Genomic DNA, 55,577 nt, shown 5'->3' with positions numbered 1-55,577 from the left:
GAAGCCGGCGGCTACCTGTCGCACGGCGCCATCGTTGCGCGCGAGTTCGGCGTGCCGGCCCTGGTCAACGTGCAGGGCATCCTGCAGCAGGCGGCAACCGGAGATCTCCTGGACGTGGATGCCACGCAGGGCGTGGTGCGGCGGCTGCCCGCCGCCCCTAACGCGCCGCCGGCAGATTGAATTCAAACACGGCGCCCGGTTCGGACCTTTCCACCAGCCGGATATCGCTGTGGTGCAGTTGCAGGATGCGGTGCACGATCACCAGCCCCAGCCCGCCGCTGTCGCGCGGGCCGTTGGCCAGCACGGAAGCGCGGGTGAACAAGCCCGCGCGCAGCGCCTCGGGAATGCCGGCGCCGGTGTCGCTGACCCGCACCTGCACGCCCTCTCGCGCCTGCCCCAGGCTCAGTTCGATGTTGCCGCCCGGTGCGCTATGGCGGATGGCGTTGTCCAGCAGGTTGGTCAGCACGCGCTCGATCATGCCCAGGTCGGCCCGCACCGGCGGCAACTCATGCGCGATCGCCGTGGTCAGCCGTTGCTGGCGTGCCTCGGCGGCCAGTTCGAATTTCTGGATCACGTCTTGCGCCAGCTCGGGCAGCGAAAAGGTCTCGGGTTCCAGCCGCACCAGGCCGGATTCCAGCCGCGCCAGTTCGAACAGTTCCTGCGCCAGCCGGCCCACCTTGCGGCTTTGCGCCAGCGCGATGTCCAGGTAGCGGCGGCGTTCGGACGCATCCAGCGTGTCGTCCTTCATGCGCAGCGTTTCCAGGTAGCCGTGCAGCGACGTCAGCGGGGTGCGCAGATCGTGCGAGATATTGGCCACCAGGTCGCGCCGCTGCTGGTCCTGCCGCGTCAGTTCGCGCCATTGTTCTGAAATGCGGCGGCCCATCTGCACGAAACTGCGACGCAGCAGGGAAATCTCGTCGCCGCTGGTGTCCGTAGCGTCCGCGGGCTTTTCGAGCGCCGCCAGCGCCCTGCCGTCGTCGCCGTCGAAATCCCGCACCGCGCGCGTCAGTCCGCGCAAGGGCCGGGTGATCAGCCCGAACGCCGCCAGGCCCGCCACCAGCCCCAGCAGGGCCACCAGCGCAATCGACCACAACGTCGTGCGCAGCACCGAGCTGCGCGACACCGCCATGGCCAGCGCATCGTGCGCCTGGCCTTGCAGCACCACGTACACGTAGCCCTTGTCCTGCCCCGCCACCCGCACCGGCGCGGCCGAAAACACCTTGGCCGTGCCCAGGTGACGCGGGTCGTCGCCTTCGATGGGCAGCGCCTCGCCTGCCAGGAAACGCCGTACCGGCGCCAGGTCGACCCGTTCGCGCTTGATCTGCCCCGGCGGCGCCGCGTCGCCCACGATACGGCCGTCGTTGGCCAGCAGATACACCTCGACCGACGGGTTTACCGCCATCAGCATGCCAAAGAGCGAGCGCACCGCATCGGGCTTCCAGCCATTGGCGTCCATCAATTCGTTGGTGCCGGCAATATGCTGCGCCAGGCCGCTGGACAGCCGCTGCACCACTTCCTGCTCGTAGCGCACATTGGCCGATATCTGGAACCAGGCCGACGCGCCGCAGCAGGCCAGCAGCAGCAAGGCGAACACGCCCGACAGGCGCTGGGTCAGGGTGAGGCGCTTCATGAGGCGGATTCCGGTTGCGCCGTGGGGCCGGCCGCGAATTTGTAGCCACGGCCCCAGACCGTCAGGATGCGCTGCGGATTGGACGGGTCGGTCTCGATCTTGGTGCGCAGCCGGTTGATGTGCGTGTTCACGGTGTGCTCGTAGCCTTCGTGCTGGTAGCCCCACACCTGGTTCAGCAGGTCCAGCCGCGAAAACACCTTGTCCGGGTGACGGGCAAAGAAATGCAGCAGGTCGAATTCACGCGGGGTCAGTTCCAGCCGGCGCTCGTCCACCGATGCCGTGCGCGCAATCGGGTCGATCGCCACGCCGTGCTGGCGCAGGCTGCCCGCGTCGATGCGGGCGTTGCGTTCCAGCGCGTCGGTGCGGCGCAGCAGCGCCCGCACCCGCGCCACCAGTTCCAGCATCGAGAACGGCTTGGCCAGGTAGTCGTCGGCGCCCAGTTCCAGCCCCAGGATGCGATGCACCTCGCTGGACCGCGCACTGGTGATGATGATGGGCGTATAGCGCGCCATGGCCCGGGCGCGCTTGCAGATTTCCAGGCCGTCGATGCCCGGCAGCATCAGGTCCAGCACCAGGGCGTCCCAGTCGCCTTCTTCCAGCCGGCGCATGCCTTCGTTGCCATCGGCGGCGTGCTCGACGGCGTAGCCCTCGTCACGCAGGTGCAGGCGCAGCAATTCGGCAATGTGGGCGTCGTCTTCGACGATCAGGACGCGGCGGGGCGTATCCATGGGCGGGCTCGGGTCGGTGGCGCGGCCGGGGGCCGCAAAAACGCCCGCCGCAGGCGCGAAGGCTTGCGGGGGGCACCGCTATTGTCGCCAATCCGTGGCGGCGAAGTTTCACATTTATTTTAAGTTTGCGTGAGGACTTGGATATCGGCGCCGGGGAAGAATGGCTCCAACGACAACGAACCGCCTCCCCAAGGAGCCCCACATGGCCGCCAGAAGTGACCGCCCCCACGCCGCCCTGCCCCCCGGGCTGGCCGCCCAGGCCGCGCCTGCCGTCCCCGGCCCCATCCACCCTGGCTGGCTGCGCGTCACCCACTGGCTGAACGCCCTGGCCGTCGTCATCATGGTCACCAGCGGCTGGCGCGTCTACAACGCCGCGCCGTTCTTCGACTTCACCTTTCCCAACGGCATCACCCTGGGCGGGTGGCTGGGCGGCGCCCTGCAATGGCATTTTGCCGGCATGTGGCTGCTGCTGGCCAACGGCCTGTTGTACCTGGGCCTGAACCTGACCACCGGCCGCCTGGCCCGCAAATTCTTCCCCGTCGGCCCGCGCGGCGTGCTGGCCGACCTGGGCGCCGCCCTGCGCGGCAAGCTCTCGCATGCCGACCCGCGCCACTACAACCAGGTGCAGCGGGTGGCCTACCTGTTCGTCATCGCCGACATCACGGTCCTGATCCTGTCCGGACTGGTGCTGTGGAAGTCGGTGCAGTTCGACACCCTGCGCGCGCTGCTTGGCGGCTATGAATTCGCGCGCCGCATCCATTTCTTCGCCATGGCGCTGCTGGTGGCTTTCGTGGCGGTTCACCTGGCCATGGTGGCCCTGGTGCCGCGCAGCCTCATCGCCATGATCCGCGGCAAATAAGGAGCCTCGCGTGAGCGCAAAACGACGCCTGTCACTGCTGGGCCTGGACGGCCCCGCCATCCTCAAAGAAGCCGTGAAGATCCTGGACAAGCGGGTCGAGGCGCCGTCGCGCCGCGCCTTCCTGCGCAGCAGCCTGACCCTGGGCGGCCTGGCCATGCTGTCCGGCTGTTCGCTGTCCGATGACGAGAACGTCGAAAAAGCCCTGACCACCGTGTCGCGCTTCAACGACCGCGTGCAGGGCTGGATCTTCGACCCCAACAAGCTTGCCCCCACCTACCCCGAATCCATGATCACCCGGCCGTTTCCGTTCAATGCCTACTACGGCATCGACGAGGTGCGGCACGTGGAAGAAGACGGCTTCCGGCTGGAAGTCACCGGCATGGTCGCCGACAAGCGCCGCTGGCGCCTGGACGAACTGCGCGCCATGGCCCAGATCGACCAGGTCACGCGCCACATCTGCGTCGAAGGCTGGAGCGCCATCGGCAAATGGGGCGGCGTGCCGTTTTCCACCTTTCTCAAGCGTGTCGGGGCCGACCTGACGGCCAAGTACGTCGGCTTCAAGTGCGCCGACGACTACTACACCAGCATCGACATGCCCACCGCGTTGCACCCGCAGACCATCCTGGCGCTGACGTACGACGGCAAGACCCTGCCGCCGGAGTACGGCTTTCCCATGAAGCTGCGGATGCCCACCAAGCTTGGCTACAAGAACCCCAAGCACATTCAGGCGATCTTCGTCACCAACACCTACCCAGGCGGTTACTGGGAGGACCAGGGCTACAACTGGTTCGGCGGCAGCTAGGTGGTTTTGCGCTTTTCTCTCAACGTCACACCAAAGGAACTCATCATGAAGCAACTCACCACCGCCGCGTTTGCCATCTGCCTCGCCTTCGGCGCCGTCGCGGCCCATGCGGCCGACAGCATGAGCCGCGATTCAATGTCCAAGGACGGCGCGCCCGCCAGCAGCATGTCCAAGGATGGCATGGCGAAAGACGGCATGGCCAAGGACGGCATGTCCAAGGGCAGCATGAGCAAGGACGGCATGTCGCACGACGGCATGAAGAAGGATTCCATGGGCAAGGACGGGATGTCGAAGGATTCCATGTCCAAGGATTCGATGTCCAAGGATTCGATGTCCAAGGACGGCATGTCCAAAGGCGGCATGAGCAAGGATTCCATGGGCAAGTGAGGAAGGGGCCGGCCCATCCGGGCGCCCCGGCCGCCGGCCCGCCCAGCAACCCCCACACGGAGCCCATCATGAAACTGACACGCAGGCATTTTCTCAGCGCCGGCGGCGCCGTTGCCGCCGCCGCCGGCCTGGCGCCCTTGCTGGGCGCCAACCGCGCACGCGCGGCGCAAGCGCAGGCCTTCCCCTACACGCTCACCGACGCCGAATGGCGCGCCAAGCTGACCTCGGCGCAATACGACGTGCTGCGCCGCGAGGGCACCGAACGGCCCTACACGAGCCCGCTGAACGACGAGCACCGCGCCGGCACCTTTGCCTGCGCCGGCTGCGCCCAGAAGCTGTTTTCGTCCACCACGAAGTTCGACAGCGGCACCGGCTGGCCCAGCTTCTGGCAGCCGCTGGACCACGCCGTGTCCACGCTGGAAGACCGCAGCTTCGGCATGACCCGCACGGCCGTCAACTGCATCAATTGCGGCGGCCACCTGGGCCACGTCTTCGATGACGGCCCCCGCCCCACCGGCCTGCGCTATTGCATGAACGGCGTGGCCATGAGCTTCACCCCGCAGGCCTGACCCCGGCCCGCATCTTTTCTGTACAGGAATCTGCATCATGCCTATCCGCCCCCTGCCCCGCGCCCTCTCTGCCGCCCTGGTCGCCACCGCCGGCCTGTTTGCCGCCAGCGCGGCCAGCGCCGCTGAACGCGCCTTCATCATCCCGCCGCCCGCCGTCGACGAGCCGGCGACCGCCGCCCAGGAAAAAGCCGTCATCGCGGGCGGGTGCTTCTGGGGCGTGCAGGCCGTGTTCCAGCACGTCAAGGGCGTGACGTCCGCGGTGTCCGGCTATGCCGGCGGCCAGGCGTCCACGGCCGACTACGACACGGTCAGCGGCGGACGCAGCGGCCATGCCGAGTCGGTCGAAATCACCTATGACCCCAAGCAGGTCAGCTACGGCCAGCTGCTGCAGATCTATTTCTCGGTGGCGCACGACCCCACCCAGCTGAACCGCCAGGGCCCGGACAGCGGCACGCAGTATCGGTCCACCGTCTTCCCCACCAACGACAGCCAGCGCAAGGTGGCCGAAGCCTACATCGCCCAGCTCGACAAGGCGGGCGTGTATCCCAAGACGCTGGCGACCACGGTGGAACCCTTGAAGGGCTTCTACCCGGCCGAGGGCTATCACCAGGATTACCTGGTGCGCCACCCCTACAGCATGTACATCATGGTCAATGACGTACCCAAGGTGGAAAACCTGGCCAAGACCTTCCCGGGGATGTATCGGGACAAGCCGGTGCTGGTGAATCCGTAGGACTTGAACGCCGAACCGCCTGGCGCGCCAGCAAGCCGGATCGCCTGGCGATCACGCCTGAATCGCCTGGTGGCTGCCCGTGGGCGGCCAATGGCGTTAGTGGACGCCGCCCACTAATTTCAATAATTCAGCGTTTTATTAAAATCGACATAAAAAGTACTTAATAATTAATTCCCGGAACACCCGATATCCAGATAATCAATAATAAACATCACAGCATCTTGACCACACTCCCCCGTCCCTCATCCCGCCCCATTTTTTTATACGATGAAATGTATCAATTCACGCCATTATGATAATGCGGACGGTATCTAAAACCTTGTTTAAAATCAACCGGTTGGTATCCACAACCCGACCCTTAATAATACGGATGGTATCCACGTACCCCTACTTTGTATTGCAAAAAAATTAGTATAAATTCCGTCCTTTTTTCGATTCCTCGCAGCGCCAGAGCATTTTGTTTCGTTATGCAGCAACTTCGTTACATCGACGAAAAATGCCCGGGCGAGATTATCAATCGAAATACAAAGGACTCCAGTCTTGACCTCTGGCAAAAACAAATGGCTGACCGCGACGCTCGCGCTCAGCACGACCTACTGCGGCGGCGCCCTGGCCGCCGACCTGACGGTGGCGCCCGGCAATACCCAGGTATTGGACGGCTCGGCCAACTTCCCTGGCGGCGTTGACGTCAATGGCGGCACGCTGGTCGTCGGCGGCAATGGCGGCGGCGCCGGCGTCACCCTCAACGGCGACGTCAATGCTGTGTCGAACGCCACCGTGTCCGGCTTTGGCACGGTCAACGGCAATCTCAACGTCTCGGGCAATTCGCGCGTGGCCCCCGGTTATCCCGTCGGCACGCCCACCGGCGTGTCCAACGGCAATCTGGTCGTCAAGGGCGACCTGTCGATGAACAATGCCGTATTCGACTTCGAAACCGGTTATGCCGGCCTGCCCATCACCCAGCCCGGCACCGGCGACAACATCACCGTCGGCGGCAATGTCGCGCTGAACAACACGACGCTGAACGTCTCGGTCAATACCCTGGGGGTCAACGCCGGCTATTACCGCATCCTGTCGTACGGCGGCACCTTGAGCGGCAACGGCCTGACGCTGGGCACCGTCACCGGCGATTCCGTGCCGGCCGCCAACATCCAGTCGCTGACCGGCGACAAGCAGATCAACCTGATCCTCGGCCCCAGCACCACCAACCTGTGGAACGGCAACGGCGTGGCATCCGCCACCCGCGCGGGCGGCGGCAACGGCACCTGGAGCGCCACCGGCGGCAACTGGAACAGCCCCACCAATGCCACCGGCGCCCTGCCCGATGGCGGCTATGCCATCTTCACCGGCGCGGCCGGCACAGTCACGGTCGACGGCGGCGCAGGCCCCGTACGCGTGTCGGGCATCCAGTTCGCCACCGACCGCTACACCGTACAAGGCGCGCCCATCACCCTGGTCGGCAACGGCGGCAACCCGCCCGCCCTCGTGGTGGGCGACGGCACCTATGCGTCGGGCCAGTTCGTCGACACCATCCACAACCCGCTGCAGGGCACGCAGGGCTTCGTCAAGACCGGCCCCGGCTCGCTGATCCTGACCGCCGACAGCAGCGGCCTGTCCGGCCCCATCCTGATCGCCGACGGCGCCCTGGAAATCGATGGCAAGCTGAACGGCCCCATGGACATCGGCCGCGAAGTCGTGCTGGCCGGCGTCGGCCAGGTCGGCACCACCACGCTGTACCCCACCGCCGTCATCTCGCCAGGCAACGATGGCTCGCCCATCGGCACGCTCACCGTCAACGGCAACCTGACCTTCGGCCAGGACACCATCTACCGCGTGCACGCCGACCCCGCCAGCAGCGCCAGCGACCGCATCCACGTCACCGGCATCGCCTACCTGGACGGCACCGTGGCCCACGTGGGCCCCGACGGCAACTACGCGCCGCGCACCACCTACAACATCCTGACCGCGGACGGCGGCATCCAGGGCCGCTTCACCGGCGCCTCCAGCAACTACGCCTTCCTGACCCCCACGCTGAGCTACGACGCGAAAAACGCCTTCATGACGCTCACGCGCAATGACGTGCCGATCGGCGACATCGGCAATTCCGGCAACGAAAACGCCGTGGGCGGCGCGCTGGACAAGGAAGACCCGCCTGCCAAGGGCAACGGGAGCGGCAACGGCTCGTCGGCCTCCGGCAATGGCTCATCGGGCGCGGGTACCGGCAACGGCACGTCGGCGAACGGCAACGACGCCGCCTCGGCCGGCAACGGCTCGCCCGTCATCGGCAGCGGCATCACCTCGCCCAGGAACACCGGCGCCAGCCAGGTCACGACCGCCGTGCTGACCATGACGCCCACCGAAGCGCGATCGGCCCTGAAGCAGCTGGCGGGCGAAGCCTACGCCAGCACCGCCAGCGTGCTGCAAGGCCAGAGCGACACCGTGCGCACCTTGCCGCTGGATCACCTGCGCGGCAACCTGGACGCCCCGGCCTTGGTCGGCCAGCCCACGGCCCAACTGGGCTCGCCCTCGTCCGACGCCCTGCCGCAAAGCGGCGCGCACCCGGTCTGGGCACAAGTCTTCGGCAACTGGGGCAGCCTGGGCGGCGACGGCAACGCCTCGCGCGTCAGCCAATCGGCCGGCGGCCTGTTCGTGGGCACCGATGCCGCCGTGGGCGGCGGTTGGCGCCTGGGCGGCGCGGTCGGCTACACCGGCAGCCACAGCTCCGTGTCCGACATCTCGGCGCGCACCGACGTCGACAGCTACACGGCCACGGTGTTCGGCGGCCGCAACTTCCCCGCCGGCCCCGGCCACATCCGCTTCATGGCCGGCGCCGCCTACACCTGGCACGACATCGACACCAAGCGCAACGTCGTGGCCGGCAGCCTGAACCAGCAGTTGAAGTCTTCGTACAACGCCTCGTCCACGCAGGTGTTCACCGAACTGGGCTACCACCTGCCGCTGGGCGATGCCTACAGCATCGAACCCTACGCCGGCCTGGCCTGGAACCAGTTGCGCACCCGTGACTTCCAGGAATCGGGCGGATCGGCCGCCCTGCGCGGATCGGGCACCACCGACGACGTCACCAGCACCACGCTGGGCCTGCGCGGCGCATGGGAATTCGAGTCCAACCGCGCCCCCGGCCGCCTCACCGCGTCGCTGGGCTGGCGCCATGCCATGGGCGACGTCAAGCCCCGCCAGGACCTGGCCTTCGACGGCGGCAGCACGTTCTCGGTCAGCGGCGCACCGATAGCGCAGAACGCGGCCGTGCTGGGCCTGGGCGCCGAAATCGCCATCGCCCGCAACACCACCGCCGGCGTTGCGTACGACGCGCAGTTTGGCGGCGGTAATCGGCAGCAGTCGGGGATGTTCAAGCTGGCAGTGCGGTTCTAACGCGCGGTCGACCACGCCGAGGGCATGCGTGTCGGCCATTGCGGGCCGACACGCCGTAAAGCCTGGGGCATGTCGCGGTTGACGCCCGACCTGCCGACAGCGTGCTCATTCAAGCAGCCGTAAAACCACGGGCGTCGCAGCCGCGACGCCCGTGGTCCGCAACAGCCATCATCCCCAATCAGTTGTATTCTTTCGCCCGTTGCCATCATTCGCGAGGGAATGCCCGTGCATTGCCAAACTTGCGGGGCTGCATACCGCGGCCGGGGCCCTCTTTGCGACGAATGCAAAAAGACCTTGTCCGGCTTGTCCAGCCCCAAGCCGTCCCCGGCGCCGGACGACGGCTTCAAAGCCGACCAGGATCTGCTTGAATCCGGATATCGCCGGCCGCTCTCCAAGGAAGGCGGCTGGAGCCCGCCGCAGCTTGTGCGCACCCAAATCATTCCCATCGCGTATCGCGGCTACTCGCTCAAGCGCCTGTGGCTGACGGCCATCGGCGCGGCCGGGGTCATTGCCAGCCTTGGAGAATGGTCCTATCGCTGGGGCGTCTGGTGGTCCTGGCTGTTCGTTCCGTTCGGCGCGACGCTGATCATCGGCTATCGCCTGTTGCGCAAGCGGTTTTTCAGCGTGGCGGGCTGGTTCAACTTCGAATCCGACAAACTTGGCAACGTCTATATCACCACGCTCGGCGGCGATTGCCCCGTATGCAACGGGGAAATCGGATTGAAAGACGTCGGCCCCAAGCGTGAGTCCAAGATCGTCATCCAATGCAAGGCCGACCCGACGCACCGCTGGGGCTTCAATTCCGACGACCTGGAGGAATTGGAACCGCGCACGTCTTGATGCGCCCGTCCAACACCCGCCGCGCCCGGAGCGCCATGCCGACAAAGTCTGCCTTGATATTCGCCCTGGTGTTCATCGCAGGATGTTCAACCTACACCGACCCGAACATTTCGACAACCAAGCCGGCGGGCAGCGTACTGGGCAATGGCACCTCGTACTTCTGCCAGCACACCCGTTACGCCACCTTGGACGGCGTCAACCGAGGCGGCGAAGTGCTGTCTCACCTGCTAGGGTTCTGGCAAGCGCGAGACGTCGTGCTGGTCCGATTCACGTCCGACTCCACCGACGAATTCTCGGCGCAATACCTGGACAAGCAGCTGGCCACCGTCGAATCGCGCCGCTTCGTCAAAGGTGCGGACTATCAGGTCGACAGCGACGGCGCCGTGCAAATCAAGACATCCTCGCGCTGCGGCGCAGGCGATAGCCCGGGCCTGGGCTGCGCCTGGAGCAAGATCCGGCTTTTTACCGATCCGGCCGGCAACCTGGCCGTGATCCAGGCCAACGACGGCGCGGGCACCATTGGCCTGATCCCCGTCGCGAATAGCTCCCGATACCTATCCCTTTTTCCGCCAGTCCTGCTGGCCAACGCCTCATTGCAGGACGGTATTGCCCAATGCCCCGAAAGCCGGGAATCAAAAAGCCGGACGGAATATCAACGACAGCAGGTCGCGCCCACATTTGCCGTCGGCGACGTGGTGGTGCCGTACCGCCACTACGACAGCGCCACGAAAGCATGGGCGCCAGGGCCGAATGAAGCGCTCATGGGCACGAAGTGGCGGGTCACGGAAATCACGGACAAGCATGTGCGGCTTGAACTGGTCGACGGCGAATACAAGCCCGCCTACGCCAAGGGCAAGGCCTACAAACCCGGTGAATTTTCCACCACGTTCTTTTCCTCTCGCAATTACCAACTGGCCAAGCCGTATTCAGGCAATATCGCGCAGGTATTCGAGGAATTCAGGAAAGACAACTGATCCACTATATTGCCTGCGATATCCACGGGCGCTGCAACCTTCCGCATGCGCGTCTTCGCAAATCCAGCCGACACAGGAAACCCGCTACCCATGCACCATGCCAAGTCTTCACTGTTTGCCACCTGCCTGCGCCGTTGCATCCTGATCCTGCCCGCCGTGCTGCTGGCCGCCTGCGCCGCTCCGACCACCTATCGGCAAGACGTGCGCAGCATCCCCGTGAAGGGCACGCCGCTGACCCCCGACCCGCCGTACGCACTGGAAAAGCTGGTGCCGCTGCTGTCCATCACCAGCGGCTGCAAGGAAACGCCCAAATCAGTCACGGTGACCCTGGTCAGCAAGTCCGACGACATCCGCACCAACGCCGCCAAGACCGCACTCATCTCGGGATCGGCCCGGGAAGCCTGGAATTTCGAGGCCTGCGGCCGGACCATTCCGATGTTCATCACGTATACGTTCATGCCCGATGGGCAGACGGCCTACAAGTTTGCGGCCAAGTGACGGATCGCTATCGCCAGGCTGCGGCGCCAGCCTGGCGCGCCATGGAGCATCGCAGCGATGGGCATTGAATACCAGATCAAATTCGCCGTTCCCGCTGGTTATGATCCGTCCGCGCTGATCAAGAAGCTGCCCGACGCGGTCGAGCGGCCGTCCATGACGGACATCTACAGCTATGCGGTGGAGCAAGCGGGTTTCTACTTCGTGGATCATCTGGTGAACCCCACGATTGCCTCGCTGGCCTTGCGACGGCTCATCGACGAGGCTCTGCGCCATGGCGAGCGTGTAGAGATCGTCGAACCATGAGGCGCCGAGCCGTCACGTCCTGCCCCCCCTCGACCATTATTCAATTCATATAAAAAGACCAAATGAAAGTACGTGTTTTAAGCATCGCCTCGCTGGGCGTTGCATTGCTGGCCTATGCAACACCTTCCTGTGCGCAGAACCTCAACGGCAAGAACCTGTTCACGCAGCGGTGCGCCATGTGCCATGGGGCGGACATCAAGGGCACGGGGCCATTGGCCAAGAAGAGCAACCCGCCCACGCCCGACCTGACCACCGCTGCCTTCAAAAAGCGGCTGCATGATTATCCGGGCGTCATCGTCTCATCGGTGATCCTGCGCCCGAACGGCGACTTGATCCCCAGGACGTTGAAGGAGAACGGCGTCAGGGTGCCGCCACACGCCTGGACGGTGCAGGACTTTCGGGATCTGAACAAATACATGACGGATGTGATCGCGAAAAGCCGATGAGATATAAATGCGCGACGTCATGCGTTTGATTTATCGCCCCCAGATATCTATTCCGCTCGAGCTGACAACCAGCAACGACTTTCCCGTATAGGAAAACCCGACAATCATCGGCTCAAAGTCCCTGAAAATCTTATAGAAATCTGATGGTCTGCCATACTTCTCTCCCATCAGCATATTGTCGGGGGGAATAAGAAGCACGTCCTGTATCGGCCAATCCAAAGTCACTTGTTCAACCGACCAGTTATCTCGGGTGAACCGTGGCAGCCCCCCTCCAAATAGGCCGGCCACATGGACACAACTGCCATCCAAGGGGCCGATACCCTCACACTCCAGCAAGATCTCGTCGCCGTAGTGCTCCACGCGGTCTCTGGCGACTTTTTCCGCAGTCTGGCAGTCGATGATTCCGCGGCCGGCACTAGACAGCACGAGCAACAATTCTGAATTTCTGTCGAACCCAACTGCGCGCAAACCACCTACGGCCGAGCCTCCAATCTTTCTCCAAGGATATGGCGGTGACGTCAACGGCGTAGATAGAATCTTCTTTTTTGTCGGAGCGAGGTGGTCTGTATCCACGTCGATTTCTTTGTCAGGCTGTCGTGTGCGACAAGAGTACATGACCAACGCAAGGATTTGCGGACACCAGCAAGCTGTAGGCTGTGGACGAACAGCCAAATAATGAGTGCCGAATATCGGCATGCAAATCGAAAAATACCGATTTTTCGTCGGCAACGCTTCGAAATCTAGCCGTGGCAAAAACTGCCCACACACCTCCCATGCCAGGAAATCTCCGCAGCCTTAAGTTAAAGTGCTGAAGGTCGCGCGAACGTCCGCGCCCCCCATCCCCTCCAGGAGCAGTACCGCAGTGAATGACACCCGCACGCCCGAGTCCGATATCGCCGAAGACCGCAAGGAACAAGAAGCCAGGTTGTGGCGCGATGACGGCTGGACCGCTCGGATCATCAAGAACGAAGACGACGACGGCTGGGCCGTGGAGATGACGCTGGACGGCCAGGCCGAGCCGGCGCTGGTCGGCCCCTGGACGATGGGCCGCGACAAGAAAAACCCCAAGCCGATGGACGGCCCCGCCTTCTCCACCCTGGTCAAGACCGCCAACGAAGTGCTGCGCCGCCACGAACAGCAGTTGCACGCGACGCTGCACAAGAGCGTGAAGATCGACGCCGACGCCGGCCGCCTGACGATCAAGCTGGACATCGTTCCCGACGAAGACGAACCCTATGCCGTGCTGAGCGCCTACGACGAATTCGGTGAGCAGCTGGCCCAGACCCACGTGGCGCCGACCTACAAGCTGAACGTGCAGCGCGCCTCGGAATGGGCCAGCGGCGGTTTCCCCAAGCACGGCTGATGCCGCGGGCTGCCGGGCCAACACCGCAGCCGCCCCCCTGTCCTTCCAGTTTCCATCGACGACGAGATCAAGCCCATGACCTTTCGACCGATATTCCTGGTACTTGCCACACTGGCCCTGTCGCCCGCGTTCGCCGCCGCGCCCCCCGCTCAGGGCACGGCCTGGACCCCGCCGGGGGCCACCACCTGCAGCTTCTCCGGCTGGACGAACGACGAGAAGCCCGTGATCCAGGTGCGCGCGGCGCCGTCCGCCCAAGCCAAGGTGCTGGGCACCCTGCCGACGACCCGCGGCGACGGCCCGGACCCCACCATCGACTACTACAGCGTCACGTTCGACGTGGCCGAGGCACGCGACGGCTGGCTCAGGATCAAGAACGCCAGCGACGCCAAGACCGGCAACGACCAAAGCCGGCCACGGCCCGTGTACCCAGGCGAAGGCTGGATCGAAGCCGGCGATGCGAATATCGCCATCCAGTCGGCGCGCGGATACGCCCGCCCGGACGCCGCCAGCGAACGGCTGCTGGACCTGCAGGACAACTGGCTGACCGAACGGGCCAAGGTGCAAGGCATCGTCGCCTGCGACGGGCAATGGCTGCTGCTGGACTACGAAATACGCAACAGCGACAAGTTCGAAGCACTGGCCCCCAACGACCGCACCCGCGGACGGGCGTGGTTTCGGGGCATCTGCGAAGTATCGGAAACCACCTGCGATATGCCGTCGGTGGACAAATAGCGGCGTCAGCCGAACCACGCGGCGGCCTTGCCGCCCGCCAGCACCTGCTCGAACAGGGCGTCGAGGCTGACGGCCACCTCGCTGACATCCTCGAACTCCGGTTCGATGCCGTGCACCACCTTGCCTGATTCCCGGTCCAGTGCAAGAAACTCGTAGTCGCCGTCCACGCTCATGAAGACGGGCAGATACCGCGCCCAGAATGCCTGGACAGACTGCCGATCGGCATCGCTCGCCGCCGCTTCAAGACTGATGCTGCGAAAGTCATCCCAAGCGAAGGCGCTGTCAGTGGCTCCGGCATAGTCGGCGGCACTGAGGAACCAGCGCGTGTCCGCGGCATTGCTCAGCTGCGTGTACAGGGCCAGGAACGTCGCGTGCGCAGCAGAACCGGCTGGTGAATGCACAGGAGAGGCTTCAGCCCCCCTGCGCAACACCATCCAGCCTCGGTCTACCAGGTAGTCGATAAAGTGTTCATGCCGTGTCGTCATCGCTTAAAGCCCCGACTGAATATCGCAATGATCATTTGTCTGCGACGAACGTTGAAACAGCCGCCAGCACAGCCGCGGCATCGGCTTCATAGAATCTCGATACGTTGAAGCAGTTCGCTTCGACTATACGGTATAAGGCCGGGCAGCCCCCGCTCCGTGGAAAACGTCGACGCTAGCTGACACACTCAGACATATTGGACCTGATCCTGTGGCCACCATTCCCCGTAAACTGCGGGGCGATGATCATCGTGCGAATAGAAGAGTCAGACGACGACCTTGAAAGGACCCCATGACCCAGCTTCCCCTCGAAGCCATTGCCGCGCTGGAGCGTGGCAAGCTGATCGAAGCCATCAAGATCACGCGTGACCAGACCGGCATGGACCTGAAGTCGTCCAAGGAAGCGGTCGAACGGTACGCCAATAGCAGCGAGCAAGAGCGCGCTGCAGGCGTCGTCGGCAGCGCAAGCCGCGGCACGACCGACAGCGCGACCGAAGCCGGCGCCATGCAGGGCAACAAGCCCGCCGTACCGGCCGCCGCGCTGGACGCCCTGGCGCGCGGCCATAAGGTCGAAGCCGTACGGCTCACGCGCGATGCCACAGGCCTGGGGTTGGCCGACGCTCTCAAGCTGGTGGACGCCCAACTGAATCCCGCCACTGCAGACGACATCCCCTTGTCGTCCAACAGGCTGGGCGACCCGATGGCCGAACCCGGCCGGGTGCCGCGCGGCGGCTTCAAATGGCTGCCCATCGTCATCGTCTTGCTGCTGTTCGTGCTGGCGTGGATCACGCTCGGCAAAGGCTTCTGACACCATGATCGTTCCTGAGTACTGGGCCGAAGGCCGCATCCAGCAGCAGGTGGCCGGCAAGCAATACACCGTGCGCCGCTACGGCTGGTCCGACGACAGCGCCATGGCCGCGCAGACGCATGCCGACCAACGCACGCGCGAAGCCTTTGATCGCATCGTCAATGGCGAACCGCTACAGCGTCGCGAGCGCAAGTTGGCGTATAACGGCGCCGACGGCATGCCGATCCGCGAGGAAATCCTGGAACGCCAGGGCGACAGCATCATCACCCGCAACGGCTACGGGGCGCGCTGCCTGAATACCCCCAACGTGATGTTCGTCGACGTCGACTTCGAAGACCGGCGCGGCAGCGCGCGCGGGCTGACGGTGATCGGCGCGGCGTTTCTGATGGCCTTCGCGGTGGGTTACGCCACGCACTCGGCGATGGCGGGCCTGGCCACGCTCATGCTGGTGACGGCGTTCGGCTTCTGGCGCGCTCGCGCCGAGGGGTTACGCCTGACCGAGGACAAAAGTGATCAACTGACGGGCCTGCGGGAACGCATGGATCAGTTCATCCAGCAACGGCCCGACTGGCACCTGCGGCTGTACCGCACGCCGTCGGGCGCACGCATCCTGGCCATGCACGACGTGTTCGCGCCCGCGGATGCCGGCGTGACCGAGGCTTTCGAGGCGCTGGGCGCCGACCCGGTCTATGCGCGCATGTGCCGCAACCAGAACTGTTTTCGGGCGCGCCTGAGCGCCAAGCCGTGGCGGGTGGATATCGACGAGCACCTGCCGCGTCCAAGCGTCTGGCCGGTGCCGTTCGAGAAACAGGCCGCCCGCAATGCCTGGGTGGCGCGCTACGAAAAGGCCGCGCAAGGTTTTGCCGCCTGCCAGTACCTGGGCAGCGTGGGCAACACGCTGAACGTGCACCCGGATGCGCTGGCCGTGCAGGAACTGCACGACGACCGCACCCGCGCCCACAGCGGGTTTGCGCTGGCCTGAGCGTCCAGGACGTGTTGACGCGACAACGAGCCAGGCACGGGCCCTAGATCGGCGTCACGGCCCCGCTGCCGGAAAAATGCCCGTCGATATTCTGGACAAAGGTGGTGAATTGCGCCTGGATGGACTCGGGCGACCAGCCGGCCAGATGCGGCGTCAGGGTCAGGTTGTCCAGGCCGATGAGTTCGGCGGGCGGCTGGGGTTCGCTTTCGTACACGTCGATGCCCGCTCCGGCAATGGTGCCCGCGGCCAGCGCGGCCGCCAGGGCCTGGGTGTCGACGATGCTGCCGCGGCCCACGTTGACCAGATAACCGTCGGCGCCCAGGGCCTGCAATACGTCGGCGTTGATCATGTGGTGCGTGGACGCGCCGCCCGGCGCGGCGCAGACCAGGACGTCGCACCACGCTGCCAGCCCCAGCACGCCGTCGAAGTACAGGTAGGGCGAACCCGGCTTGGCGTTGCGGTTGTGGTAGGCCACCGGCATGCTGAAACCCTGGGCGCGCGTGGCGATCTTTTCGCCGATGGCACCCATGCCCAAAATGCCCAGCCGCTTGCCCGAGACGTTGCGCGGCGGGGTGATGGCGGTGCGCCATACGCCGTCGCGGCATAGCTGGTCGAGCTTGCGAAAATCGCGGATGCTGGCGATGACCAGCCCCATGGCATGATCGGCCACGCATTCGTCGTTGGCGCCACGGCCATTGGTGACGACGATGCCGCGTGCCTTGGCCGCATCGACATCCACGCGCTCGTGGCCCACGCCCATGCAGGAAACCAGCGCCAGGGCCGGCATGGCCGCGATTTCCTCGGCGGTCAGGCCGATGGTGCCGATGGTCAGCACCGCCTGGAAGCGCGCGCCGTGCGTGGCGACAGCCGCTTTGCGCTCATCGGACGTGGGCGCATACGTGACGTCGTAACGCTGCCTCAGCGCGTCCAGGTTGGCGGACACGACGGGGCAGAGAATCAGAAGCGGGATTTTCATGGGGTAAGCGGCAAGCGGCGTGGCGCCGCCGCGATCATCGAAGCCGAGACGGGGTAAAACTATATGCCTTTGCCAACGTCATGCCAACAAGGAACAACAATGAAGGTCTTTCTCGACGACGTGCGCGTTACCCCGGAAGGCTGGGTGCGCACCTTCTGGCCTGAAGAGGCGATTGCCCTCTTGAAGACGGGCGAGGTCACCGAACTATCGCTCGACCACGATCTGGGCGATGACGAGCACGGCACGGGCTACACAGTACTCTTGTGGCTGGAAGAACAAGTGGCCGTGCACGGCATGACGCCCCCGGCCATTCGCGTCCATTCCGCCAATTCGGCGGCCCGACTGAAAATGGAAGCCGCCATCGTGGCCATCAACCGGCACGCGGCTCAGCGCGGCGTCGCCTGATTATCCGCATGGCGCGCCCGGGCTCGCAGAGCCCAGGCCTGACACCCGCGCGGCTCAATGCCCCGTGGTGTCACCTTCACGGCTGGCTTCGAACAGGAACCAGGTGCGCCGCTCGGTCTCGTCGATCCAGTTCTCGATCAGGCTGGAACTGGCGATGTCGCGATGTTCGTCGGTGACGTTGTGCGCTTCGCGCAGGGACGCGGCCAGGGTCTTGTTGTCTTCGCGCAGCTCGGCCAGCATGTCCAGCGGCTGGACGTAGTCGGCATCGTTGTCGGAAATGCGCTGCGACCGCGAAATGTGGCCGATGGACCGCAGCGTGGTACCGCCGATCTTGCGGATGCGTTCGGCGATGGGGTCGGTCATGGCAAAGAGCTGGTCGCCCTGCTCGTCCAGCAGCAGGTGGTAATCGCGAAAGTGCGGCCCGCTGACGTGCCAATGGAAGTTTTTGGTCTTCAGGTACAGCGCGAACACGTCGGCCAGCACCTGGTTCAGCACCGCGGAGATGTCGCGGGTGGCGGCGGCGGCAAGGTCGGTGGGGGTCGCCAGCGGGCGCTTGCGCAGCGCTTTTGCCGCCTTGGTGGTCTTCTCATTCAGTTTCTTGGCCATGAATCGCAGCTCCTGGAAATGATTCGGAAAACTCGCGCGCGGCGCCGATCGATGGCGCCGCGACACCCCAGGGTAATTCCGTATGCGCGCTTTGCCAAATGGGCACGCCAGGCTGGCGTCAAGCTGAATGCAAGGCCCGCTTCGACATGACGGCCGCACTAGTTTTTTCGGACCGTCAAAGACCGGCCCACGATGAAGGGCAACGCCGCCGAGCCTAGGGCCTGTTCACACTAGAAGGCGCCTCGCACAGGCCGGTAATCGGGCGCCAGGCTAGGCGCGGTCGCCGCCGCGTGGCTGTGCCACGCAAGGTGAGCGCAACGACGCCTGGCGCCCGATTACCGGCCTGCCCGCAGGGTGAGTACCCAAATGAGCGCCTCTCAGCGTTGCGAATGCTCGCCGGGGGGCGGCCACGACTGCGCTTCGCGCCTTGATAGCCACTCATTTGGGTACTCATGCGAGGCGCCTTCTAGTGTGAACAGGCCCTAGCCCTTCTTCACCTCGAACACCCCACCCTGCCCCGAAAACAACGCCACGCCGGCCTCGATACGCGCCTGGACCGACCCCTCTGGCAAAGGCAGCGTCAGGCCCAGCGCCATCTGGCGCAGCGGTTCGGCGATGACCATGGCCAGCAGCAGGCCGGCGGTCTCGATCGGTTGCTTGATGCGGATCAAGCCGCGCGCGGCCAGTTTCTCGAACCAGGCCGCAAGCATGGCGGTGCCGCGTTCGATGCCGTTCTTCTGGTAGACGTCCAGCAGCGCCTGGCGCGCCGGAAAGTCGCTGGTCAACAGGCGGAACATGCCGACGGCATCCGACGACAGCGCGCGATCGGCAATCGCCTGCAGCACGCGGCGCAAGACGGGCAGCACGTCGGCCGCGGAAGCGACTTCCTGTGCCATGACGGGCTCGAACGTGTCGGTCCAGCCCCGCACCACTTGCGCCACCAGGTCTTCGCGATTGGCGGCAAAGCGATAGACGGTTTTCTTGGCCATGCCGGCGCGCTTGGCCACGGCTTCCAGCGTGGCCGCGGCATAGCCTTCGTTCAGCAGCAGCCAGGTGGCGGCCTGCAAGGCGGCGGCATGCAGCTCGGCATCGGGCCGGGCGGGACGGCCGCGCGGACGGGGCGCAGGGGGCAAAGCAAGGGTCGCCATGAGCGGTCGCAAGTCCTGGTGTTCGGTCAAAACGGTGGTCGCACGGGTGAACGGCGTAGCCGCGTGCCCGCTTGATGAACCGCGATCTTACACGGTCCGAATATTTAGGAAACGTTTAACGTTTCTTTATTGTAGAATCAGGTTTCGCAACCCTGAAGAGACCGCTCATGCCCCCCCCTCACCCCGACGCGGCGCATATCGCCGCCGACCTGGACACGCTGCTCGACCCTGCCCCGCTGCGCCTGGAAACCGGCATCACCCGGCTGCCGGGCGGCGGGCTGATCGTGGCGGCGCGTACCGATCTGCACGGCTGCAAGGGCCGCATGCTGGACTGGTGGTTCAAGTTCTTCCAGACGACGCAGCACATCAAGTGGTGGCATCCGCAGGACCACGTCGAACATCGGGGCTGGGACGAACACTGGCGCCGCGGCGAAAACTACGTGGGCGCGTCGATTCATGCGGTGGAATCGCTGGCGGACCTGCCGCCGGTGGCAGCCAAGCTGAAGTTCCATGCGCCGCAAGATTGCCTGGATGCGGCCAGGCTGCACGCGGCCACGGCCAATGGCGACGTGTCGGCGGCGGTCTATGCGCGCATCGGCTTTGGCGATGCCATTGAGCTCGATGCCGAAGGCGACCCGATGGACGGCCAGATGATCCACCTGGCCCGCGACACGCCGTTTGGCTGCGTGCTGCGCAGCCGCTTCTACCTGGGCCTGTCCAGCGCGCGCCCCGAACAGGACGTGCCGGATGTGCTGGGGCTGAACCTGCTGCGGCACTGCTATACGGAATTCACGTTCCTGTCGCGCTTTCTGCCGTCGATCTACTATGGCGAGCACGCCAATGACGAGGCCGTGCCCCTGCCCTGGTAGGCCTTGCGCCGGAAGGAGTATGCTAGCGCGCTTCATTCCAGCCTCACCCCGACAACGCTATGCGCGGCAACCCCGACGCCCGGCAAGGCGCTATCGCCCTGCATGGGTTCTACTTCCTGTACTACGGCTTGCAGGGCGTCAGTATTCCGTTCTTGCCCTTGTGGTTCGCCAGCCGCGGATTGGACCCGGCGCTGATCGGCCTGATCGTGGCCACCTCGTTTCTGCCCAAGATCCTGTCGACGCCGGTGGTGGCGCACGTGGCCGACCAGAGCGGGCGCGCCCATGGCCTGATCGCCGCGGCGCTGGGCGCGTCGCTGTTGCTGTTCATCTGCTATCCCTTCAGCCAGGCGCCGGCCTGGTTGTTCGCCATCACGCTGCTGCTGAACGCGGTGTTTCCGGCGGTGCTGCCGCTGCTGGACCGCATGGCGATCGCCAGCGGCCGCGGCCAGGGAAATTCATACACCATCATCCGCGCCTGCGGGTCGCTGGGCTTTGCCATCGTGACCGTGGCGGGCGGCTACCTGATCAAGACGTTCAATGCGGATTGGGTGATGTGGCTGTCGATGCTGCTGATCGTGGCCTGCATTGCTTGCGTGCGGCTGTTGCCGCAGGCCGCCCGGCCCAGCGCGGACGACGCCCCCGCCGAACGGGTGCGGCTGCCGATGCGAGAAATTCTGCGCGACCGGCCGCTGCTGCTGTGCATCGGCGCAGCGTCGCTGGTGCAGGCCAGCAACGGCTTCCTGTATTCGTATTCGACGCTGTACTGGACCGACCGGGGCCTGTCGACGGCGCTGATTTCAATGCTGTGGGCCGTGGGCGTGACCAGCGAGGTGCTGTTCTTCTTCCTGGCGCCCAAGGTGCTGGCGCGGATGGGCGCGCAGTGGCTGATCCTGGCGTCGGCGGCGATGACGGCAATTCGCTGGGCCGGGCTGTCAGCCACCACGGACCCGGTATGGATCGGCGCGCTGCAGCTACTGCAGTGCTTCACGCTGGCGGGCAACAACGCCGCCATCATGTGGTACATCGCGCGGCGCGTGCCGGCCGCCTGCAAGACCTCGGCGATTGCGCTGTACGCGCTGCTGTCGGGCGGGGTGTTCATGTTCGGCAGCATCCAGCTGGGCGGGGCGCTGTATCGCAGCTTCGCGCCGGGCGGCTTCCTGGTGATGGCGCTGTGCGCGGCCTGCGCGATTCCGCTGGTGCTGCTGTCCGAAAGACGGGCGCGGGCGGCTTGAAGCGGGCCGCGCCGGCCTTGCCCAGGCGCGGCGCATGCCAACGCGGCTGAACGCCCGCCCTACCCCCGACTCGCGTCCAGCGCCCGCGCCAGGCTGCCGAACACGTGGTCGTCGTTGGACTGCGCCACGTTGAACCGCAGGAAACCACCCGCCTCGGGCGAACGGCTGAAGGAATTGCCCGGCGCCAGCACCACGCCGTCGCGCAGGCAGGCCCGCGCGACCGTGGGCGCGTCGATGCCGGCGGGCAGCCGGCTCCAGAGAAACATGCCGGCCTTGGGGTAGCTCCAGGGCTCGATGCCCAGCGCGTGCAGACGCCGCGCGACCACTTCCATTTCCTCGGCCAGGCGCTGGCGCACCCATTCCATGTGCTTGCGGTAGCCGCTGTCGGTCAGGGTGCGGTGCACGACGTCCGCAGCCAGGCGGCCGCCGCCGAAGGTGGTGGCGATCTTCAGGTCGGCCAGGCTTTCGATCCAGTCGGGCTTGGTGGCGATGTAGCCGCAGCGCAGCGAGGCGGACACGGTCTTGGAAAAGCTGCCGATCTGGATCACGCGCGACAGGCCGTCAAAGGCGGCCAGCCGCGGCGCGGGGCTGTTCTCGAAGTCGGCGAAGATGTCGTCTTCGACGATGACCAGGCCGGCGCCGTCGGCCACCTTGAGCAGGCGGTGGGCCACCAGCGGCGACAACGAGGCCCCGGTGGGGTTGTGCAAGCCGGAATTGGTGATGTACAGACGCGGTGCATGCTCGCGCACGGCCGCTTCGAACCGCCCCACGTCGGGCCCCTGCGGGGTGTAGGGCACGCTGACGACACGGGCCCGGTGGGCCTTGAGCAAGGCGTGGAAATTGAAATAGCAGGGGTCGTCGACCAGCACGGTGTCCCCCGGTTCCAGCAAGAACCGGCAGATCAGGTCGATGGACTGGGTGCCGGACTCGGTCAACATGACCTGATCCGGCACGGCGTCGATGCCGGCGGCGGCCATGCGCCGCGACAGCACCTGGCGCAGGCCCGGATGGCCCAGCGGGGTGGCGTATTCGGTCAACGCCACGCTGTCGGCCTTGGCCAGGGCGCGCAAGGCGCGGCGAATGCCCGACTCATACATCCACGAGCTGGGCAGCCAGCCGCAGCCGGGCTTGAGCGCGGTGGGCGCAGTATCCAGCGACTGGCGCGAGACCCACAGCGGATCGACCTCGCGGTCGAACTTGGGGCCGATCTCGGCCAACGCCAGGGGCGCCACCGGGCCGGCGACGTAAAAACCCGATCCCGGCCGCGAAGTGATGGCGCCTTCGGCCGCCAGGCGCTCGTAGGCTTCCACCACGGTCGACACCGACAGCCCCATGGCCGTGGCCTGCGCCCGCACCGACGGCAGCCGGGCGCCGGGCAACCAGGCCCGCGCGGCGATCTTTGCCTGAACCTGCGCCATCACCGTTTCGATCCGCGTGCCGCCGCGTGCCATAGGGCCTCCGTTTTGTACTGGACTGTATTGCATAACAGTTATTTTGAATTGTACTGGACTGTCTCTGGGGAAAACCCGGCCGCGGTGCTGAAGTAACGGATTCACCGGAGCGGTTCATGGACAAGGCAACAAGTGGCTGGATCAATGGTTTCATCGGCGTGGCGATCTTCGCCGGCTCGCTGCCCGCGACGCGGGTGGCCGTGGCCGAGCTGGACCCGACTTTCCTCACCTGCGCCCGCGCCACCATCGCCGCCGTGCTGGGTTGGGCCCTGTTGCTGCTGCTGCGCCAGCCGCGGCCCAGGCGTGCAGACCTGCCGGCGCTGGCGCTGACGGCGGTGGGCGTGGTGCTGGGCTTTCCGCTGCTGACGGCGCTGGCATTGCAGCACGTCACGTCGGCGCATTCGATCGTGTTCCTGGGTCTCTTGCCGCTGTCCACCGCGGTGTTCGCGGTGCTGCGCGGCGGCGAGCGCCCTCGCCCGGCCTTCTGGATGTTCTCGGTGGCGGGCGCGGCCTTCGTGGTGGGCTACGCGGTGATGGGGGGGCTGGACGTGTCGCTCAAGGGCGACCTGCTGATGCTGGCCGCCATCGTGGTCTGCGGCATGGGCTATGCGGAAGGCGCCAAGCTGTCGCGCACGCAGGGCGGCTGGCAGGTGATCAGCTGGGCGCTGGTGCTGTCGCTGCCCGTGATGCTGCCGCTGGCGCTGTTCACCCTGCCGCCGTCGTTCGCGCACGTCACCGTGGCCGGCTGGATCGGGCTGGCCTATGTGTCGCTGTTCAGCATGTTGATCGGGTTTGTATTCTGGTACCGCGGCCTGGCGCAGGGCGGCATTGCGGCGGTGGGCCAGTTGCAGCTGTTCCAGCCCTTCATGGGGCTGGGCCTGGCGGCGCTGCTGCTGCACGAAAACGTCAGCTGGGCGATGCTGCTGGTGACGCTGGCAGCGGTGGTGTGCGTGGCTGGGGCAAAGAAATACGCCCGCTGAGCCACGCTCCCCGTCCCGGGGTCAGCAGCACCCGATCCGTTTCTTGCCGCCGTAACGGGCGTCCTGCCGCTCGCGAAAGAACGCTTCGTACGTCATGGGCGCTTGATCCGGATGGGTGCGCCGCATGTGTTCGACGTAGGTCTCGTAGTCGGGCACGCCGACCATCAGCCTGAGCGTCTGGCCCAGGTAGCGGCCGGCGGCGCCGGCCGCCGAGGTCATGTTGGTAAACAGCATGCGGCGGCTCCCGGGGTCAGTCCGCGCCGGCAGCAACGGCCGGCAGGGTTTCGTACGGCGTTTCGCGGGCGGTCGGCTTGTTTTCCTCGCGGGCGCGCAGCACCGAACGCACGCCGAACACCACGATGCTGACCACCACGAAGATGAAGATGCCGCACAGGCCGGCGTTGATGTAGTCGTTGAAGACCACGCGCGACATTTCCGACAGCGACTTGGCCGGGGCCAGCACCTTGCCTTCGGCGATGGCGGCGTTGTACTTGGCCGCGTGCGCCAGGAAGCTGACCTTGGGGTCGGCATGGAACAGCTTCTGCCAGCCGGCGGTCAGGGTGCACGCCAGCAGCCACAGCGTGGGCAGCACGGTGACCCAGGCGTAGCGGTCGCGCTTCATCTTGAACAGCACCACGGTGCCCAGCGTCAGCGCAATGGCGGCCAGCATCTGGTTGGCAATGCCGAACAGCGGCCACAGCGTGTTGATGCCGCCCAGCGGATCGACCACGCCCTGGTACAGGAAGTAGCCCCACGCCGCCACGCACAGGCCGGTGGCGATCAGGTTGGCGGGCAAGGACTCGGTGCGCTTGAGCGACGGGGCAAACGTGCCCAGCAGGTCTTGCAGCATGAAGCGGCCCGCGCGGGTACCGGCGTCCACGGCGGTCAGGATGAACAGCGCTTCGAACAGAATGGCGAAGTGATACCAGAACGCCATCATGCCCGGGCCGCCGATCACCTGGTGCAGGATGTGGGCCATGCCCACGGCCAGCGTCGGCGCGCCGCCGGCGCGCGAGATGATGGTGCTTTCGCCGACGTCCTTGGCGGTCTGGATCAGGTCGGCCGGGGTCACCACGAAGCCCCAGCTGGAGACCACCTGGGCCACCTGGTCGGGCGTGGTGCCGATGACGGCGGCCGGGCTGTTCATGGCGTAGTAGATGCCTGGCTCGATCACGCAAGCGGCCACCAGGGCCATGATGGCCACGAACGATTCCATCAGCATGCCGCCGTAGCCGATGTAGCGGGCCTGGGTTTCGTTTTCGATCAGCTTGGGCGTGGTGCCCGACGAGATCAGGGCATGAAAGCCCGACACCGCGCCGCAGGCGATGGTGATGAACAGGAACGGGAACAGGTTGCCCGACCACACCGGGCCCGAGCCGTCCACGAACTGCGTCAGCGCCGGCATTTTCAGCTCGGGCGCCACCACCACGATACCGATGGCCAGGCCGACGATGGTGCCGATCTTCAGGAAGGTCGACAGGTAGTCGCGCGGGGCCAGCAGCAGCCACACCGGCAGCACCGAGGCGATGAAGCCGTAGATGATCAGGATCCAGGTCAGACCCTTGCCGTCGAAGTCGAACATGGGGCCGATGACCGGATGCGCCGCCACGTCCTGGCCGAACGTGATGGCCGCCATCAGGCCGACGAAGCCGATGATGGAGACCTCGCCGATCTTGCCCGGACGGATGTAGCGCAGGTACACGCCCATGAAGAGCGCGATGGGGATGGTGGCGGCCACCGTGAAGGTGCCCCACGGCGAATGCGTCAGCGCCTTGACCACGATCAGCGCCAGCACGGCCAGGATGATCACCATGATCATGAAGGCGCCGAACAGGGCAATCACGCCCGGGATCTTGCCCAGCTCGGACTTGACCAGGTCGCCCAGCGAACGGCCGTCGCGGCGGGTGGAGATGAAGAGAATGGTGAAGTCCTGCACGGCGCCGGCAAACACCACGCCGGCCAGGATCCACAGCATGCCGGGCAGGTAGCCCATCTGCGCGGCCAGCACGGGACCGACCAGCGGGCCGGCGCCGGCGATGGCGGCGAAGTGGTGGCCGAACAGCACGTGCTTGTTGGTGGGCACGTAGTCCAGGCCGTCGTTGTGCTTCCAGGCCGGCGTCATGCGGGTGGGGTCCAGCTTGAAGACCTTGTTCGCGATGAAGCGGCTGTAATAGCGATATGCGATCAGATACACGCACACGGCGGCGATCACCACCCATAGCGCATTGATGGTCTCACCTCTGGCCAGCGCCACGGTGCCAAGCGCAAACGCGCCCAACACCGCAACCGCCAGCCAGACCAGGTGCTGACCCAGTCCCTTACTGCTGGTATGCATAAGTTCTCCTCGTGCCTGCCGCCATGCTCTTGGCGTGAAACGCTTTTTTCGTCTCGCGGAAGGCAGACTCATTGTTGTGGGGTGGCGGACACGGCGGTCCGCTCGGCGTCGGGTCGACGCGGGCGTTAGTATTTCGATTTGCCCCACCCGCAACAAGCGCGAAACTACGCAAGCGCCCTACGTGGTACTACCGAATGCGGCGCAGCATATTTGCGCCACAATCGTAAAATCGGCGGCTGACCATCCCCTTATTGCCGGGCCCTTTTTCATTGACGCAACGCAACACGTCCGCTCGTCGCTGATACAAATCTCCTCATGAAGCTGCGTCTGAAAATCCTGCTGCTGGCCGCCGTGCCCCTGCTCGTGGCGCTGGCGGCCATCGCCGTGGCCGTCTACGTGCAGGGCCTGCAACTGGCCCAGCGCGAAAAGGAAGTGGTGGAAAGCGCCTGGCTGGGCAGCAAGGAAAGCGAGCTGCGCCACTACGTCAGCCTGGCCTACAGCGCCATCGCCCCCCTGCAGGAAGCCAGCGACGGCGAGGCCGCTCGCGAGCGCGCCCTGGCGCTGCTGGCGCAGATGGAATTCGGCCACGACGGCTATTTCTTCGTCTATGACCTGCACGGCAAGAACCTGATGCACCCGCGCCAGCCCGAACTGGTCGGGCAAGACCTCTGGAACCTGCGCGACACGCGCGGCCAAGCGGTGATCCAGAACCTGCTGACGGCGGCCCGGCGCGGCGGCGCGCAAGGCCAGGCCGTGCATTACCTGTGGGAAAAGCCGTCGACCCACCAGACCGTCGAAAAGCTCGGCTACGTGGTGGTGCTGGAACGCTGGGGCTGGATGCTGGGCACCGGCATCTACCTGGACGACGTGGAACAGACCCTGGCCCACATCGACGCCGCCGCGCAGGCCAATATCCGCAACATGTTCGCCTGGGTGGCGGGCATCGCGGCCGTGTCCATCCTGCTGGTGGCGGCCTGCGGCCTGGCGCTCAATATCAGCGACCACCGCCAGTCCGACGCCAAGCTGCGCCTGATGGCCCAGCAACTGGTGCGCTCGCAGGAAGACGAGCGCGCCCGCCTGTCGCGCGAGCTGCACGACGGCATCAGCCAGGTGCTGGTGAGCATCAAGCTGTCGCTGGAAGCCGCCCGCGAGCGGCTGCGCCAGGCGCTGGGCGCCGAGCCGCGGGCGCTGGCCCATATCGACACGCCCCTGGGCGGCGCGCTGGACCGCCTGAACATGGCGGTGGGCGAGGTGCGGCGCATTTCGCATAACCTGCGCCCCACGCTGCTGGACGACCTGGGCCTGCCGGCCGCGCTGGAACACCTGGGCCGTGAATTCGCTGGCGCCAGCCAGCCGGGCGCCACGCCCCTGGCGGTGCGGCTGGCCACCCAGGGCCGGCCGGTGAAGCTGCCCGACGCCTACGCCACCGCCCTGTTTCGCGTCACCCAGGAAGCGCTGACCAACGTCATCCGCCACGCCGGCGCCTCGCGCGCCGACCTGACGCTGGCCTATTCCGCCCGCGACCTGCGCCTGACGATCAGCGACGACGGCCGCGGCTTCGACTACGCCGATGTGCAGCGCGACCCGCGCCGCGGCATCGGCCTGCGCAATATGCGCGAACGCATGACGGCGCTTTCCGGCAGCCTCAGTTTCCATACCTCCGGCCAAGGCACCACCTTGCAGGCCTGGCTGCCGCTGCCCGCCCCCTCTTTCGAACCGGCCCCTTCCGCATGACCGACCATCCCGACGCCATCCGACTCCTGCTGATCGACGACCACCCGCTGGTGCGCGACGGCCTGCGCCTGCGCCTGGAAACCGTGCCGCACCTGCGGGTGGTCGGCGAAGCCGGCAACGCCGCCGCCGTGCAGGCCTTCCTGCAGGCCTGCCTGGCCGAAGACCCGCAAGGCGGCACCCTGCCCCAACTGGCCCTGATGGACCTGAACATGCCCGGCGTGGGCGGGCTGGAACTGACCGCGCAGCTGCACGAGCGCTATCCGCAGATTGCGGTGCTGGTGCTGTCCATGCACGACAACGCCGAATACATGGTGCAGGCGGTGCGGGCCGGCGCCCGGGGTTACCTGCTCAAGGACGAGCCGGCGCAGGAAATCATCGCCGCCATCGACACGGTGATGACCGGCCGCAACTATTTCAGCGCCGCTGTCTCGCTGCGGCTGTCGCAGGCCAGCGCCCCGGCCACGCTGCTGACCCAGCGCGAACGCGACGTGCTGCGCCACATCGCCAGCGGCCATGCCAACAAGCAGATCGCCCAGGCGCTGGGCCTGTCGGTGCGCACCGTGGAAACCCATCGGCTGAACATCAAGCGCAAGCTGGGCATCGACGGCCAGGCCGAACTGGTCAAGTACGCCGTGGAGAACCGCGGCGTGTAGTTTCAGGCGCCTTTCAGGCGCACGGTCCGGGCCCGCGCTGGGGTAGACTTGCGTGTTAATCGCCATCAGTGGCGCGCAGCCCCAGGAGTCCTCCCCATGTCATTGGAAACACACTACACCGCCATTCTCGAAGCGCTGGGGGAAGATCCGTCCCGCGAAGGGCTGGCCGACACGCCCGCCCGCGCGGCCAAGGCCATGCGCCACCTGTGCCGCGGCTACGGCCAGAACCTGGACGAAATCGTCAACGGCGCGCTGTTCACGTCCGACACCCGCGAGATCGTGCTGGTCAAGAACATCGAGCTGTATTCGCTCTGTGAACACCACATGCTGCCCTTCATCGGCAAGGCCCACGTGGCCTACCTGCCCAACGGCCGCGTGCTGGGCCTGTCCAAGGTGGCGCGCATCGTCGAAATGTACGCCCGCCGCCTGCAGATCCAGGAAAACCTCAGCCGCCAGGTGGCCGAGGCCGTTCAGTCGGTCACTGGCGCCGCCGGCGTGGCCGTGGTGATCGAAGCCCAGCACATGTGCATGATGATGCGCGGCGTCGAAAAGCAGAATTCGTCCATGGTCACGTCGGTGATGCTGGGCGAATTCCACGAAAACCCCTCGACCCGGGCCGAATTCCTCAGCCTGATTCGCTAAATCAGACGGATTCCCCAAAACGGGCGGCCGGACCCTCTTGGTCCCGCCGCCCGTTTGCTTTGCGCCGTCCGCCAGATGGGGGATGCCCTCACATTGGCACCTATCGAACCGAGCATCTGGTCCTAGCGTTCCGATCCCATCCGGGCAAACTGGCGTCACAGGCCGCACCGGCACAAGCCGGTCGCGTCGGGGCGCGGCCCATCCTCAATCGGAGATCATCATGAACGCGATGTACCGCCTCATCCGCCGCTGTCTCCTTGCCGGCCTGGCCGCCGCGCTGCTGAGCGCACCCGCCTATGCCCAGACCCGCCTGACCGTGGGGTACCAACTGATCGTCGGCCCGTTCCTGGCCGCCATCGCCGACGGCAGTTTCGACAAGGCCCTGAAAGACGCGGGCTACCAGGTCGACTGGCGCCAATTCACTTCGGGCGGCGACATTTCCACCGCGCTGGCCTCCGGCAACGTGCCGGTGGGCGTATTGGGGTCCACCGGGATCACGTCCGCCGCCACCCGCGGCGTGGACATGGAACTGTTCTGGATCCTGGACAACATCGGCAAATCGGAAGCCCTGGTGGCGCGCAACGGCTCGGGCATCAACAGCACCGCCGACCTGAAGGGCAAGCGCGTCGCCACGCCGTTCGTGTCGACCTCGCACTTTCACCTGCTGGTGGGCCTGGAACAGGTCTGGAAGATCAGCCCGCGCGACGTACGCATCCTGAACATGCAGCCGCCGCAGATCGTGGCCGCCTGGCAACGCGGCGACATCGACGCCGCCTACGTCTGGCCGCCCGCCCTGACCGAAATCGAAAAGACCGGCAAGGTCATTGCCGATTCCGAGGCCATCGGCCGCGCCAGCGTGCCGACCTTCGACGGCCTGGTGGTGGACCGCGCCTGGGCCGCCAAGAACCCGAAGTTCATGGCCGCCTTCACCGGCGTGCTGGCCAAGTCGTACGCCGACTACCGCGCCAACAGCGCCGCCTGGACGGCCGACTCGGCGCCGGTGAAAAGCATCGTCAAGCTCATCGGCGGCAAGCCCGACGACGTGGCCTCGGCCTTGAAGCTGCTGACCTTCCCCACCGCGCAGGAACAGGCGTCCAATGAATGGCTGGGCGGCGGCAAAGAGGCCGGCGCGGCGCGCGCCTTCGCGGCCAGCGCCAAGTTCCTGAAAGACCAGAAGCAGATCGACCGTGCCCTGGACGACTACAGCAGCCACGTCACGGACCAGTACGCCAAGGCGGCCGTCAAATAGCCGCCAAGGCCCACCGGGCGCGCCGACAAGCGCGCCCCGGCGCCCGCCTCGCCGCGGGCGCCTCAATAACCAGGGAGCCCGCATGTCCCACGCCCCCCCACCCGCCGCGCAAGCCCTGCGCGCGGACCATGTCAGCGTCACCTACCCCGGGCTGCACGACAGCGGTCCGGTGATTGCGCTGCAAGACGTCAACCTGACCATCGAACCCGGCGAATTCGTCGTGGCGCTGGGCGCGTCCGGTTGCGGCAAGACCACCCTGCTCAGCCTCTTGGCCGGATTCCTGTCGCCCACCGACGGCGAGATCACGCTGGGCGGGCGGCCCATCACCGGCCCCGGCGCCGACCGCGGCGTGGTGTTCCAGAAGCACGCCCTGCTGCCCTGGCTGAACGTGCTGGAAAACACCGAGTTCGGCCTGAAGCTGCAGGGCGTGGACCGCGAAACGCGCCGCGCCCGCGCCCGCCGCAACCTCGAACTGGTGGGCCTTGCGGATTTTCACCGCCACATGATCTACCAGCTGTCCGGCGGCATGCAGCAGCGCGTGGGCATCGCCCGGGCGCTGACCTGCGACCCTGCCATGCTGCTGATGGACGAGCCCATGGCGGCCCTGGACGCACTGACCCGCGAGACCATCCAGGAGCTGCTGCTCGATATCTGGCGCCAGACCGGCAAGATGTTCTTCTTCATTACCCATAGCGTGGAAGAGGCGCTGTTCCTGGGGTCGCGGCTGATCGTGATGTCGCCGCGCCCGGGACGCATCACCCACACCTTCCAGCCGGACTTCAACCGGCGCTACCTGGAGACGCGCGATGGACGCGGCATCAAATCAAGTCCCGACTTCATCGCCATGCGCGAACAAGTCCTCGGCATCATCTACGGCGACGAACTTGCCGCCTCCGCCCCGCAGGCCGTCCATGCCTAGCCGATCTTCGGGGCATCAGCCGGCCACGCCGGGCAAGGTCTATGGCGCGCCGGGGGCCGGCTACAGCGGCCACATCAGCCTGTTGACCAGCATCGCGCTGCTGGCCCTGTGGTTCCTGGCCACCAACGCGGGCTGGGTCAAGCCGCTGTTCCTGCCGTCGCCGCAGGCGGTGTACGGCAAATTCGTGTCCGCCATGACCGACGGCGTGGCCAACTCGACCCTGGCCGAGCACGCCCTGGCCAGCTTGACGCGGGTGTTCTCGGCATTTTTCCTGGCCTGCGCCACCGCCATACCGGTGGGCATCCTGATGGGCGTGAACCGCTACGCCCGCGGCATCTTCGACCCACCCATCGAGTTCTACCGCCCATTGCCGCCCCTGGCCTACCTGCCGCTCATCATCATCTGGTTCGGTATCGGCGAGTTCCCCAAGATCCTCTTGATCTACCTGGCCATCTTCGCGCCCATGGCGATTGCGGCCAGGGCGGGCGTACGCTCGGTGTCCATCGAGCAGATCCACGCCGCCTACGCCATGGGCGGCACGAGGATGCAGATCGTCTGGCACGTGATCCTGAAGGCGGCAATGCCCGAGATCTTCACCGGCATGCGCATCGGCATCGGGGTGGGCTGGACCACGCTGGTGGCCGCTGAAATGGTGGCCGCCGACCGCGGGCTGGGCTTCATGGTGCTGAACGCCGCGCAGTTCCTGGCCAGCGACACCGTCATCATGGGCATCATCGTGATCGGCGTGTTCGCCTTCGCCTTCGACCTGTTGGTGCGCTACCTGGAGAAATTCGCGATTCCCTGGAAGGGACGCATCTGAAAGAAGGGTCTCGTTCCATTTTCTGGCCGATGCGTCATCCATTTGTCATCCTTGACGCGTCGGCAGGGCATTCCCGCATTCCGCCCCCCCATCCGCTCCTCTATTCTGGGACTCAGCCCCCCGCCCTGCCGCGCGCCTCGCGCCGGTACGGCCGGGGCGCGTCGCCACTACAAGGAGCCGCCATGTCCAGCCAGGCCTCGATGCTCAAGCCTGTGTTGTGGGAACGCCTGTTCGAACGCGAAAGCGCGCCCAATCTCAGCCTGCAGGGCCGGGTCCGGCAGATGCTGGTGTCGGCCATTCTCAGCGGCCACCTGCCGCCGGGCGCGCCGGTGCCGTCCAGCCGCTACCTGGCCGACCAGCTGCGCATCGCCCGCAACACCGTCGTGTTCGCCTACCAGCAACTGGTCAGCGAGGGCTACCTGGAATCACGCGAGCGCAGCGGCCACTTCGTCAGCGCCGACGTGCTGCAAGGGCGCGCCGCGCAGCACGCGGACCCCTGCGCCTCGAACGTGGCGGCCGACGCCGTCTGCTGGGACGAGCGGCTGCGGTTTCGGCCGAGCCGCCAGCGCAATATCGTCAAGCCGCAAGACTGGCAGAAGCAGCCCTACCCCTTCGTCTACGGCCAGTTCGACCAGGACCTGTTTCCCACCGCAGAATGGCGCGAGTGCTGTATCAAGGCCCTGTCGGTGCTGGACATCCGCAGCTGGGCGCCGGACCTGATCACCCACGACGACCCGGCGCTGATCGAACAGATCCGCACGCAGGTGCTGCCGCGCCGCGGGGTGTGGGCCGACGCCGAGGAAATCGTCATCACCGTGGGCGCGCAGCACGCGCTGTATCTGCTGGCCGACCTGCTGGTCAATGAAGACACGGTGGTGGGCATGGAAGACCCAGGCTACCCCGATGCGCGCAACATCTTCGCCAGCCACACCCGCCACCTGCTGCCGCTGCCGGTGGACGGCCAGGGCCTGTGCACGGGCACGCACCTCTTGGGCTGCGACTACATTTTCGTGACGCCGGGCCACCAATGCCCCACCACCGTCACGCTGTCGGCCGCGCGCCGCGACACCCTGCTGACGCTGGCCCGCCAGGCCGACAGCCTGATCATCGAAGACGACTTCGAAAGCGAAAGCCGCTGGGGCGAAGGTGCGATCCCGGCGCTGAAAAGCCAGGACCGCGATGGCCGCGTGATCTACGTGGGCAGCCTGGCCAAATCGTTCGCGCCGGGCCTGCGCATCGGCTACATCGTCGCCCCGCGCGAACTGGCCGCCGAGCTGCGCGCCCTGCGCCGCCTGATGCTGCGCCATCCATCGGCCTACATCCAGCGCGCGTTCTCGCTGTTCATCTCGCTGGGGCATCACCATTCGCTGCTGCGCCGGCAATCGCAGGCCTATCAGCAGCGCGGCGCCGAATTGACGGCGGCGCTGGCGCGCTGGCTGCCCGACTTCACGGCGGTGCCCATCACCGGCTCGTCATCGTGCTGGCTGCAGGGGCCGGCCTGGCTGGACGCCACCGAACTGTCGCAGGCGGCGCTGGCCGAGGGCGTCGTGGTCGAGCCAGGCAATGTGTTCTTCATGGACGGCGCCCACGCCCCGCGCAACTTCCTGCGGGTGGGGTTCACCTCGATCCGCGCCGAGCACATCGGGCCCGGGGTTGAAAAGCTGGCGCAGGTGGTGCACCGCTACCGCCTGCGGGCAGCGGCCTGACGGCGCCATCGGGGCAGGCGCCCGGCGCCGTCCGCGTTAAACGGCGCCATTGCGCCTGGCATCAGAGCATCTCGTCGCGCAGGTAGTACCAGCGGTACAGCAGCGCCTGCCCCAGCCGGCGGAACGGCGCGAACAGGTGCCCGGGCAGCGGCGTATCGTAGATCGGCAGGTCCCACGCGATGCCGTCCTGCCCCATCATGCGCTGCGCCAGGCGGCGCCCGGCGTGGGCCGAGAACGCCACGCCGTTGCCGCCGTAGCCAAAGGCGTAGTACACGCGCTGCGCCGGATCGGGCTGCGTAATGCGCGGCATCATGTCGTGGCTGACGTCCACCCAGCCCCACCAGGAATAGTCCACCTCGACCCCACGCAGCGACGGGAACTTGCGCGCCAGGCCGTTGCGCAGCAGCGCCAGGTGGCGCGGGTGCTGCGCGTCGGCGCCGCGCAGCGCGCTGCGGCTGCCGATCTGCATGCGGCCGTCCGGCAGCAGGCGGTAGTAGAAGCGCAGCGTGCGCGTGTCGGTGATGAACACCGTGCTTTTCAGGCCGGCGCGCTCGCGTTCGGCGGGCGTCAGCACCCGCGTCACCATGGAATTGGACAGCACCGGCATGATGCGGTTGTCGAGCAGGCCGTTGACCCCCTGCGCGGTGTAGCCGCCGGTAGCGAAGGCCACCCGCTTGGCGCGCACCGTGCCGCCCGGCGTCTGCAGGCGGTAGCCGCCGGCCTCTTCGGTCCAGCCCAGCACGGGGCTGCCCGGATGGATGCGCACGCCCAGCGCCCGAGCCTGGCGCATGTAGCCGTAGGCCAGCTTCAGCGGATGCACGCCCACGCCGTCCGGCTCGTGCATGGCGCCCACGGCCTCGTGGTCGTCGACATAGCGTTCGCGCAGCGCGGCCTTGTCCAGCATGCGCGTGTCGTAGCCGAACTGCTCGCGCATGACGCGGGCCTCGTTGCGCAGGAACGCCATCTTCTTTTCGCGGTGGGCAGTGTACAGGTGGCCGCCGGGCTGGGCGTCGCACTCGACCTGGTCCACCAGGCTCTTCCAGTACTCGAAGCCCTCGCGGATCTCGGCGTCCAGCCGGCGCGCGGTGGGCAGGCCCCAGCGTTCGATCCACTGCGACCGGTACAGCCGCCCCGATGCGTTCTGGCCCTGCCCGCCGTTGCGGCTGGTGCAGCCCCACACCGCGCGGTTGGCCTCCAGCACCACGGCTTTCACGCCGTAGTCGCGCGCCAGCGCCAGCGCGGCGGACAGACCGGTGAAGCCCGACCCGACCACCACCACGTCGGCATCGATGTCGCCCTGCACCGGCCCGTCGTCGGCCGGCGGCGGCCCGGCCGTGGCGACCCAGTAGGTCGGCGCGTAATCCTGCCCGCGGCCCGGCGGCGAGACCAGAGGATCGTAGGTGGGGTTGTAGGCGCTGGCGGCGGGGCTGGCGGCGTCCGGGGGATCGAAAGGCATAGCGGTATCCATGCGGCGGGGTCCGGTAGCGGTGAGCGGGGTCGGGGCGCGATGGCGGCCGGGGGAATCGACAGGTCAGCCGCGCGCCGGCAAGCTCGGGCGCTGCTTGCGGAACGCGTTCTTGACGCGGATCTTGCCGCCCTGGAAGGTGAAGACGTCGACCATGTCGGCCTCGATGCGAGAGCCGTCGGCGGCGGTGCCGGTGAAGGTGGATTCAGACACGCCCCGGTCTCCCGCGACCCAATGGCGGCCGTTGTTCCATTGCGCGTCCGGGAAATTCTTCCAGGCCGCTTCGAACGCCGCGCGCACCGCCTCGCGGCCGGCATGGCGGGCGCCCCAACGCTCGGGGCCGCCCACGGTTTCAAAGACGCAGTCGTCGCTCATGAAAGACATCAAGGCATCGATATCGTGGCGGTTCCACGCGGCTGCGAACTCGGCCAGCATGTCCACGGTGACGGTCTGGTGCATTGCCTACCCTCCTGAATCCGCGGGCGCGACATGCGCCCGCGTGCCAAGCCCAAGGTACGCGCGGGGTCTGGCAGGGTCTAGAACCAGACGCGGCCAATCGCTTGCACCAGACGGCGGTGATGGCGGCGCCACGCGGGCAACTCCGGCAACTTCGGGCGCAAACGTCACGCCGCAGCCGCCGAAAGATGCGCGGCCACCTCGCCGCCGCCAGCCCCATCGCGCAGCCCGATGAACACCAGCGCCGGCTGCTCGATCTCGGCCGGGCGAGGCGCCTGCGTGTCAAAGCGCACCCGGCGCCCCGCCAGCTGCACCAGCACCCAGCCATGGCGCTCGGTGCGCACCCAGCCTTTGGCGCGCAGCCAATGCCGGGGCAGCTGCCGCAGGCTGCTGGCCAGCCGGTCGGCATGCAACAGGTCCGGCGCCGGCCACAGCCAGCTTTGAAAGGGATGCGCGGGGTCGTCATCGGGGCGGGGGCCGTCATCGTGGTGATGCGACGCGTCGTGGCAGTGCGGGCCACAGGCGTCATGGGTGCAAACGCCCTGGGTGCAACCCACGGCTCCCAGTGCGCTCAGATCGACCCGCCCTTCCCGCGCGGCCACGATCGGCGCGCCGCCCGATTGCTCGCCCAGCCAGGCCCGCAGCGCCGCCGCCTCGCCGGGCGCCACCAGGTCCGTCTTGTTCAGCACCAGCAGGTCGGCCGCGCGCAACTGCCGCATCACGGTATCGGCCAGCAGCGGATCGGCGGCGGTCTCGCGGATGGCGCCCGCATCCACCAGCACCACCACGCCTTCCAGCTGCAAGAGCGGGTCCGCCATCCCAACCTGCGCGATACGGCCCGGGTCGGACACGCCGCTGGCTTCAATGACGATCCACTGCGGCGCCGGCTGCAAGGCCAGCACCCGCGCCAACGCCTCGTCCAGTCCGCCGGCCATGGAACAGCAGACACAGCCGTTGGCCAGCCGGATCACGCTGTCGGCGCGCTCGGCGATCAGGCCCGCGTCGATATCGACCGGCCCGAAATCATTGACCAGTACCGCCGCCCGGCGCGGGCTGCCGGTCAGCACGTGGTTCAACAACGTCGTCTTGCCCGCGCCCAGGAAGCCGCCCACGACCGTCAGGGGAATGCGCCCCATGTCAGGCGCCCTGGCGCGCCAGGGCACGGCCGCCAAGCATCGTGCCCAGCACGGCAATGTCCTTCAGGCCTTCGGGCGGCGCGGTCAGCGGATCGTCCTGCAACGCGCAGAAGTCGGCCTGTTTGCCCACTTCGATGGACCCGACCAGGTGATCCAGGTGCAGCGTGTAGGCGGCGCCCAGCGTGATGGCGTGCAATGCCGCGTCGACGCTGATGCGTTCGGATTCGCCCAGCACCCGGCCCGACGCGGTCTGGCGATTGACGGCGCACCAGGCGGTGAACAGCGGCCCGAGCGGCGTGATGGGCGCGTCGGAATGGATGCCGAACGGCACCCCGGCGCGCATCGCCGACGCGCAGGCATCCATGCGATTGGCGCGGTCCGGGCCCATGGTCAGCGCGTGGTGGGCGTCGCCCCAGTAGAAGATGTGGTTGGCGAACAGGTTGACGCACAGCCCCAGGCTGGCCATGCGCCGGAACTGCGCGGCGTCCGCCATCTGGCAGTGCTGCAAGGTGTGGCGGTGATCCGGCCGCGGGCTGCGGCGCAGCGCGCGGTCGATGGCGTCGATGGCGCGTTCGGTGGCCTCGTCGCCATTGGTGTGGATATGCAGCTGCACGCCGGCCTCGTGATAGGCCTGCACCAGCGCATCCAGCTCGGCCGGCGCGATCACCCAGATGCCGTTGGCCGCGCCGTTGTAGTACCCCGGCCAGCGCAGCCGCGCCGTGAAGCCCTGGATGGACCCGTCCACCACCAGTTTGACCATGCCCAGGTGCAGCTTGCCGTGGTTCAGGCGGCGCGCGGTTTCCAGCCGCGCCAGGCAGGCCGCCGGGTCGCCCGCGAAGGCCAGCGCCGAAGCCGCCGGCACGATCCGCACCGGATAGTCCGGCTCGGCCGTGACCCGCGCCAAGGTGGCCAGGCCGTCGTCGCCCAGCTCGTTGACCAGGTCGGTCGCGGTGGTCACGCCGGCCCATTGCGCGACCTGGCCGAACAGCCGCAGGCCGTCTTCCGACAAGCCCACCGTGCGGAACGGGCTGCCGATCAGGCGCATCACCGGGAACATGGCGGCGAATTCGCACAGTTCGCCGTTGGGGCGACCGTCGTCGAACCGGCTGATGCCTTCGATGTCGGTATCGCGGTCGATGCCGGCCCGTGCCAGCATCGGCGTGTTCACGTTCATCAGGTGCATGCTGGCGTGCATCACCACCACCGACCGTTCGGCCGACACGGCGTCCAGGTCGCGCACGCTCATGCGCTGACCGCCGAAGAAGATCGGGTCAAAGCCCCAGCCGATCAGGGTTTCGCCAGCTGCCAGGCCCTGGCCGAATTCGCGCAGGCGGGCCGCCACGGCGTCAAAGCTCTTCAGGCCCGGCCACAGGCGGCCATCCGGCCCGCGGCGGTCGTAGAAACCCACATAGGCAAACTTCCACATGCCGCCTTCCGGCAGATGGCAATGCCCTTCCACCAGCCCCGGCATCAGCACCTGGCCGGCGTAGCGCTCGTCCAGGTCGGCCGGCCCCCAGCCTGTCAGGTCGTCCAGGTTGCCCACGCCCAGAATGCGGCCCTCGCGCACCGCGACGTGCGTCGCGCGCGGCTGGGCCGGATTCATGGTCAGGATGCTGCGGGCGGAATAGATCGTGGTGCGGGGGGCAACGGACATCGGGACTCCTTCGGTTGGGGCGGCTTCACGCCTGCAGCGGCGAGACGGCGGCGCCGTGACGGGATTCGACGAAATGGCAGGCCACGTGGTGGCCGGGCGCGGCCTCGCGCAGCGGCGGCTCCTGGGCCGCGCACAAAGGCTGCGCCACCGGGCACCGCCCCGCGAAGCGGCAGCCGGGCGGCGGGTTCACCGGGCTGGGCGGATCGCCCGTCAGCCGCACCCGGCGCGCCGCCGCCTCGCGCCCGCCCTTCACGGTGGGCACGGCCGACATCAGTGCCACGCTGTACGGGTGCAGCGGCCGCGAGAAGAACGCCTGCCGCGTTGCCCGCTCGATGATCTTGCCCAGGTACATCACGGCGATGTCGTCGCAGACGTGTTCCACCACCGCCATGTCGTGCGAGATGAACAGGAACGACTGCGACTGTTCGCGCTGGATGCGGCGCAGCAGATTGAGGATCTGCGCGCGGATGGCGATGTCCAGCGCCGACACCGGCTCGTCGCACACGATCAGGTCCGGCGCGCTGGCCAGCGCCCGCGCGATGTTCAGCCGCTGGCGCTGGCCGCCCGAGAACTGGTGCGGATACAGCTGGCGCTGCTCGGGCCGCAGGCCGACCAGTTCGAACATCAGCGCCACCCGCGCCTCGCGGCCGCCGGGCGGGTCGATGTGCATCAGGTCCAGCGGCGCACGCACGATGTCGCCGGCGCGCTGGCGCGGATTCAACGACGAATACGGGTCCTGGAACACCAGTTGCAGGCGCCGCCGCATGCGCCGCAGCGCCGTACCGCGCAGCGCTGTCAGGTCGGTGCCGTCGAATTCGATGCGCCCGCCGGTGGGGTCTGCCAGCCGCAGCACCGACAGCGCCGTGGTGGTCTTGCCCGACCCCGATTCGCCCACGATCGCCAGCGTGCGGCCGCGCGCCAGATCGAACGACACGCCGTCCACCGCGCGCACCACGGCCTGGCCGCCGATGGGAAAGTGCACGGCCAGGTCGCGCACCGACAGCAAGGGGGAAGATTGCGGCGGCAACGTCATGCGGCCTCCGGATAGAGCCAACAGGCCACCGCATGGCCGTCGCCCACGGCGGCCATGGGCGGAAATTCATTGCGACAACGCGCCAGCGCACGGTTGCAACGGTCCTGGAAGGGGCAGCCTTCGCCGCGTTCCCACACCGACGGCACCACGCCGGGAATCTCCGGCAGGTCGGGCCGATGCGCGCTGGGCGTGCGGTCCAGTTCGGGCAGGCAGGCGATCAGCCCCTGCGTATACGGGTGGCGCGGCTGCGCCAGGATCTGGCCCACGTCGCCCTGCTCCACCAGCCGCCCGCCATACATCACCGCCACGCGGTCGGCCATCTCGGACACCGCCCCCATGTCGTGCGTGATCATCAACACCGCGGTGCCGCGCCGCGCCTGCTGTTCGCGCAACAGGTCGAAGATCTGCGCCTGCACGGTGACGTCCAGCGCGGTAGTGGGTTCGTCGGCGATCAGCACTTCAGGGTCGCACGCCAGGGCGATGGCGATCATCACCCGTTGCCGCATGCCGCCGGACAGCTGGTGCGGGTAGTCGTCCACCCGCCGCTCGGGCAACGGAATGCCCACCGACCGCAGCATGCCGATGGCGCGTTCGCGGGCCTCGGCGCGGCCCAGCCCCTGATGCTGGCGCAGCGGCTCGGCGATCTGGTCGCCCACCGTGTAGACGGGGTTCAGCGCCGTCATCGGTTCCTGGAAGATCATCGAAATATCGTTGCCCCGCACCCGCCGCATGGCCTCGTCGCCATACGAGGCCAGGTCGGCGCCGCGCAGCCGCACGTGGCCGGCGCCGATGCGCGCCAGCGGCGGAATCAGCCGCATGATGGCCAGCGCCGTCATGCTCTTGCCGCAGCCGGATTCGCCCACCAGGCACAGGGTTTCGCCGGGCCACAGGTCGAAACTGACGCCGCTGAGCACTTCGGCCGTGCGGCCGCGGGTGCGAAATTCCAGGCTCAGGCCGTCCACCTGCAGCACGGGCAGTTGATCGGCGGCGTTCATGCCCGCCCCCGCGAATTCGGATTGAGCGCGTCGTTCAGGCCGTCGCCGATCAGGCTGACCGCCAGCACCGTCACGAAGATGGCCGCACCCGGCAGCGTCACCGCCCACCAGGCCGCCAGGATGTACGGCCGGTTGCTGCCGATCATCAGGCCCCAGCTCATGACGTTGGGGTCGCCCAGCCCCAGGAACGACAGGCCGGCCTCGAACAGGATCGCGGTGCCGATGGCCAGCGTGGCCGATACGATCAGCGGCGCCAGTGCGTTGGGCAGAATCACGCGCCAGATAATGCGTGCGTTGCTGGCGCCGATCACCCTTTCGGCCAGCACGTATTCGCGCCGCTTGAGCCGCAGGAATTCGCCGCGCGCCAGCCGTGCGGTGCCGGTCCAGCTGACCACGCCGATGGCCACCGCGATGGTCGCCAGCGACGGGCTGAACAGGGTCACCAGCACCATGGCGAACAGCAGCGCCGGCAGCACCTGGAAGAATTCCGTGATGCGCATCAGCGTTTCATCGACCCAGCCGCCGTAGTAGCCGGCCAGCGCGCCGACGGTCACGCCGATGGCCATGGACAGCACCGCCGCCACCACGCCGACCAGCAAGGTGGCGCGGCCGCCATAGACCATGCCGGCCAGCACGTCGCGGCCCAGGTAGTCGGACCCCAGCCACCGCTCGCCGCCCGGCGGGTCCATGGGTGCGCTGACGATCTCGAACGGGTCTGCCTGCATCCACGCCGGCCCGAACAGGGTCACTGCCAGGATGGCGGCCAGCAGCAGCACGCCGAGCATGGCGCCCGGATTGCGCGCGAATACCCGCAGCGCTTCGTACGAGGGCCGCGGCGGGGCCTGGCGCGGCATGGCGGCCGAGGTGGCGTGGGCGGGGACGGCAAGAGGGGCTTGGCTCATGAGGTTTTGATCCTGGGGTCGATCAGCCGGTAGGCCAGGTCGGTCAGCTGGTTCATCACCACCACCAGCAACGAGGCGAAGAGCAGAATGCCGAGCAAGGTCGGATAGTCGCGCCGCAGCACGGAATCGAAGGCCAGGCGGCCCAGTCCGGGCCAGTTGAATACCGTTTCCACGAGAATGGCGCCGGCCAGCACGTTGCCGAACTGCAACCCCAGCATGGTCACCACCGGCAGCACGCCGTTGCGCAGCGCGTGTTTATACAGCACCGTGCGCTCGGGCAGGCCCTTGGCGCGGGCCGTGCGGATGTAGTCGGCCGACAGCGCGTCCATCACGCTGGCCCGCGCCAGCCGGCTGTATTGCGCCAGGTACACGAAGGCCAGCGTGAAGGCCGGCAGCACCAGGTGGTGCAGCACGTCCAGCGCGCCAGCCCAACCGCCGTCGGGCCCGCCCGCCGAGCGCATGTCGGACACCGGAAACCACGGCAGCGCCGAGGCGAACAGAATGATGAGGATGATGCCGGTCCAGAACACCGGCGCGGAATAGCCCACGATGGACAGCAGCGTGATGCCCTGCGACAGCGGCCCGTTGGGCTTGCGCGCGGCCAGCGTGCCCAGCAGCGTGCCCGCCACGAACGCGCTGGCCACCGACGTCACCACCAGCAGCAGCGTGGCCGGCACGCGTTCCCAGATCAGCTGGGCCACGGGCAGATTGAAGAAGTAGGAGTAGCCCAGGTCGCCCCGCACGACGTGCGACAGGTACAGGCCCAGTTGCGCCAGGAAGGGTCGGTCCAGCCCGTACTGGGTGCGCAACTGCGCGCGCAGTTCCTCGCTGATGCCGCCCATGGACCCGGCGATGGTTTCCACCGGATCGCCCGGCGAGATGTGGATCAACAGGAAGTTCAGCGTCACCACCGCCAGCAACAGCAGCACGGCATAGGCGAGACGACGCGAGAGATATCGCAGCATGTCGGCCCCCCGCTATTGCAGCCAGGTGTCGTCCAGCGGCGACAGCACGCCCCAGATACCTTCGGGCAGGCCATGCACCTTCCTGGACGACAGCGTGTGGTAGGGAATGACGGTGAGGAAGTCGATCGGCAGGTCTGCGGTGACCTGCTGCTGGAATTCGGCATACAGCGCGCGGCGCCTGGCCTCGTCGGTTTCGGTGCCGGCCTGCGCCAGCACGGCGTCGACCTTGGCATTCTTGTATGACTGCGTGTTGGTCCAGATGATGTCGCGGATATTGCTGGACAGGTAGGTGCGGTGCACGCCGATCACTGGATCGCCCCAGTTGAAGACGATGTCGGTGGTCATGTCGAAGTCATGGCTGGCGATGCGCTTGGCCCAGGTCGGAAAATCCGGCGACGCGCGCACCTGTACGGTCACGCCCACCTTCTTCAACTGGCTGCGCAGGTATTCGGCCACGTTCTTGCCCTGCACATCGCTGCCCGGCATGTAGTCCACCGTCAGCGACAGGCGTTCGCCCTTGCCGTCTTTCTTGAAGCCGGCCTCGTCCAGCAGCTGCTCGGCCTTTTTCAGGTCCAGCGGATACTTCTTCAGGTCCTGCGTGGCGAACGGGCTGGAGGCCACGATCGGGCCGTCCGCCGGCTTGGCGAAGCCGGCGTTCAGGGCCTTGGTGATGAAGTTCTTGTCGATGGCGTAGGCAATGGCCTGCCGCACCCGCACGTCGTCCAGCGGCTTGCGCGCCGTGTTGAACGCCAGCCAGCTGAGCGCGCCAATGCCTTCGTAGCCGCGGCTGCTCATCGTGATGCCCGGGTTGTCCTTGGCGCGCCGCAAAATGGTGGGTTCGGACATGAACGGCAACGCGCCGACCTCGCCGCGTTCCAGCCCGATCAGCAGGTTGGTGGCGTCGGGGTTGATCTTGACCACCACGCGATCCAGGTACGGCTTGCCTGGCAGGAAGAACTTGTCGAAGCGTTCCAGCACGATCTCCTGCCCGGGCTTGAATTCCTTCAGCTTGAACGGGCCCGACCCGACCACGTCGGCGGAATTGCGCGGATGGTTCTTCAGGTCCTGCCCATCGCCATAGATGTGCTTGGGCAGCACCGGCATCAGGGCCGGCGACAGCGCCAGCAGAATCGCCGGGTGCGGCTGGCTCATGCGCAGCACGGCCGTGTAGGGGTCGGGCGTGTCCACGCTTTCGACGGGCGCGAACATGCTCTGGAACGGATGGTTCTGCTTGACCGCCATGACCGAGAACGCCACGTCCGCGGACGTCACCGGCTGGCCGTCATGGAACACCGCGTCGTGGCGCAGGTGCAGCGTCAGCGACTTGGCATCGGGCGCCAGTTCCCACGACTGCGCCAGGTAGGGCTGCGGCTTCCAGTCGGCGTCGTAGCGCAAGGGGCTGGCGAACAGCTGGGCGCTGGGCAGCGCGGTGGCGATGCCCGATTGCACCGCGCCATTCAAGTGCCGCGGCACCTGCGTCGAGCCGATGACCAACGTGCCGCCCGGCTTGGGCGCATCGGCGGCCTGTGCGCCGGACAGCAACGCCAGTGCCGTCATGACCGTGGCCAAACCCCATCGTGCGCTGCGCATCTTTCACCCCCTGGTTTTGAGCTGGCCGTTGAGAAGCGGCCTTGGCGTTAGCCTAGTCAACCCCAGGACCTGACCTTAGTACCAAACCGGTGGACTCGTTGGTGCCAGGGGCAGGCCAGCGCCGCCCTCAACCCGCCAGCGCACGGGCATGCAGCACGGCCACCGCGCAACTGTTGACGCGGGCCTCGACGGAATCCGAGCGGCTGGTCAACAGCACCGGCACGCGCGTGCCCAGCACCAGCCCGGCCGTGCCGGCGCCGGCCAGCCAGGTCAGTTCCTTGTAGAGCATGTTGCCCGCCTCGATGTCGGGCACCAGCAGGATGTCGGCATCGCCCGCCACCGGCGACACGATGCCCTTCTGCTCGGCCGCCAGCCGCGAGATGGCGTTGTCGAACGCCAAGGGGCCGTCGATCTCGCCGCCGCGAATCTGCTGGCGGTCGGCCATCTTGGACAGCGCCGCCGCATCCAGCGTGGCGGGCATGGCGGGGTTGACGGATTCGGTGGCGCACAACACCGCCACCTTGGGCCGCGCCACCCCCAGGGCGCGTGCCAGGTCGATGGCATTCTGGGCGATGTCGGCCTTTTCCGCCAGCGTGGGCGCGATGTTGACGGCGGCGTCCGTCAGGATGAAAAGCTTGGCGTACGCCGCCACCGACATGACAAAGGCATGGCTGATGCGCCGGCCGGTGCGCAGGCCGGACTCGCGCGCCACCACCGCCGACATGAAGTGGTCGGTGTGCAGGCTGCCCTTCATCAACATGCCGGCCTTGCCGTCGCGCGCCAGCGCCGCCGCCACCGCGGCCGCCTGGCGTTCGTCATCGGGCGTATCGATGATTTCCAGCGAGCCGGCGCGCAGGCCCATGTCGGCTATCAGCGCGGCCAGCCGGGCCGCCGGCCCGACCAGCAACGGCTCGATGTAGCCGGCTTCTTGCGCCTGCACCGCCGCGCCCAGGCTGGCCGCGCACAGCGGATAGGCCACCGCCGTGCGCACCCGCCCGGCCGACAGCGCCGCGGCCCGCAGCGGCTCGAACAAGCGGTCGGCGGCCATGCTCTAGCCGCGCACCGGATCGATCGACAGCGGCACCTCACCCGGCTGGAACGGCTGGTTGACGTAGCGCTTGTACTTGTCCAGCAAGCGCAGCGGCTGCTTGAGCGCGTCGCGGCGGAACGGGTCGCCCAGCTCCTGGCTGACCATCATTTCCAGCACCGTCGTCTTGCCTTCGGACTGCGCCTTGCAGGCCGCCTGCAAGGCCGCGCCCACCTGGTCCGAGTGTTCGACGCGGATGCCTTCGGCGCCCATGGCGCGGGCCAGCTCGGCGAAGTTGGGGTTCAAGAGGTTGCTGCCGACGAAGCGGCGGCCGTAGAAGTCCACCTGGTTCTTCTTTTCGGCGCCCCACTGGCCATTGTGGAACACCACCGCGGTGACCGGAATGCGCTCGCGCACGCAGGTCAGCAGTTCCTGAAAGCTCATGCACCAGGCGCCGTCGCCCACGTACGCCACCGCCGGACGGTCAGGCCGCCCAAGCTTGGCGCCGATCAGCGCCGGCAAGGCGTAGCCGCAATTGCCGAAACTCATGGCGGCCAGCATGGAGTTGGGCTCGTCAAAGCGCAGGTAGCTGTTGGACACCGAGCAGATGTTGCCGATGTCGGTGGACACCATGGCGTGCTTGGGCATGGCGCGTTCCAGCTCGCGCAGCATGCGGCGCGGATGCATGCGACCACCGCCATGCTCGATGATGTCCAGGCTCCAGTCGTCGCGTTCGTGCGACCACTCATCCAGCTCTTTTTCCCAGGCACTCTTCTGGCTGGATATCTGGTCGCGGCGAACCTCGCGAGTGGCCTTGCAGGCCACGTCGCGCGCCTGCAGCTTGGCCGTCAGCGCGGCCGCGGCCGGCTTGGCGTCGCCACAGATGCCCACCGACACCGGCCGCACCAGGCCCAGCATGCGGTGGTCGGCATCGACCTGGATGATGCGCGCGCCCTGCGGCCAGTAGTCCAGCCCGTGCTGCGGCAAGGTGCCGAAGGGCCCCAGGCGCGTGCCCAGCGCCAGCACCACATCGGCCTGCGACAGGAGCTTCATGCCGGCCTTGGACCCCTGATAGCCCAGCGGGCCGCACCATAGCGGATGGCTGGCGGGGAAGGCGTCGTTGTGCAGGTAGCTGGTGACCACCGGCGCGCCCAGCAGTTCGGCCAACGCCACGCATTCGGCCTGGCCGTCCGAGAACAGCACGCCCCCGCCGGCCACGATGACCGGGAACTTGGCCCCGGCCAACAGGCGCGCCGCGGCTTCCAGGTCTTCTTCCGAGCCCGGACCGCGGCGGATGCGGCGCGGCTCGGGAATGGCCACGTCGATCTCGCCGTAGAAGTAGTCACGCGGAATGTTCAGCTGCGTGGGGCCGCGTTCGGCCAGCGCGTTGTCGAAGGCCTTGGCGGTGAACTCGGCCATGCGGTCGGGGCGGTTCACGTGAGCCTGGTACTTGGTGATGCGCGAAAAGATCGGCAGCTGCTCGGTTTCCTGGAAGCCGCCCAGGCCCATGCCCGACGTGCCGGTCTCGGGCGTGATCGCCACCACCGGGCTGTGGGCCCAGTAGGCCGCGGCCACGCCGGTGACGAAATTGGTGATACCCGGCCCGTTCTGCGCAATGCAGACGCCGTGGCGGCCGGTCACGCGGGAATAGCCGTCGGCCATGTGCGCGGCGCCCTGCTCGTGCACTGTGGGCACGAAGCGGATGCCGGCCGCGGGAAACAGGTCCAGCGCGTCCATGAAGGCCGAGCCGACGATGCCGAAAACGTCCTTGACGCCCTGCGCCACCAGCGTTTCGACGAACGCCTCGCTGGGGGTCATGTGTTGCTTGCTGCTCATGGTCTCTCTCCTGGCGGGCCGGCGCGGCTTGGATTGCATATTGGCCGGTGTGAACCGATACTGCAGCACAAGCATGCGTTTTCCCACCCTGCAGCGTTCCGTTTTTTGCAGAATCCGCACAGAACGGGCGCGCTTTCGCCAAATCTTCAAATATTGAAAGATGAAAGACGAATCCTCCGCAGCGCTGCGCGCGCTGACTCTGCTGGAACAGGTGGCACGCTCGGAAACCCCCGTGTCGCTGGCGGCCCTGACCGAGGCCACCGGGCTGCCCAAGCCGTCGGTGCTGCGCATCCTGTCGCGCCTGGTCGACGCCGGCATGCTGCTGCGCGAACCGGCCGGCAAAAGCTATATCAGCGGTCCGCGCCTGTCCGCGCTGGCGCGCGACACCCTGCTCAATTCACCGCTGCGCGCCGAACGCCACCGCATCCTGGACAGCCTGGTCGACGAAATAGGCGAAACCTGCAACTGCACCATGCTGGACGGCGACGAGGTGATCTACCTGGATCGTGTCGAAACCGCCTGGCCGCTGCGGGTGAACCTGCAGCCCGGTTCGCGCGTGCCGCTGCATTGCAGCGCCAGCGGCAAGCTGTTCCTGGCGCACATGCGGCGCGAGGCGCGCGCGCGCCTCCTCGCTGCGGCGCCGCTGCCGCGCTACACGCCCAACACGCTGTGCGAGGCCGCCGCGCTGGAACACGAGCTGCAGGCGATCCGCAAGGAAGGCGCCAGTTTCGACCGCGAGGAATTCCTCCTGGGCATCGTCTGCATGGCGGTGCCCATCATGCAGGGCCGGCGCGCCATTGCAGCGGTGGCGCTGCACGCGCCGGTGGCCCGGCTGTCGATCGACGGCGCCCGCGCCTGGCTGCCACGCATGAAGGAGGCAGCCCGGGCCCTGGCGGGCACCTACGAGGCCTCCGCCCAGGAAACGGCGCCGGCGACGGACTAAAGCCCGTCAACACCAAAAGGAGCCTCGCATCAGTACCCAAGGCACGCATTTGGGTACTCACCCTTCGGGCTGGCCAGAAATCGGCCGCCAGGCAGGCCGCCGGACAGGCCGCCGGACAGGCCGCCGGACAGGCCTGGCGGGCGCTTTCCAGGCGCCCAGGGCTTACACTGTCGGCCGAATCCGCTTTTTTCGCAGTTTCTGCGACCCTACTGTGACCCACACGCCTTTTACCTCCCTGCCCCTGCTCCCCGCCCTGCTCGAGAACCTGCAAAGCCTGGGGTTCGAGAACATGACGCCGATCCAGGCGCAAAGCCTGCCGCTCATCCTGGAAGGCCGCGACATCATCGCGCAAGCCAAGACCGGCAGCGGCAAGACCGCGGCGTTCGGCCTGGGCGTGCTGCAAAAGCTGGACACCAACCGCCTGACGCCCCAGGCGCTGCTGGTCTGTCCCACCCGTGAACTGGCCGATCAGGTCGCGCAGGAACTGCGCCGGCTGGCCCGCCAGATCGCCAACGTCAAGATCCTGACCCTGTGCGGCGGCGCCGCGGCGCGCCCGCAGGCCGAATCGCTGGCGCGCGGCGCCCACCTGGTGGTCGGCACGCCCGGCCGCATCCAGGACCACCTGGAACGCGGCAGCCTGGACCTGTCGGGCCTGACGACGCTGGTGCTGGACGAGGCCGACCGCATGGTCGACATGGGCTTCTACGACGATATCGTCGCCATCGCCTCGCATTGCCCCACCAAGCGCCAGACGCTGCTGTTCTCGGCCACCTACCCCGACAACATCAAGAAGCTCAGCGCGCGCTTCCTGCGCAACCCGGCCGAAGTGAAGGTCGAGGCGCAGCACGATGCCAGCCGCATCGAACAGATCTTCTACGAAATCGATCCGGCCGACCGCCTGGACGCCGTGGCCACGCTGCTGGCGCATTTCCGTCCGGTGTCCACCCTGGCCTTCTGCAATACCAAAGTGCGCAGCCACGACCTGGTCGAACGCCTGCAAGCCGAAGGCATCAGCGCCCAGGCCTTGAACGGCGACCTGGAACAGCGCGAACGCGATGAGATCCTGATCCAGTTCGCCAACCAGAGCTGCGCCGTGCTGGTGGCCACCGACGTGGCCGCGCGCGGGCTGGACATCCAGAACCTGGGCGCCGTCATCAACGTCGACGTCACCAAGGACACCGAAGTCCACGTGCACCGCATCGGCCGCAGCGGCCGCGGCGAACAGAAGGGCCTGGCGCTGAGCCTGTGTTCGCCCGACGAAATGCGCTGGGCCAACCTGATCGAGCAATACCAGGGTTCGCCCCTGACCTGGGGCGACATCAAGTCGCTGCGCGCCAAGGCCGACCGCCCCCTGCGCGCGCCCATGGTCACGCTGTGCATCCAGGGCGGCAAGAAAGACAAGCTGCGCCCCGGCGACCTGCTGGGCGCCCTGACCGGCGACGGCGGCCTGACGTTCGAACAGGTCGGCAAGATCAACATCACCGAATTCAATTCCTACGTCGCGTTGGACCGCAAGATCGCCAAGCAGGTGTTTTCGCGCATCTCCAACAGCAACATCAAGGGCCGGCGCTTCCGCATGCGCTACCTCGAGGAATTCTGAGCGCCCGGGCGACCCGTCAGCCAGTCCCCGTTATCGGGGTCAAAAGCTTGATGGTTTTGCTCGGGATTTGCCATAATGGCCCCGCCCGGCGCTCCAAGCGGCGCCGGGCGCGGAACCAAAGGCTCGCCGTGCGCTCCAATCCGCGCATTGCCCCCCTTAACCATCACAAGAGAAACTCACCATGATCAAATCCGACGACACCGGCAAGCTGATCCTGCGCCTGACCCTCGGCATTCTGATTCTGCTCCATGGCTTGTTCAAGATCACCGGCGGCGGCGTCAGCGGCATCGCCGGCATGCTGTCCTCGCACGGGCTGCCGGGCTTTCTGGCCTATGGCGCCTACATCGGCGAAATCCTCGCGCCGGTGCTGATCATCGTCGGCATCTACACCCGCCTGGGCGGCCTGATCATCGCCATCAACATGGTCGTGGCCATTCTGCTGGCGCACACCGGCCAACTGTCCAGCCTGACCAACAACGGCGGCTGGGCGCTGGAACTGCAAGGCATGTTCCTGTTCACGGCCCTGGCCATCGCCTTCATGGGCGCGGGCCGTTTCAGCCTGGCCGGCAACGGCGGCCGCTGGAACTGACCCCGCGTCGTCTCCTGCGCCAACCTGAAAGGCCGCTGTCACAAGCGGCCTTTTTTCATGCGCTAACGGCATAAATGCTACGAACGACATCAACGGTCACGCTGGCGCAAACATCCGTCACCTGAAAGCTGTTTCGGATCCATTACAGAGCCGAACTCGCCACGCCAGGCGTGGCCTAATCCCTACGAGCCCATTGAACGCGTGGTGCACGCCCGGCGCTCGGCAGGAGATTCCAAATGAAGAAGACCGTGTTGTTGATGCTGGCCATGGCCAGTGCGTTGTCGGGCTGCGTGGTGGTGCCGGCGCGTCCGGCTTATTACCGTCCCGCGCCCGCTTATTACTACTACCCCGCCCCGCATTACTACTATCACGGCTATTGATCCACGCGCCCGCCGCGTAAAGGAAACGCCATGAACGCCCACGCCAGGATTCTTCCGCTACGCCCGCTGGCCGCTGCCGCCCTGCTGGCGGTCAGTGCCGGCGCTATGGCCCAGACCTATGCGCCGCCGCCCCCGCCGGCCGCGCCCGCCTACGACAACGGCGATCCCGCCAACGCCAACCTGGCCCCCGTGGACCGCAGCCCGCAGCCCCCGCCGCCCCTGCCCGTCTACGAGCAACCGCCCGCCCCCGGCGACGGCTACATGTGGGTACCCGGCTACTGGAGCCTGAACCGCATGGGCTATTTCTGGGTGCCCGGCGCCTGGGTGCTGGCGCCCTACACCGGCGCGTTGTGGACGCCCGGCTACTGGGGTTTTGTCGACGGCATCTATCTCTGGCATGGCGGCTACTGGGGCCCGCACATCGGCTTCTATGGCGGCGTGAACTACGGTTTCGGTTATATCGGCATCGGCTACGTGGGCGGCTATTGGGATCACGACCGCTTCTTCTACAACCGCGCCGTGACCAACGTGAACGTCACGCGCGTCACCAACGTCTACAACCATACCGTGGTGGTCAACAACATCGACAACCGCCGCATCAGCTACAACGGCGGGCCGGCCGGCATCCGGCGGCAAGCGGACCCGCGCGAGATTGCCGCACGCAATGAACAGCATCGCCCGCCCACCGACGTGCAGCGCGGCTTCGCCCGCCAGGCCGCGGGCAACCGGGCGCAGTTCTTTGATCACAACCAGGGCCGTCCGGCGCAGGCGTTCGTCGAGCATGCGCCGGAGCGCGGCGGGCCGGGACAAGGGCCGCGGCCGGGCGGCGGACCGGGCGCGGGTCCGACCAACGGACCGAATGCCGGCGGCCCTGGCGGCCGACCAGAGATGAATCGGGGCGGGCCTGGCGGCCCGGGCCAGGCCCGCCCTGGGCCACAGGGGCAGCCCCCGCAGCAACCGGCCGCGCAGCGCCCGCCGCAAGCGCAACCCCAGGCCCAGCAGTCACAAGCACGCCCGCCACAGGCGCAGCGCCCCACGCCCGCGCCCGACAACCTGGCGCAGGCGGCCGCGCGTGAACACCGTGCCGCGCCCCAGAATCGGCCGCAACACCCGCCGCAGGCGCGACCTGAAGGCAATCCGCAGCATGGCGGCGGCAACCGGCCTCAAGGCGGCCATGAGCCGCAGCGTGGCGGCGAACGGCCGGCTCCTCACGAACGCGGCCGCGACTGAATTTCCGCTGACTGAAGCCGGACTGGATTCCCATCGCCGGCGGGGCTACAGTGCAAGGCTGACGCAGCCCCGCCGCGCAACGATTTCCGGAGACTCCCATGAAGCGCCTCGCCCCCCTGTTCCTTGCTTGCGGCCTGTTGGCCGGCACCGCCGCGCAGGCGGCTCTCAACGTCGGCGCGCCCGCACCCGACTTCAGCACCCAGGCCTCGCTCGGCGGCAATGTGTTCACCTTCAAGCTCGCCGACGCCCTCAAGCAAGGTCCCGTGGTGCTGTATTTCTACCCCGCCGCGTTCAGCAAGGGGTGCACCATCGAGGCGCACGATTTCGCCGAAGCCACCGACGAATACAAGTCGCTGGGCGCCACCGTCATCGGCGTGTCGGCCGACGACATCGATACCCTGAACAAGTTTTCGGTCAGCGAATGCCGCAGCAAGTTCGCGGTGGCCGCCGACGGCGACGGCAAGATCATGAAGGCCTACGACGCCGTGCTGGATGCCCGCCCCGAGCGCGCCCAGCGCACGTCCTACGTGATCTCGCCCGAAGGCAAGATCCTGTACGAATACACCAACATGAATCCCGAGGCGCACGTAGCGAACACGATGCGCGCACTGCGGGAATGGAAGGCGGCCAGGAAGTAAGCCGAACCGCACACGAGCCGAAGCCGGACCATGACAAAGGGGGCTCGCGCCCCCTTGTTCATTCATCCGCCGTCTGGCGCGTACCGGTCAGTTGAACGGCCACACCGTGGGATGCGTGCCCGGCGGGCTGGACGGCCGGGTCCAGCGTGCAGGCGTTTCGGAAAACTGCGCCGCGTGGCGCACCGCCACCAGCTCGCCAAAGCCGGACGGCGTCGTTTCCAGCAAGCCATTGAACCCCGGCATCGGACAGTCCAGGCCGCCCTCGACGCGGCCCAGCGTTCGCAGCCAGTGCGCGGTCTGGGCCAGCGATACCTTCACGTGCCAGCTGCCGCCTTCGGTGGCCTGGCGCGCCAGCGCCACCTGGGCGCCAAACGCCATCAGATAGCCCGACGCGTGGTCCAGGATCTGCATGGGCAGCGGCTTGGGCGCATCCTGGCCGGCGGCCTGCGCTTCGGCGTGGTTGAACCCCGCCGCCGTCTGCACCAGCGAATCGAAGCCGCGGCGGTTGGCCCACGGGCCCACCGGCCCGTAAGCCGACAGCGACACGTAGACGATGCCGGGGCGGATGCGGGCAACATCCTGCGGACCGAAGCCCAGCGCGGCCATGCCGCCCGGGCGATAGCCCTGCACGAAGACATGGGCGCTGCGCAGCAGGTTGCCCAGCGCGATGCGGCCGTCGGCCGTATCCAGGTCGGCCAGCACCGACAGCTTGCCGCGGCTGGTATCGATGAGGTTGTCGATATTGGGCAGGTTGGGCGAATTCACCAGCATCACGTCGGCGCCGTACGCCGCCAGCGCCCGGCCGCAGACCGGGCCGGCAATGATGCGGGTCAGGTCCAGCACGCGGATGTCTTGCAGCGGGCGCGCGTCCTGGCCGTACTTGGGCAATGGCCGGGGGTCGGCATCGCCAATGCGTTCGATCGTCAAGAGGGGCTGCGCGGCAATGGCCTGGCCCTGCGGGTGGCGGTCCCATTCGTCGAAGCTGCGCATGGCGGTGACCACCAGGCCGGCGTCGGCCGCCACTTGTTCGAAATCCTGCGCACGCCAGCGGCCCAGCGCCTGCTCGACGGCGGCGCGCGTGGCGCCGTCACCGGTGGGACAGCCCAGCAGCGCCAGGGCGCCATCGCGATGGTGCGCGAAATTGGCGTGGATGCGGACCCAGCCGCCGTCGCCGCAGCGGTAGACGCCGGTGATGGGATCACGCGGGTCGACCGTGGCGCCGTCTACCGTGAAATGGCTGCGGCATTCCTGCGCCGCGTGCAGCATGTCCACCGCGACCTGCTGGCGGGCGCCGCCCCGCAATTGCCAGATTTGCGCCGCAGCCAATGCCGCCGCGGCAATGCTGGCCTGCGCCGCGGTGCCCACCGCGAAGGATGACGGCAGCACCGGTTCCGCGCCGGTCAGCACCACGTGTTCGAGCGACTCGTCAGGCAGATCGAACGAGCGCCAGAGGCGTTGCAGGACATCGCGAGGTGTCTTGCTGGCGGGGGTGCGTCCTTTGAGAAAGGACGGGCGGAAATCCATCAGGTGTCCCATATCGTTCATCTTCTTTTGGCGTTAAGTGAATTACATGGCGGCCCCGCCAGCCGCGTCAATACAGGGAAAGCGCCAGCGTGTTTCATGGTTTGACGGCCGTACGCGCCGATTTTTCGGGGCAGCGGCCCGGGGCGGGCGGACGGCCGGCAACCTTCCCACGGCACATATTCGTCACATCTACTCGTAGTTTTTACACGGCGTGGCATGGTCGCCAAACGCGGGCAGGCCGCTGCCCGGACGCAGGTCCAAGATAGAATGCCTGCCTTGCCGCACGCCGCCCGGCGCGCGCGTTCTCCAGACCGACCGCCCCGTCATGAATACGCTGATCTGGCTGCGCACCGACCTGCGCCTGCACGACAACCCCGCCCTGGCCGCCGCCGCGGCCAACGGCACGGCCACCGCCCTGTTCATCGCGGCCCCTGGCCAGTGGCGCCTGCACGGCGAAGCGCCGGCCAAGGTCGATTTCTGGCTGCGCAACCTGCGCGAACTGTCGCAGGACCTGGCCCGCCTGGGCATTCCCCTGAAGCTGCTGACCGTGGACACCTGGGACCAGGTGCCCGATGTTCTACTGGCCTTCTGCGCCGACCATGCGATCGAGCAGGTCCACGCCAACACCGAATGGGCGGTCAACGAACGCCGCCGCGACGACACGGTGTCCTGGCGCCTGGCCGAGGCCGGGGTGGACTGGACGCTGCACCACGGGGCAACGCTGCTCAAGCCAGGTACGGTACTGACCGGCAAGGGCGACACCTACCGCGTCTACACCCCCTATGCCCGCGCTTGCCGGGAGCGCCTGCGCACCGCCCCCTTGCGCGCCGTTGCCGCGCCCAAGGCGCAGACGGCGCCGGCCTGGGGCCCGGACCCCTTGCCCGATGCCTTCGACGGCTACGGCCCCGCCAGCGAAGCCATCCGCGCCTTGTGGCCCGCCGGGGAAAGCGCGGCCGGCGATCGGCTGGACGCTTTTGCCGACGGCGTCATCGACGCTTACCGCGACGAACGAGATTTTCCCAGCCTGCCCGCCACCAGTTGCCTGTCGCCCTACCTGGCAGCCGGCGTGCTGTCGCCAGGCCAGGCGCTGCGGGCGGCGCAGGCCGCCAACCACGGCGAACTGGAAAGCGGCAATGTCGGCGCCGCCACCTGGATCAACGAGCTGCTCTGGCGCGAGTTCTACCAGCACCTGTTGGCCGCCTGCCCCGCGCTGTCCATGCACCAGCCCATGAAGCCCGAGACCGCCGCCGTGCCGTGGCGCGACGCGCCCGATGACCTGACGGCCTGGCAGCAAGGCCGCACCGGCCTGCCCATTGTCGATGCCGCCATGCGCCAGCTGCTGGCGCTGGGCTGGATGCACAAC

Annotated in this window: 56 protein-coding genes (2 of these 56 only partly in view); 34 read left to right on the top strand and 22 right to left on the bottom strand. The window is 67.2% G+C overall.

Annotated elements, in window-relative coordinates; translation table 11 throughout:
* Positions 1-180 carry the 3' end of a PEP/pyruvate-binding domain-containing protein gene (locus AC3WMR_RS07050; protein WP_492263340.1) on the top strand. It extends 2,484 nt beyond the left edge of the window, so the window shows 180 of its 2,664 coding nt (coding positions 2,485-2,664); its start codon lies beyond the left edge, outside the window; it ends in the stop codon at positions 178-180.
* Here the strand turns inward: AC3WMR_RS07050 and AC3WMR_RS07045 are convergent.
* Both AC3WMR_RS07045 and AC3WMR_RS07040 read right to left on the bottom strand, forming a co-directional pair.
* Positions 158-1,630: a sensor histidine kinase gene (locus tag AC3WMR_RS07045; RefSeq protein ID WP_492263339.1), complete on the bottom strand. Its 1,473-nt coding sequence runs from the start codon at positions 1,628-1,630 to the stop codon at positions 158-160. The two genes, AC3WMR_RS07050 and AC3WMR_RS07045, sit on opposite strands and share 23 nt — an antisense overlap.
* On the bottom strand, positions 1,627-2,358 hold the full coding sequence (locus tag AC3WMR_RS07040; RefSeq protein ID WP_492263338.1) for a response regulator transcription factor: 732 nt from the start codon (positions 2,356-2,358) through the stop codon (positions 1,627-1,629). Before AC3WMR_RS07040 ends, AC3WMR_RS07045 begins: the two co-directional genes overlap by 4 nt.
* 202 nt (positions 2,359-2,560) lie before the next feature.
* Between AC3WMR_RS07040 and AC3WMR_RS07035 the strand changes: the two genes are divergently transcribed.
* From AC3WMR_RS07035 to AC3WMR_RS06985, 11 genes are all read left to right on the top strand, one after another.
* Positions 2,561-3,217, top strand: a complete 657-nt coding sequence (locus AC3WMR_RS07035) for a cytochrome b/b6 domain-containing protein (protein ID WP_492263337.1) — start codon at positions 2,561-2,563, stop codon at positions 3,215-3,217.
* Positions 3,218-3,227: 10 nt separating this feature from the next.
* Positions 3,228-4,019 carry a molybdopterin-dependent oxidoreductase gene (locus AC3WMR_RS07030; protein WP_492263336.1) on the top strand — a complete coding sequence of 264 codons (792 nt, stop codon included), beginning with the start codon at positions 3,228-3,230 and terminating at the stop codon, positions 4,017-4,019.
* A gap of 45 nt (positions 4,020-4,064) precedes the next feature.
* On the top strand, positions 4,065-4,406 hold the full coding sequence (locus tag AC3WMR_RS07025) for a pentapeptide MXKDX repeat protein (protein WP_492263335.1): 342 nt from the start codon (positions 4,065-4,067) through the stop codon (positions 4,404-4,406).
* A gap of 68 nt (positions 4,407-4,474) precedes the next feature.
* Positions 4,475-4,975: a peptide-methionine (R)-S-oxide reductase MsrB gene (msrB, locus tag AC3WMR_RS07020; protein ID WP_492263334.1), complete on the top strand. Its 501-nt coding sequence runs from the start codon at positions 4,475-4,477 to the stop codon at positions 4,973-4,975.
* A 37-nt stretch (positions 4,976-5,012) separates the two neighbouring features.
* A complete protein-coding gene (gene msrA, locus AC3WMR_RS07015) occupies positions 5,013-5,708 on the top strand; it encodes a peptide-methionine (S)-S-oxide reductase MsrA (protein ID WP_492263333.1) in 696 nt (231 codons plus the stop codon).
* 540 nt (positions 5,709-6,248) lie between these two features.
* Positions 6,249-9,098: an autotransporter family protein gene (locus AC3WMR_RS07010; protein WP_492263332.1), complete on the top strand. Its 2,850-nt coding sequence runs from the start codon at positions 6,249-6,251 to the stop codon at positions 9,096-9,098.
* A 294-nt stretch (positions 9,099-9,392) separates the two neighbouring features.
* Positions 9,393-9,938: a hypothetical protein gene (locus tag AC3WMR_RS07005; protein WP_492263331.1), complete on the top strand. Its 546-nt coding sequence runs from the start codon at positions 9,393-9,395 to the stop codon at positions 9,936-9,938.
* Complete coding sequence (locus tag AC3WMR_RS07000; RefSeq protein ID WP_492281565.1) at positions 9,935-10,912, top strand: hypothetical protein; 978 nt, start codon at positions 9,935-9,937, stop codon at positions 10,910-10,912. Before AC3WMR_RS07005 ends, AC3WMR_RS07000 begins: the two co-directional genes overlap by 4 nt.
* Before the next feature lie 90 nt (positions 10,913-11,002).
* A complete protein-coding gene (locus tag AC3WMR_RS06995; RefSeq protein ID WP_492263329.1) occupies positions 11,003-11,410 on the top strand; it encodes a hypothetical protein in 408 nt (135 codons plus the stop codon).
* Positions 11,411-11,467: 57 nt separating this feature from the next.
* Positions 11,468-11,713, top strand: a complete 246-nt coding sequence (locus tag AC3WMR_RS06990; protein WP_492263328.1) for a hypothetical protein — start codon at positions 11,468-11,470, stop codon at positions 11,711-11,713.
* A gap of 62 nt (positions 11,714-11,775) precedes the next feature.
* A complete protein-coding gene (locus tag AC3WMR_RS06985; RefSeq protein ID WP_492263327.1) occupies positions 11,776-12,159 on the top strand; it encodes a c-type cytochrome in 384 nt (127 codons plus the stop codon).
* A 30-nt stretch (positions 12,160-12,189) separates the two neighbouring features.
* Here the strand turns inward: AC3WMR_RS06985 and AC3WMR_RS06980 are convergent, their stop codons facing one another.
* Entirely contained in the window at positions 12,190-12,732 is a 543-nt protein-coding gene (locus AC3WMR_RS06980) for a hypothetical protein (RefSeq protein WP_492263326.1), read from the bottom strand.
* Positions 12,733-13,021: 289 nt separating this feature from the next.
* On the opposite strand from AC3WMR_RS06980, the gene AC3WMR_RS06975 reads away from it, so the two are divergent.
* Positions 13,022-13,522 (top strand): hypothetical protein, encoded by a 501-nt coding sequence (locus tag AC3WMR_RS06975; RefSeq protein ID WP_492263325.1) that lies wholly within the window; start codon positions 13,022-13,024, stop codon positions 13,520-13,522.
* A 75-nt stretch (positions 13,523-13,597) separates the two neighbouring features.
* Positions 13,598-14,254 carry a hypothetical protein gene (locus AC3WMR_RS06970; protein ID WP_492263324.1) on the top strand — a complete coding sequence of 219 codons (657 nt, stop codon included), beginning with the start codon at positions 13,598-13,600 and terminating at the stop codon, positions 14,252-14,254.
* A gap of 5 nt (positions 14,255-14,259) precedes the next feature.
* On the opposite strand, the gene AC3WMR_RS06965 is transcribed toward AC3WMR_RS06970, so the two are convergent.
* The gene (locus tag AC3WMR_RS06965) at positions 14,260-14,739 is read right to left on the bottom strand and encodes a hypothetical protein (protein ID WP_492263323.1); all 480 of its coding nucleotides are present in this window, start codon (positions 14,737-14,739) and stop codon (positions 14,260-14,262) included.
* A gap of 289 nt (positions 14,740-15,028) precedes the next feature.
* On the opposite strand from AC3WMR_RS06965, the gene AC3WMR_RS06960 reads away from it, so the two are divergent.
* Positions 15,029-15,544 (top strand): hypothetical protein, encoded by a 516-nt coding sequence (locus AC3WMR_RS06960; protein ID WP_492263322.1) that lies wholly within the window; start codon positions 15,029-15,031, stop codon positions 15,542-15,544.
* Positions 15,545-15,548: 4 nt separating this feature from the next.
* Positions 15,549-16,526 (top strand): hypothetical protein, encoded by a 978-nt coding sequence (locus AC3WMR_RS06955; RefSeq protein WP_492263321.1) that lies wholly within the window; start codon positions 15,549-15,551, stop codon positions 16,524-16,526.
* A gap of 43 nt (positions 16,527-16,569) precedes the next feature.
* On the opposite strand, the gene AC3WMR_RS06950 is transcribed toward AC3WMR_RS06955, so the two are convergent.
* On the bottom strand, positions 16,570-17,502 hold the full coding sequence (locus AC3WMR_RS06950) for a 2-hydroxyacid dehydrogenase (protein WP_492263320.1): 933 nt from the start codon (positions 17,500-17,502) through the stop codon (positions 16,570-16,572).
* A gap of 99 nt (positions 17,503-17,601) precedes the next feature.
* Here AC3WMR_RS06950 and AC3WMR_RS06945 point away from each other — a divergent pair, with 99 nt between their 5' ends.
* Positions 17,602-17,907 carry a cyclic-phosphate processing receiver domain-containing protein gene (locus AC3WMR_RS06945; protein WP_492263319.1) on the top strand — a complete coding sequence of 102 codons (306 nt, stop codon included), beginning with the start codon at positions 17,602-17,604 and terminating at the stop codon, positions 17,905-17,907.
* 54 nt (positions 17,908-17,961) lie between these two features.
* Here the strand turns inward: AC3WMR_RS06945 and AC3WMR_RS06940 are convergent, their stop codons facing one another.
* Complete coding sequence (locus AC3WMR_RS06940; RefSeq protein WP_492263318.1) at positions 17,962-18,513, bottom strand: Dps family protein; 552 nt, start codon at positions 18,511-18,513, stop codon at positions 17,962-17,964.
* 482 nt (positions 18,514-18,995) lie between these two features.
* The gene (locus AC3WMR_RS06935) at positions 18,996-19,661 is read right to left on the bottom strand and encodes a TetR/AcrR family transcriptional regulator (protein ID WP_492263653.1); all 666 of its coding nucleotides are present in this window, start codon (positions 19,659-19,661) and stop codon (positions 18,996-18,998) included.
* Between the two features lie 167 nt (positions 19,662-19,828).
* On the opposite strand from AC3WMR_RS06935, the gene AC3WMR_RS06930 reads away from it, so the two are divergent.
* Positions 19,829-20,530: a DAPG hydrolase family protein gene (locus tag AC3WMR_RS06930; protein ID WP_492263654.1), complete on the top strand. Its 702-nt coding sequence runs from the start codon at positions 19,829-19,831 to the stop codon at positions 20,528-20,530.
* A gap of 59 nt (positions 20,531-20,589) precedes the next feature.
* Complete coding sequence (locus tag AC3WMR_RS06925) at positions 20,590-21,762, top strand: MFS transporter (protein ID WP_492263655.1); 1,173 nt, start codon at positions 20,590-20,592, stop codon at positions 21,760-21,762.
* Positions 21,763-21,821: 59 nt separating this feature from the next.
* Here AC3WMR_RS06925 and AC3WMR_RS06920 read toward each other — a convergent pair whose 3' ends face one another.
* The gene (locus AC3WMR_RS06920; RefSeq protein WP_492263656.1) at positions 21,822-23,213 is read right to left on the bottom strand and encodes an aminotransferase-like domain-containing protein; all 1,392 of its coding nucleotides are present in this window, start codon (positions 23,211-23,213) and stop codon (positions 21,822-21,824) included.
* 116 nt (positions 23,214-23,329) lie between these two features.
* Here AC3WMR_RS06920 and AC3WMR_RS06915 point away from each other — a divergent pair, with 116 nt between their 5' ends.
* Complete coding sequence (locus tag AC3WMR_RS06915) at positions 23,330-24,193, top strand: DMT family transporter (RefSeq protein ID WP_492263657.1); 864 nt, start codon at positions 23,330-23,332, stop codon at positions 24,191-24,193.
* Positions 24,194-24,214: 21 nt separating this feature from the next.
* Here AC3WMR_RS06915 and AC3WMR_RS06910 read toward each other — a convergent pair whose 3' ends face one another.
* On the bottom strand, positions 24,215-24,427 hold the full coding sequence (locus AC3WMR_RS06910) for a YbdD/YjiX family protein (protein ID WP_492263658.1): 213 nt from the start codon (positions 24,425-24,427) through the stop codon (positions 24,215-24,217).
* Positions 24,428-24,443: 16 nt separating this feature from the next.
* Positions 24,444-26,528, bottom strand: a complete 2,085-nt coding sequence (locus AC3WMR_RS06905) for a carbon starvation CstA family protein (RefSeq protein ID WP_025137678.1) — start codon at positions 26,526-26,528, stop codon at positions 24,444-24,446.
* A 315-nt stretch (positions 26,529-26,843) separates the two neighbouring features.
* Here AC3WMR_RS06905 and AC3WMR_RS06900 point away from each other — a divergent pair, with 315 nt between their 5' ends.
* The 7 genes from AC3WMR_RS06900 to pdxR all read left to right on the top strand — a co-directional run bounded on the left by AC3WMR_RS06900 (position 26,844) and on the right by pdxR (position 34,251).
* Entirely contained in the window at positions 26,844-28,262 is a 1,419-nt protein-coding gene (locus tag AC3WMR_RS06900) for a cache domain-containing protein (RefSeq protein WP_492263659.1), read from the top strand.
* Entirely contained in the window at positions 28,259-28,915 is a 657-nt protein-coding gene (locus tag AC3WMR_RS06895; RefSeq protein ID WP_492263660.1) for a response regulator, read from the top strand. The genes AC3WMR_RS06900 and AC3WMR_RS06895 overlap by 4 nt, the downstream gene beginning before the upstream one ends.
* A gap of 96 nt (positions 28,916-29,011) precedes the next feature.
* The gene (gene folE / locus AC3WMR_RS06890; RefSeq protein WP_025137675.1) at positions 29,012-29,557 is read left to right on the top strand and encodes a GTP cyclohydrolase I FolE; all 546 of its coding nucleotides are present in this window, start codon (positions 29,012-29,014) and stop codon (positions 29,555-29,557) included.
* Between the two features lie 220 nt (positions 29,558-29,777).
* Positions 29,778-30,806 carry a taurine ABC transporter substrate-binding protein gene (gene tauA / locus AC3WMR_RS06885; RefSeq protein ID WP_492263661.1) on the top strand — a complete coding sequence of 343 codons (1,029 nt, stop codon included), beginning with the start codon at positions 29,778-29,780 and terminating at the stop codon, positions 30,804-30,806.
* An 82-nt stretch (positions 30,807-30,888) separates the two neighbouring features.
* Positions 30,889-31,725, top strand: coding sequence for a taurine ABC transporter ATP-binding protein (locus AC3WMR_RS06880; RefSeq protein ID WP_492263662.1), 837 nt, complete (start codon positions 30,889-30,891; stop codon positions 31,723-31,725).
* Positions 31,718-32,545, top strand: a complete 828-nt coding sequence (locus AC3WMR_RS06875; protein ID WP_492263663.1) for an ABC transporter permease subunit — start codon at positions 31,718-31,720, stop codon at positions 32,543-32,545. The genes AC3WMR_RS06880 and AC3WMR_RS06875 overlap by 8 nt, the downstream gene beginning before the upstream one ends.
* A 182-nt stretch (positions 32,546-32,727) precedes the next feature.
* On the top strand, positions 32,728-34,251 hold the full coding sequence (gene pdxR / locus AC3WMR_RS06870) for a MocR-like pyridoxine biosynthesis transcription factor PdxR (protein ID WP_492263664.1): 1,524 nt from the start codon (positions 32,728-32,730) through the stop codon (positions 34,249-34,251).
* A gap of 61 nt (positions 34,252-34,312) precedes the next feature.
* Here the strand turns inward: pdxR and AC3WMR_RS06865 are convergent, their stop codons facing one another.
* From AC3WMR_RS06865 to xsc, 11 genes are all read right to left on the bottom strand, one after another.
* Positions 34,313-35,719, bottom strand: a complete 1,407-nt coding sequence (locus AC3WMR_RS06865; RefSeq protein WP_492263665.1) for an NAD(P)/FAD-dependent oxidoreductase — start codon at positions 35,717-35,719, stop codon at positions 34,313-34,315.
* Positions 35,720-35,782: 63 nt separating this feature from the next.
* Positions 35,783-36,175: a nuclear transport factor 2 family protein gene (locus AC3WMR_RS06860; RefSeq protein WP_492263666.1), complete on the bottom strand. Its 393-nt coding sequence runs from the start codon at positions 36,173-36,175 to the stop codon at positions 35,783-35,785.
* A gap of 164 nt (positions 36,176-36,339) precedes the next feature.
* Entirely contained in the window at positions 36,340-37,308 is a 969-nt protein-coding gene (locus tag AC3WMR_RS06855; RefSeq protein ID WP_492263667.1) for a CobW family GTP-binding protein, read from the bottom strand.
* A 1-nt stretch (position 37,309) separates the two neighbouring features.
* Positions 37,310-38,962: an amidohydrolase gene (locus tag AC3WMR_RS06850; protein ID WP_492263668.1), complete on the bottom strand. Its 1,653-nt coding sequence runs from the start codon at positions 38,960-38,962 to the stop codon at positions 37,310-37,312.
* Between the two features lie 25 nt (positions 38,963-38,987).
* Positions 38,988-39,995 carry an ABC transporter ATP-binding protein gene (locus tag AC3WMR_RS06845; RefSeq protein ID WP_492263669.1) on the bottom strand — a complete coding sequence of 336 codons (1,008 nt, stop codon included), beginning with the start codon at positions 39,993-39,995 and terminating at the stop codon, positions 38,988-38,990.
* On the bottom strand, positions 39,992-40,990 hold the full coding sequence (locus AC3WMR_RS06840) for an ABC transporter ATP-binding protein (RefSeq protein ID WP_492263670.1): 999 nt from the start codon (positions 40,988-40,990) through the stop codon (positions 39,992-39,994). The genes AC3WMR_RS06845 and AC3WMR_RS06840 overlap by 4 nt, the downstream gene beginning before the upstream one ends.
* Entirely contained in the window at positions 40,987-41,892 is a 906-nt protein-coding gene (locus AC3WMR_RS06835) for an ABC transporter permease (protein ID WP_492263671.1), read from the bottom strand. The genes AC3WMR_RS06840 and AC3WMR_RS06835 overlap by 4 nt, the downstream gene beginning before the upstream one ends.
* A complete protein-coding gene (locus AC3WMR_RS06830) occupies positions 41,889-42,857 on the bottom strand; it encodes an ABC transporter permease (protein ID WP_175194227.1) in 969 nt (322 codons plus the stop codon). Before AC3WMR_RS06830 ends, AC3WMR_RS06835 begins: the two co-directional genes overlap by 4 nt.
* A gap of 12 nt (positions 42,858-42,869) precedes the next feature.
* Positions 42,870-44,447 (bottom strand): ABC transporter substrate-binding protein, encoded by a 1,578-nt coding sequence (locus AC3WMR_RS06825; protein ID WP_492263672.1) that lies wholly within the window; start codon positions 44,445-44,447, stop codon positions 42,870-42,872.
* 127 nt (positions 44,448-44,574) lie between these two features.
* A complete protein-coding gene (locus AC3WMR_RS06820) occupies positions 44,575-45,495 on the bottom strand; it encodes a bifunctional enoyl-CoA hydratase/phosphate acetyltransferase (protein WP_492263673.1) in 921 nt (306 codons plus the stop codon).
* Between the two features lie 3 nt (positions 45,496-45,498).
* Positions 45,499-47,310, bottom strand: coding sequence for a sulfoacetaldehyde acetyltransferase (gene xsc, locus AC3WMR_RS06815; protein ID WP_492263674.1), 1,812 nt, complete (start codon positions 47,308-47,310; stop codon positions 45,499-45,501).
* Between the two features lie 160 nt (positions 47,311-47,470).
* Between xsc and AC3WMR_RS06810 the strand changes: the two genes are divergently transcribed.
* The 6 genes from AC3WMR_RS06810 (at position 47,471) to AC3WMR_RS06785 (ending at position 52,690) form a co-directional block, all read left to right on the top strand.
* A complete protein-coding gene (locus tag AC3WMR_RS06810; protein WP_492263675.1) occupies positions 47,471-48,253 on the top strand; it encodes an IclR family transcriptional regulator in 783 nt (260 codons plus the stop codon).
* Between the two features lie 211 nt (positions 48,254-48,464).
* Positions 48,465-49,853: an ATP-dependent RNA helicase DbpA gene (gene dbpA / locus AC3WMR_RS06805; protein WP_025137658.1), complete on the top strand. Its 1,389-nt coding sequence runs from the start codon at positions 48,465-48,467 to the stop codon at positions 49,851-49,853.
* 181 nt (positions 49,854-50,034) lie between these two features.
* Complete coding sequence (locus AC3WMR_RS06800; protein WP_025137657.1) at positions 50,035-50,442, top strand: DoxX family protein; 408 nt, start codon at positions 50,035-50,037, stop codon at positions 50,440-50,442.
* A gap of 236 nt (positions 50,443-50,678) precedes the next feature.
* Positions 50,679-50,822: a hypothetical protein gene (locus tag AC3WMR_RS06795; protein ID WP_175194236.1), complete on the top strand. Its 144-nt coding sequence runs from the start codon at positions 50,679-50,681 to the stop codon at positions 50,820-50,822.
* Between the two features lie 30 nt (positions 50,823-50,852).
* Positions 50,853-52,052 carry an adenylate cyclase gene (locus AC3WMR_RS06790; RefSeq protein ID WP_492263676.1) on the top strand — a complete coding sequence of 400 codons (1,200 nt, stop codon included), beginning with the start codon at positions 50,853-50,855 and terminating at the stop codon, positions 52,050-52,052.
* 98 nt (positions 52,053-52,150) lie between these two features.
* Complete coding sequence (locus AC3WMR_RS06785) at positions 52,151-52,690, top strand: peroxiredoxin (protein ID WP_492263677.1); 540 nt, start codon at positions 52,151-52,153, stop codon at positions 52,688-52,690.
* Between the two features lie 87 nt (positions 52,691-52,777).
* Here AC3WMR_RS06785 and AC3WMR_RS06780 read toward each other — a convergent pair whose 3' ends face one another.
* Positions 52,778-54,226, bottom strand: coding sequence for a CoA transferase (locus tag AC3WMR_RS06780; protein ID WP_492263939.1), 1,449 nt, complete (start codon positions 54,224-54,226; stop codon positions 52,778-52,780).
* Positions 54,227-54,539: 313 nt separating this feature from the next.
* Here AC3WMR_RS06780 and phrB point away from each other — a divergent pair, with 313 nt between their 5' ends.
* On the top strand, positions 54,540-55,577 hold the 5' portion of the coding sequence (phrB, locus tag AC3WMR_RS06775) for a deoxyribodipyrimidine photo-lyase (protein WP_492263678.1). The gene runs 381 nt beyond the window's last position; 1,038 of the gene's 1,419 nt are visible here — the first part of the coding sequence; it begins with the start codon at positions 54,540-54,542; its stop codon lies off the right edge, out of view.

Source organism: Achromobacter sp. FW305-C-28, from assembly GCF_058783235.1.
The sequence above is the reverse complement of the archived record's forward strand: the minus strand, read 5'-3'. Positions and strand labels throughout refer to the sequence as shown.

What these genes read in the sequence shown, in the direction of transcription:
- AC3WMR_RS06945 (WP_492263319.1), top strand. Translation starts at nt 17,602, where the DNA reads ATGAAGGTCTTTCTCGACGACGTGCGCGTTACCCCGGAAGGCTGGGTG.
- AC3WMR_RS06965 (WP_492263323.1), bottom strand. Translation starts at nt 14,739, where the DNA reads ATGACGACACGGCATGAACACTTTATCGACTACCTGGTAGACCGAGGC.
- AC3WMR_RS06850 (WP_492263668.1), bottom strand. Translation starts at nt 38,962, where the DNA reads ATGTCCGTTGCCCCCCGCACCACGATCTATTCCGCCCGCAGCATCCTG.
- AC3WMR_RS06855 (WP_492263667.1), bottom strand. Translation starts at nt 37,308, where the DNA reads ATGGGGCGCATTCCCCTGACGGTCGTGGGCGGCTTCCTGGGCGCGGGC.
- AC3WMR_RS06790 (WP_492263676.1), top strand. Translation starts at nt 50,853, where the DNA reads ATGAACGCCCACGCCAGGATTCTTCCGCTACGCCCGCTGGCCGCTGCC.
- folE (WP_025137675.1), top strand. Translation starts at nt 29,012, where the DNA reads ATGTCATTGGAAACACACTACACCGCCATTCTCGAAGCGCTGGGGGAA.
- AC3WMR_RS06920 (WP_492263656.1), bottom strand. Translation starts at nt 23,213, where the DNA reads ATGGCACGCGGCGGCACGCGGATCGAAACGGTGATGGCGCAGGTTCAG.
- AC3WMR_RS07040 (WP_492263338.1), bottom strand. Translation starts at nt 2,358, where the DNA reads ATGGATACGCCCCGCCGCGTCCTGATCGTCGAAGACGACGCCCACATT.
- AC3WMR_RS06780 (WP_492263939.1), bottom strand. Translation starts at nt 54,226, where the DNA reads ATGGGACACCTGATGGATTTCCGCCCGTCCTTTCTCAAAGGACGCACC.
- AC3WMR_RS06985 (WP_492263327.1), top strand. Translation starts at nt 11,776, where the DNA reads ATGAAAGTACGTGTTTTAAGCATCGCCTCGCTGGGCGTTGCATTGCTG.
- AC3WMR_RS06860 (WP_492263666.1), bottom strand. Translation starts at nt 36,175, where the DNA reads ATGCACCAGACCGTCACCGTGGACATGCTGGCCGAGTTCGCAGCCGCG.
- AC3WMR_RS07025 (WP_492263335.1), top strand. Translation starts at nt 4,065, where the DNA reads ATGAAGCAACTCACCACCGCCGCGTTTGCCATCTGCCTCGCCTTCGGC.
- AC3WMR_RS06940 (WP_492263318.1), bottom strand. Translation starts at nt 18,513, where the DNA reads ATGGCCAAGAAACTGAATGAGAAGACCACCAAGGCGGCAAAAGCGCTG.
- AC3WMR_RS06820 (WP_492263673.1), bottom strand. Translation starts at nt 45,495, where the DNA reads ATGGCCGCCGACCGCTTGTTCGAGCCGCTGCGGGCCGCGGCGCTGTCG.
- pdxR (WP_492263664.1), top strand. Translation starts at nt 32,728, where the DNA reads ATGTCCAGCCAGGCCTCGATGCTCAAGCCTGTGTTGTGGGAACGCCTG.
- AC3WMR_RS06785 (WP_492263677.1), top strand. Translation starts at nt 52,151, where the DNA reads ATGAAGCGCCTCGCCCCCCTGTTCCTTGCTTGCGGCCTGTTGGCCGGC.
- AC3WMR_RS06900 (WP_492263659.1), top strand. Translation starts at nt 26,844, where the DNA reads ATGAAGCTGCGTCTGAAAATCCTGCTGCTGGCCGCCGTGCCCCTGCTC.
- AC3WMR_RS06910 (WP_492263658.1), bottom strand. Translation starts at nt 24,427, where the DNA reads ATGCTGTTTACCAACATGACCTCGGCGGCCGGCGCCGCCGGCCGCTAC.
- AC3WMR_RS06845 (WP_492263669.1), bottom strand. Translation starts at nt 39,995, where the DNA reads ATGACGTTGCCGCCGCAATCTTCCCCCTTGCTGTCGGTGCGCGACCTG.
- AC3WMR_RS06880 (WP_492263662.1), top strand. Translation starts at nt 30,889, where the DNA reads ATGTCCCACGCCCCCCCACCCGCCGCGCAAGCCCTGCGCGCGGACCAT.
- AC3WMR_RS06865 (WP_492263665.1), bottom strand. Translation starts at nt 35,719, where the DNA reads ATGGATACCGCTATGCCTTTCGATCCCCCGGACGCCGCCAGCCCCGCC.
- xsc (WP_492263674.1), bottom strand. Translation starts at nt 47,310, where the DNA reads ATGAGCAGCAAGCAACACATGACCCCCAGCGAGGCGTTCGTCGAAACG.
- AC3WMR_RS06990 (WP_492263328.1), top strand. Translation starts at nt 11,468, where the DNA reads ATGGGCATTGAATACCAGATCAAATTCGCCGTTCCCGCTGGTTATGAT.
- AC3WMR_RS06950 (WP_492263320.1), bottom strand. Translation starts at nt 17,502, where the DNA reads ATGAAAATCCCGCTTCTGATTCTCTGCCCCGTCGTGTCCGCCAACCTG.
- AC3WMR_RS06915 (WP_492263657.1), top strand. Translation starts at nt 23,330, where the DNA reads ATGGACAAGGCAACAAGTGGCTGGATCAATGGTTTCATCGGCGTGGCG.
- AC3WMR_RS06935 (WP_492263653.1), bottom strand. Translation starts at nt 19,661, where the DNA reads ATGGCGACCCTTGCTTTGCCCCCTGCGCCCCGTCCGCGCGGCCGTCCC.
- AC3WMR_RS07035 (WP_492263337.1), top strand. Translation starts at nt 2,561, where the DNA reads ATGGCCGCCAGAAGTGACCGCCCCCACGCCGCCCTGCCCCCCGGGCTG.
- AC3WMR_RS06875 (WP_492263663.1), top strand. Translation starts at nt 31,718, where the DNA reads ATGCCTAGCCGATCTTCGGGGCATCAGCCGGCCACGCCGGGCAAGGTC.
- AC3WMR_RS06925 (WP_492263655.1), top strand. Translation starts at nt 20,590, where the DNA reads ATGCGCGGCAACCCCGACGCCCGGCAAGGCGCTATCGCCCTGCATGGG.
- AC3WMR_RS06905 (WP_025137678.1), bottom strand. Translation starts at nt 26,528, where the DNA reads ATGCATACCAGCAGTAAGGGACTGGGTCAGCACCTGGTCTGGCTGGCG.
- AC3WMR_RS06995 (WP_492263329.1), top strand. Translation starts at nt 11,003, where the DNA reads ATGCACCATGCCAAGTCTTCACTGTTTGCCACCTGCCTGCGCCGTTGC.
- AC3WMR_RS06970 (WP_492263324.1), top strand. Translation starts at nt 13,598, where the DNA reads ATGACCTTTCGACCGATATTCCTGGTACTTGCCACACTGGCCCTGTCG.
- tauA (WP_492263661.1), top strand. Translation starts at nt 29,778, where the DNA reads ATGAACGCGATGTACCGCCTCATCCGCCGCTGTCTCCTTGCCGGCCTG.
- AC3WMR_RS06795 (WP_175194236.1), top strand. Translation starts at nt 50,679, where the DNA reads ATGAAGAAGACCGTGTTGTTGATGCTGGCCATGGCCAGTGCGTTGTCG.
- AC3WMR_RS06930 (WP_492263654.1), top strand. Translation starts at nt 19,829, where the DNA reads ATGCCCCCCCCTCACCCCGACGCGGCGCATATCGCCGCCGACCTGGAC.
- AC3WMR_RS06825 (WP_492263672.1), bottom strand. Translation starts at nt 44,447, where the DNA reads ATGCGCAGCGCACGATGGGGTTTGGCCACGGTCATGACGGCACTGGCG.
- AC3WMR_RS06830 (WP_175194227.1), bottom strand. Translation starts at nt 42,857, where the DNA reads ATGCTGCGATATCTCTCGCGTCGTCTCGCCTATGCCGTGCTGCTGTTG.
- AC3WMR_RS06835 (WP_492263671.1), bottom strand. Translation starts at nt 41,892, where the DNA reads ATGAGCCAAGCCCCTCTTGCCGTCCCCGCCCACGCCACCTCGGCCGCC.
- AC3WMR_RS06800 (WP_025137657.1), top strand. Translation starts at nt 50,035, where the DNA reads ATGATCAAATCCGACGACACCGGCAAGCTGATCCTGCGCCTGACCCTC.
- msrB (WP_492263334.1), top strand. Translation starts at nt 4,475, where the DNA reads ATGAAACTGACACGCAGGCATTTTCTCAGCGCCGGCGGCGCCGTTGCC.
- AC3WMR_RS06895 (WP_492263660.1), top strand. Translation starts at nt 28,259, where the DNA reads ATGACCGACCATCCCGACGCCATCCGACTCCTGCTGATCGACGACCAC.
- AC3WMR_RS06955 (WP_492263321.1), top strand. Translation starts at nt 15,549, where the DNA reads ATGATCGTTCCTGAGTACTGGGCCGAAGGCCGCATCCAGCAGCAGGTG.
- msrA (WP_492263333.1), top strand. Translation starts at nt 5,013, where the DNA reads ATGCCTATCCGCCCCCTGCCCCGCGCCCTCTCTGCCGCCCTGGTCGCC.
- AC3WMR_RS06960 (WP_492263322.1), top strand. Translation starts at nt 15,029, where the DNA reads ATGACCCAGCTTCCCCTCGAAGCCATTGCCGCGCTGGAGCGTGGCAAG.
- AC3WMR_RS07045 (WP_492263339.1), bottom strand. Translation starts at nt 1,630, where the DNA reads ATGAAGCGCCTCACCCTGACCCAGCGCCTGTCGGGCGTGTTCGCCTTG.
- AC3WMR_RS06840 (WP_492263670.1), bottom strand. Translation starts at nt 40,990, where the DNA reads ATGAACGCCGCCGATCAACTGCCCGTGCTGCAGGTGGACGGCCTGAGC.
- AC3WMR_RS06810 (WP_492263675.1), top strand. Translation starts at nt 47,471, where the DNA reads ATGAAAGACGAATCCTCCGCAGCGCTGCGCGCGCTGACTCTGCTGGAA.